The 57,671-nt window shown below is 43.2% G+C and carries 50 protein-coding genes and 1 tRNA gene (2 of these 51 only partly in view); 24 read left to right on the forward strand and 27 right to left on the reverse strand.

The annotated features are described in order from the left end of the window. A protein-coding gene (locus GTU69_RS03295) for an aldehyde dehydrogenase family protein (RefSeq protein WP_166168065.1) crosses the window boundary here: on the reverse strand, nt 1–1,363 show its 5' portion. It extends 149 nt beyond the left edge of the window; only the first 1,363 of its 1,512 coding nucleotides appear in the window; it begins with the start codon at nt 1,361–1,363; the stop codon falls past the left edge of the window. Between the two features lie 204 nt (nt 1,364–1,567). On the opposite strand from GTU69_RS03295, the gene GTU69_RS03300 reads away from it, so the two are divergent. Continuing rightward, nucleotides 1,568–2,749: a transcriptional regulator gene (locus tag GTU69_RS03300; protein ID WP_166168067.1), complete on the forward strand. Its 1,182-nt coding sequence runs from the start codon at nt 1,568–1,570 to the stop codon at nt 2,747–2,749. A 16-nt stretch (nt 2,750–2,765) separates the two neighbouring features. Here GTU69_RS03300 and GTU69_RS03305 read toward each other — a convergent pair whose 3' ends face one another. The 5 genes from GTU69_RS03305 to GTU69_RS03325 all read right to left on the reverse strand — a co-directional run bounded on the left by GTU69_RS03305 (nt 2,766) and on the right by GTU69_RS03325 (nt 9,495). Beyond that, nucleotides 2,766–3,734, reverse strand: coding sequence for an alpha/beta hydrolase (locus tag GTU69_RS03305; RefSeq protein ID WP_086195080.1), 969 nt, complete (start codon nt 3,732–3,734; stop codon nt 2,766–2,768). A gap of 239 nt (nt 3,735–3,973) precedes the next feature. After that, the gene (locus GTU69_RS03310) at nt 3,974–5,185 is read right to left on the reverse strand and encodes an iron-containing alcohol dehydrogenase (protein ID WP_166168070.1); all 1,212 of its coding nucleotides are present in this window, start codon (nt 5,183–5,185) and stop codon (nt 3,974–3,976) included. 460 nt (nt 5,186–5,645) lie between these two features. After that, nucleotides 5,646–7,721: a TonB-dependent receptor gene (locus tag GTU69_RS03315; protein WP_166168073.1), complete on the reverse strand. Its 2,076-nt coding sequence runs from the start codon at nt 7,719–7,721 to the stop codon at nt 5,646–5,648. A 184-nt stretch (nt 7,722–7,905) separates the two neighbouring features. Beyond that, a complete protein-coding gene (locus GTU69_RS03320) occupies nt 7,906–8,904 on the reverse strand; it encodes an ABC transporter substrate-binding protein (RefSeq protein WP_166168076.1) in 999 nt (332 codons plus the stop codon). A gap of 3 nt (nt 8,905–8,907) precedes the next feature. After that, nucleotides 8,908–9,495 carry an ANTAR domain-containing protein gene (locus GTU69_RS03325; RefSeq protein WP_166168079.1) on the reverse strand — a complete coding sequence of 196 codons (588 nt, stop codon included), beginning with the start codon at nt 9,493–9,495 and terminating at the stop codon, nt 8,908–8,910. A gap of 450 nt (nt 9,496–9,945) precedes the next feature. On the opposite strand from GTU69_RS03325, the gene GTU69_RS03330 reads away from it, so the two are divergent. The 13 genes from GTU69_RS03330 to GTU69_RS03390 all read left to right on the forward strand — a co-directional run bounded on the left by GTU69_RS03330 (nt 9,946) and on the right by GTU69_RS03390 (nt 25,514). Beyond that, entirely contained in the window at nt 9,946–11,298 is a 1,353-nt protein-coding gene (locus tag GTU69_RS03330; protein ID WP_166168082.1) for an MFS transporter, read from the forward strand. Nucleotides 11,299–11,380: 82 nt separating this feature from the next. Further along, nucleotides 11,381–13,927 carry a nitrite reductase large subunit NirB gene (nirB, locus tag GTU69_RS03335; RefSeq protein ID WP_166168085.1) on the forward strand — a complete coding sequence of 849 codons (2,547 nt, stop codon included), beginning with the start codon at nt 11,381–11,383 and terminating at the stop codon, nt 13,925–13,927. A 20-nt stretch (nt 13,928–13,947) separates the two neighbouring features. Next, nucleotides 13,948–15,582 (forward strand): nitrite reductase small subunit NirD, encoded by a 1,635-nt coding sequence (gene nirD, locus GTU69_RS03340; protein WP_166168088.1) that lies wholly within the window; start codon nt 13,948–13,950, stop codon nt 15,580–15,582. 206 nt (nt 15,583–15,788) lie between these two features. Next, nucleotides 15,789–18,569, forward strand: coding sequence for a nitrate reductase (locus GTU69_RS03345; protein WP_166168091.1), 2,781 nt, complete (start codon nt 15,789–15,791; stop codon nt 18,567–18,569). Continuing rightward, nucleotides 18,566–19,192, forward strand: coding sequence for an NTP transferase domain-containing protein (locus GTU69_RS03350; RefSeq protein ID WP_166168094.1), 627 nt, complete (start codon nt 18,566–18,568; stop codon nt 19,190–19,192). Before GTU69_RS03345 ends, GTU69_RS03350 begins: the two co-directional genes overlap by 4 nt. A 133-nt stretch (nt 19,193–19,325) precedes the next feature. After that, on the forward strand, nt 19,326–20,366 hold the full coding sequence (gene moaA / locus GTU69_RS03355; RefSeq protein WP_166168097.1) for a GTP 3',8-cyclase MoaA: 1,041 nt from the start codon (nt 19,326–19,328) through the stop codon (nt 20,364–20,366). A gap of 1 nt (nt 20,367) precedes the next feature. Continuing rightward, a complete protein-coding gene (locus GTU69_RS03360; RefSeq protein WP_166168099.1) occupies nt 20,368–20,619 on the forward strand; it encodes a MoaD/ThiS family protein in 252 nt (83 codons plus the stop codon). Nucleotide 20,620: 1 nt separating this feature from the next. After that, nucleotides 20,621–21,139 carry a molybdenum cofactor biosynthesis protein MoaE gene (locus tag GTU69_RS03365; protein ID WP_240921578.1) on the forward strand — a complete coding sequence of 173 codons (519 nt, stop codon included), beginning with the start codon at nt 20,621–20,623 and terminating at the stop codon, nt 21,137–21,139. 84 nt (nt 21,140–21,223) lie between these two features. Next, entirely contained in the window at nt 21,224–22,147 is a 924-nt protein-coding gene (gene moaCB, locus GTU69_RS03370) for a bifunctional molybdenum cofactor biosynthesis protein MoaC/MoaB (protein WP_166168102.1), read from the forward strand. Continuing rightward, nucleotides 22,144–23,385, forward strand: a complete 1,242-nt coding sequence (locus GTU69_RS03375; RefSeq protein ID WP_166168105.1) for a molybdopterin molybdotransferase MoeA — start codon at nt 22,144–22,146, stop codon at nt 23,383–23,385. Before moaCB ends, GTU69_RS03375 begins: the two co-directional genes overlap by 4 nt. A gap of 14 nt (nt 23,386–23,399) precedes the next feature. After that, on the forward strand, nt 23,400–24,161 hold the full coding sequence (gene modA, locus GTU69_RS03380) for a molybdate ABC transporter substrate-binding protein (RefSeq protein ID WP_166168107.1): 762 nt from the start codon (nt 23,400–23,402) through the stop codon (nt 24,159–24,161). A 26-nt stretch (nt 24,162–24,187) separates the two neighbouring features. Then, on the forward strand, nt 24,188–24,871 hold the full coding sequence (gene modB, locus GTU69_RS03385) for a molybdate ABC transporter permease subunit (protein WP_166168110.1): 684 nt from the start codon (nt 24,188–24,190) through the stop codon (nt 24,869–24,871). A 1-nt stretch (nt 24,872) separates the two neighbouring features. Next, nucleotides 24,873–25,514 carry an ATP-binding cassette domain-containing protein gene (locus GTU69_RS03390; protein ID WP_166168112.1) on the forward strand — a complete coding sequence of 214 codons (642 nt, stop codon included), beginning with the start codon at nt 24,873–24,875 and terminating at the stop codon, nt 25,512–25,514. A 104-nt stretch (nt 25,515–25,618) separates the two neighbouring features. On the opposite strand, the gene GTU69_RS03395 is transcribed toward GTU69_RS03390, so the two are convergent. From GTU69_RS03395 to GTU69_RS03410, 4 genes are all read right to left on the reverse strand, one after another. Then, nucleotides 25,619–26,068, reverse strand: coding sequence for a universal stress protein (locus tag GTU69_RS03395; RefSeq protein WP_086195098.1), 450 nt, complete (start codon nt 26,066–26,068; stop codon nt 25,619–25,621). 568 nt (nt 26,069–26,636) lie between these two features. Then, a tRNA-Gly gene (locus GTU69_RS03400) sits at nt 26,637–26,712 on the reverse strand. Between the two features lie 65 nt (nt 26,713–26,777). Further along, nucleotides 26,778–28,199 (reverse strand): cysteine--tRNA ligase, encoded by a 1,422-nt coding sequence (cysS, locus tag GTU69_RS03405; protein ID WP_166168115.1) that lies wholly within the window; start codon nt 28,197–28,199, stop codon nt 26,778–26,780. Nucleotides 28,200–28,488: 289 nt separating this feature from the next. Next, nucleotides 28,489–29,184, reverse strand: coding sequence for a DUF1826 domain-containing protein (locus GTU69_RS03410; RefSeq protein WP_166168117.1), 696 nt, complete (start codon nt 29,182–29,184; stop codon nt 28,489–28,491). Between the two features lie 380 nt (nt 29,185–29,564). Here GTU69_RS03410 and GTU69_RS03415 point away from each other — a divergent pair, with 380 nt between their 5' ends. The 8 genes from GTU69_RS03415 to GTU69_RS03450 all read left to right on the forward strand — a co-directional run bounded on the left by GTU69_RS03415 (nt 29,565) and on the right by GTU69_RS03450 (nt 35,318). Continuing rightward, nucleotides 29,565–30,542, forward strand: coding sequence for a KpsF/GutQ family sugar-phosphate isomerase (locus tag GTU69_RS03415; protein WP_166168119.1), 978 nt, complete (start codon nt 29,565–29,567; stop codon nt 30,540–30,542). A 3-nt stretch (nt 30,543–30,545) separates the two neighbouring features. Further along, the gene (locus GTU69_RS03420) at nt 30,546–31,085 is read left to right on the forward strand and encodes an HAD-IIIA family hydrolase (RefSeq protein WP_166168122.1); all 540 of its coding nucleotides are present in this window, start codon (nt 30,546–30,548) and stop codon (nt 31,083–31,085) included. 41 nt (nt 31,086–31,126) lie between these two features. Then, nucleotides 31,127–31,675, forward strand: coding sequence for an LPS export ABC transporter periplasmic protein LptC (lptC, locus tag GTU69_RS03425; RefSeq protein ID WP_086195103.1), 549 nt, complete (start codon nt 31,127–31,129; stop codon nt 31,673–31,675). After that, complete coding sequence (gene lptA / locus GTU69_RS03430; protein WP_166168124.1) at nt 31,659–32,225, forward strand: lipopolysaccharide transport periplasmic protein LptA; 567 nt, start codon at nt 31,659–31,661, stop codon at nt 32,223–32,225. The genes lptC and lptA overlap by 17 nt, the downstream gene beginning before the upstream one ends. Further along, the gene (gene lptB / locus GTU69_RS03435; protein WP_166168127.1) at nt 32,225–32,971 is read left to right on the forward strand and encodes an LPS export ABC transporter ATP-binding protein; all 747 of its coding nucleotides are present in this window, start codon (nt 32,225–32,227) and stop codon (nt 32,969–32,971) included. The genes lptA and lptB overlap by 1 nt, the downstream gene beginning before the upstream one ends. Nucleotides 32,972–33,133: 162 nt before the next feature. After that, entirely contained in the window at nt 33,134–33,733 is a 600-nt protein-coding gene (locus GTU69_RS03440) for a YigZ family protein (RefSeq protein WP_166168129.1), read from the forward strand. After that, nucleotides 33,726–34,343, forward strand: a complete 618-nt coding sequence (locus GTU69_RS03445) for an acyltransferase (RefSeq protein WP_166168131.1) — start codon at nt 33,726–33,728, stop codon at nt 34,341–34,343. The genes GTU69_RS03440 and GTU69_RS03445 overlap by 8 nt, the downstream gene beginning before the upstream one ends. Before the next feature lie 132 nt (nt 34,344–34,475). Continuing rightward, nucleotides 34,476–35,318: a universal stress protein gene (locus GTU69_RS03450; protein ID WP_166168133.1), complete on the forward strand. Its 843-nt coding sequence runs from the start codon at nt 34,476–34,478 to the stop codon at nt 35,316–35,318. 142 nt (nt 35,319–35,460) lie between these two features. On the opposite strand, the gene GTU69_RS03455 is transcribed toward GTU69_RS03450, so the two are convergent. The 13 genes from GTU69_RS03455 to GTU69_RS17375 all read right to left on the reverse strand — a co-directional run bounded on the left by GTU69_RS03455 (nt 35,461) and on the right by GTU69_RS17375 (nt 52,606). Beyond that, complete coding sequence (locus GTU69_RS03455; RefSeq protein WP_086195109.1) at nt 35,461–36,126, reverse strand: O-methyltransferase; 666 nt, start codon at nt 36,124–36,126, stop codon at nt 35,461–35,463. A 136-nt stretch (nt 36,127–36,262) separates the two neighbouring features. Beyond that, entirely contained in the window at nt 36,263–36,976 is a 714-nt protein-coding gene (locus GTU69_RS03460; protein WP_205683436.1) for a D-Ala-D-Ala carboxypeptidase family metallohydrolase, read from the reverse strand. 140 nt (nt 36,977–37,116) lie between these two features. After that, a complete protein-coding gene (fdxA, locus tag GTU69_RS03465) occupies nt 37,117–37,440 on the reverse strand; it encodes a ferredoxin FdxA (RefSeq protein ID WP_086195111.1) in 324 nt (107 codons plus the stop codon). 200 nt (nt 37,441–37,640) lie between these two features. Beyond that, a complete protein-coding gene (gene mutS, locus GTU69_RS03470) occupies nt 37,641–40,292 on the reverse strand; it encodes a DNA mismatch repair protein MutS (RefSeq protein WP_166168135.1) in 2,652 nt (883 codons plus the stop codon). 329 nt (nt 40,293–40,621) lie between these two features. Next, on the reverse strand, nt 40,622–42,631 hold the full coding sequence (locus tag GTU69_RS03475; RefSeq protein ID WP_166168137.1) for an alpha/beta fold hydrolase: 2,010 nt from the start codon (nt 42,629–42,631) through the stop codon (nt 40,622–40,624). Between the two features lie 132 nt (nt 42,632–42,763). Next, nucleotides 42,764–43,678 (reverse strand): hypothetical protein, encoded by a 915-nt coding sequence (locus tag GTU69_RS03480; protein WP_166168139.1) that lies wholly within the window; start codon nt 43,676–43,678, stop codon nt 42,764–42,766. Between the two features lie 111 nt (nt 43,679–43,789). Beyond that, nucleotides 43,790–44,599: a serine O-acetyltransferase gene (gene cysE, locus GTU69_RS03485; RefSeq protein ID WP_086195115.1), complete on the reverse strand. Its 810-nt coding sequence runs from the start codon at nt 44,597–44,599 to the stop codon at nt 43,790–43,792. Continuing rightward, nucleotides 44,592–45,449, reverse strand: coding sequence for an RNA methyltransferase (locus tag GTU69_RS03490; RefSeq protein ID WP_166168141.1), 858 nt, complete (start codon nt 45,447–45,449; stop codon nt 44,592–44,594). The genes cysE and GTU69_RS03490 overlap by 8 nt, the downstream gene beginning before the upstream one ends. 33 nt (nt 45,450–45,482) lie before the next feature. After that, nucleotides 45,483–49,052, reverse strand: a complete 3,570-nt coding sequence (gene dnaE, locus GTU69_RS03495; RefSeq protein ID WP_166168143.1) for a DNA polymerase III subunit alpha — start codon at nt 49,050–49,052, stop codon at nt 45,483–45,485. Nucleotides 49,053–49,294: 242 nt separating this feature from the next. Beyond that, nucleotides 49,295–49,990 carry a methionine ABC transporter permease gene (locus GTU69_RS03500; RefSeq protein ID WP_086195118.1) on the reverse strand — a complete coding sequence of 232 codons (696 nt, stop codon included), beginning with the start codon at nt 49,988–49,990 and terminating at the stop codon, nt 49,295–49,297. Further along, the gene (locus GTU69_RS03505) at nt 49,987–51,012 is read right to left on the reverse strand and encodes a methionine ABC transporter ATP-binding protein (protein WP_166168145.1); all 1,026 of its coding nucleotides are present in this window, start codon (nt 51,010–51,012) and stop codon (nt 49,987–49,989) included. The genes GTU69_RS03500 and GTU69_RS03505 overlap by 4 nt, the downstream gene beginning before the upstream one ends. A 73-nt stretch (nt 51,013–51,085) precedes the next feature. Then, nucleotides 51,086–51,958: a MetQ/NlpA family ABC transporter substrate-binding protein gene (locus GTU69_RS03510; RefSeq protein WP_166168147.1), complete on the reverse strand. Its 873-nt coding sequence runs from the start codon at nt 51,956–51,958 to the stop codon at nt 51,086–51,088. 465 nt (nt 51,959–52,423) lie between these two features. Then, on the reverse strand, nt 52,424–52,606 hold the full coding sequence (locus GTU69_RS17375; RefSeq protein WP_346764430.1) for a GNAT family N-acetyltransferase: 183 nt from the start codon (nt 52,604–52,606) through the stop codon (nt 52,424–52,426). 134 nt (nt 52,607–52,740) lie between these two features. Here GTU69_RS17375 and GTU69_RS17095 point away from each other — a divergent pair, with 134 nt between their 5' ends. Next, nucleotides 52,741–53,271, forward strand: coding sequence for an FRG domain-containing protein (locus GTU69_RS17095; RefSeq protein ID WP_346764431.1), 531 nt, complete (start codon nt 52,741–52,743; stop codon nt 53,269–53,271). 86 nt (nt 53,272–53,357) lie between these two features. Continuing rightward, complete coding sequence (locus tag GTU69_RS17100; protein ID WP_240921579.1) at nt 53,358–53,603, forward strand: hypothetical protein; 246 nt, start codon at nt 53,358–53,360, stop codon at nt 53,601–53,603. A 47-nt stretch (nt 53,604–53,650) separates the two neighbouring features. Here the strand turns inward: GTU69_RS17100 and purD are convergent, their stop codons facing one another. The 4 genes from purD to GTU69_RS03540 form a co-directional block, all read right to left on the reverse strand. Beyond that, a complete protein-coding gene (gene purD, locus GTU69_RS03525) occupies nt 53,651–54,934 on the reverse strand; it encodes a phosphoribosylamine--glycine ligase (protein ID WP_166168150.1) in 1,284 nt (427 codons plus the stop codon). 130 nt (nt 54,935–55,064) lie between these two features. Continuing rightward, nucleotides 55,065–56,639, reverse strand: a complete 1,575-nt coding sequence (purH, locus tag GTU69_RS03530) for a bifunctional phosphoribosylaminoimidazolecarboxamide formyltransferase/IMP cyclohydrolase (protein ID WP_166168153.1) — start codon at nt 56,637–56,639, stop codon at nt 55,065–55,067. Nucleotides 56,640–56,727: 88 nt separating this feature from the next. Beyond that, nucleotides 56,728–56,997: a DNA-binding transcriptional regulator Fis gene (gene fis, locus GTU69_RS03535; RefSeq protein WP_001086304.1), complete on the reverse strand. Its 270-nt coding sequence runs from the start codon at nt 56,995–56,997 to the stop codon at nt 56,728–56,730. A gap of 390 nt (nt 56,998–57,387) precedes the next feature. Next, nucleotides 57,388–57,671, reverse strand: the 3' portion of a protein-coding gene (locus GTU69_RS03540; RefSeq protein ID WP_166168156.1) for a DUF3426 domain-containing protein. Its footprint extends 592 nt past the window's final position; the window shows 284 of its 876 coding nt (coding positions 593–876); its start codon lies beyond the right edge, outside the window; its stop codon occupies nt 57,388–57,390.

The raw sequence follows: 57,671 nt of genomic DNA on the forward strand, positions 1-57,671 counted from the left end.
AGTTGGTCCATACACGACCTGCTTCAATCGCACGGCCTGCACGATATGACGTATGCGCTGAACGTGACCAGACACCAGCACCTAAACCATAAATGGTATCGTTTGCAATCTTGATGGCATCATCAAAATCTTTAAAGGTGGTCACTGCGAGTACTGGTCCAAAAATTTCTTCCTGGAACGTTCTCATGTCATTGGTGCCTTTGAAAATGGTCGGTTCAATGTAGAAACCTTGGCCAACTTCATGGCGTGCTTCACCACCCGTCAATAGTTGAGCACCTTCTCCACGGCCGGTTGCGATACATCCCAAAATCTTGTCTTGCTGTTCTTGAGAAGCCTGTGCCCCAATCATGGTTTCTGTATCGAGTGGATGACCGGTTTTAATGCGTTTCACACGTTCTACTGCAAGTTCCAGGAACTGGTCTGCAATACTTTCCTGAACCAAAGCACGTGATGGACAGGTACAGATTTCCCCTTGGTTTAGAGCAAACATGGTAAAGCCTTCCAGTGCTTTTTCTAGGTAGTCATCTTGTTGCGCCATAACATCTTCAAAGAAAATGTTTGGTGATTTACCACCTAGCTCTAAGGTTACCGGAATAATATTTTCGGTGGCATATTGCATGATCTGCTGACCGACAGCTGTTGAGCCAGTAAATGCAATTTTGGCAATACGTGGGTTGGTAGCCAATGGGCGGCCCACTTCAACGCCATAACCATTCACAATGTTTAATACACCTGCAGGCAACAGGTCCTGAATCAGTTCAACCAGTACCAGAATACTGACAGGTGTCTGTTCAGCCGGTTTTAAAACAATACAGTTACCTGCAGCCAAAGCTGGTGCCAGTTTCCAGGTTGCCATTAAAATCGGGAAGTTCCACGGAATGATTTGTCCGACCACACCTAAAGGTTCATGGAAATGGTAAGCAATAGTATCTTCATCGATTTCTGAAATGCCGCCTTCTTGTGCACGGATACAGCCGGCAAAATAGCGGAAATGATCAATCGCCAAAGGAATATCGGCAGCCAGGGTTTCACGAATCGGCTTACCATTATCCCAGGTTTCAGCAACTGCCAAAAGCTCCAGATTGGCTTCTAAACGGTCGGCAATTTTTAACAGGATATTGGAACGGGTCGTTGGCGATGACTTGTTCCATTGTGTTTTGGCTTTATGTGCAGCATCAAGAGCAAGCTCAATATCTTCAACGCTAGAACGCGGAACTTTGGTGAAAGCTTTACCATCTACAGGCGAAATATTGTCAAAGTATTCTCCTTTGACAGGCGCTACCCATTGTCCACCAATAAAGTTTTCATATTGGGCTTTAAACTGAACTTTTGAACCAGGTTGATTAGGATCGACGTAACGCATATGTATTTCCTTTGCTTATTTTAGTGTCTTAAAACCGTATCTACAGCTTTGGTATATAAGGTACTTGTGTACATTATATGATTAGCATAACCTGAATAAGGTTGGAGAAAGGTTGGATACAAGAAGGTTTACAATCTTTTCAATCCAGCATAAAAAATAGCGATTACAGTGGATGTAAATCATGAATTGTTGTGAGAATAAGGAATGATGACAAAACAAAATTTGATGCAAAAAAGGCATAAAATTGATCAGTTTAGGCAAAGTAGCAGTTTATCTGCCTTACATGCAGAACAACTGGGTCAAAGTATTGCGAGTTCTTGGCAACGTTCATCCTCGGCCGAAATTCCCAAGGATCGCTTGGCTGCTCCACTGGTTCACTTACAAAAAGAAACCTATCCTTCGGCTTTGGCAAATGCCTTGCAACATTGCGCACAGGATTTAAAGCATATTGCCGAACAGTCTTCGATGGTAATTGCAGTCGGGGATATCGGTAGCACCATTATCTGGTCAGCCTCCAGTCCACAAATGCAGCGTGCAGCAGAAAGTGTGCATTTTATTGAAGGCGGGCAATGGCGCGAGGAACTGGTTGGAACCAATGCCTTGGCACTGTCGTTAAAAACCCAGCAATCGAGTTGTGTGTTTTCCAATGAACATTATATGCCTTCCATTCATGATTGGGTCTGTTATGCTGCCCCGATTATTGATCCTTATTCCAAGCAGGTGTTAGGGGTGATTGACCTGTCGACCACCTGGCAAAAGCATAACAGTTTGGGACTACTTGCAGCGGAACGCTGTGCTTCGATTATTCAATCGGCTTTGCTGGAATACCAAAAGCAGCGTCTGTTTATCCGGGCTTTTTCCGTGCCTCAGGTTTTGTTTAATGGCAAGGTACTGGTTCTGACCCCCCGCCAAATTGAAATTTTGACCATCCTGGCATTATGTCCGCAAGGTTTAAGTCTGGATACTCTGCATCAGGCTTTATACGGAGAACGAAAAGTCAGTATAGGTACCTTAAAGGCGGAAATGTCGCAGTTGCGTGATGTACTGGGCGGTATGCTGGGTTCCAGACCTTATCGTTTATTGGCACATGTAGAGGCTGACTTTTTATTGACAGAACAGTCTTTGGATGCCGGCTATATCGATTCGGCCTTAAAACTGTGTACTGGCGTATTTCTAGCCAAAACCGAAAGTCCTTTTTTATGTGCCTGGCGCGATTGTCTGGAATCCCGTTTAAGTGATGCCATTTTTAAAGCCAATGAAACCGATGTGCTGCTAAAACATGTGGCTCGATTCCCTGAGGCGATTGATGCGGTGGAGCGCCTGATTGAGCTCATGCCCAAAACGCACCCTGTGCATCAAACCCTGCTGAAATATAAGGATGCCTGAGAGCTGTAAGATATATTTACAGCCCTTTAATTTCTAGCCATTCAAACAGCCGCAGATAGACATTCTGGCGTACCGATTTTTCCGACAAGACCAGATCATGTAAGCCATTCTTGATTTTAGCAATGGTGACATCACCTTTGATTTTTCTGGCATATTTGTCGATATGTTTGACATCTAGAATCACGTCACTGCTTTGCGCATATTGATGCCATTTTTTTGGATTTTTGCTTTGATCTGAATGCATTACCAACGCGGGTACCGTTAAGCTGACTCCCTGATGGATTTCTTTCTGTGCTTCAAAAATGGCCCGAACAAAACTCAAGCGAACCAGAGGGTAAGACTGCGGTTTCCAGTCCAGATTAAAGTCCCATTCGCCATGCAGATTTTTATGCAGACTGGGAACATACCATTTGTTCAGCTCACTGGGAAATTTTAAATCCGGGCAAACCTTACCCACCCGGCTTAAATTGGGAATGCCCAATTTTTTCTTGATCGGGTTCATATTGAAATCATAAAACGGACTATTGACCCACAGTGCCTTAATTAAAGGATGCTCTGGATGATGTGCCGCATACAGTGTGGTGGTTAAGCCACCGGTAGAATGGCCACTAAGTAAAATGGCATCATGGCCTTCTGCGCCTATAATGTTTAAGGCTTCGGTAATTTCAGCATCGTATTCGGCAATTTCACGCACATTATAATATTTTTGATGCGGCAGAATGGAGCGGCCATATTTACGTAAATCGAGTGCATAAAAGTCAAAACCATGCTGGTTAAACTGTTCTGCCATTTCCGTCTGGAAGAAATAATCAATAAAGCCATGAATATATAACACAGCTTTGGATGTGGTTTGGTCGGCTTTTTTTCTGACTAAGGTCGCTGTAACCTGACCTTCGTAATCATCCGGGAAATTTAAAGTGGCCTGTTCATAACCTGGGCCTAAGATATCGCGTTGATAAAGTGGGGCGGTGTTGCCATTGCTCATTTTTATACTCATAGAGAAGAATTTGTTTTCTCTTATCCTTCATGATGAGTGCTAATTTGTCAAATTGAATTATTTTTATAAAAAAAAGCAACCACAGTTCTTATCCTGTCATCAAGGACACAGGATCAGCCAGGAAAAGGGAAATGGTTTCTTTTCTTGGCGCACTTCTTGACGAAGTGCGAACATGGGTTGCTAAAAGTGTAAGTCAAAGAATTGGATAGAAGACTTACAGGGAGGTATTACATTGCTGCTTTAAAATCGACTACCGATGCATTAGGTTTCAATGCTGACTTAAAGATATCGACCACTTGAGCATGGCTAGCCTTACGTGGGTTGGTGAGCATGCAGGCATCTTTTTGCGCATTTTCTGCCATGATAGCAAGATCAGCTTCTTTGACACCCAGTTCAGCCAAACCAGATGGAATACCAATAGAAGCAGAAAGTTGACGAATGGCATTGATGGCTTCAAATGCAGCTTCAGTTACCGTCAGGCCTTCAGTGTTGACTCCCATTAACTGTGCAATTTTCGCATAGCGATCCGGGCAGGCGATCAGGTTAAATTCAGATACATGCGGAAGCAGAATGGCATTACAAACGCCGTGTGGCAGATTGTAGAAACCGCCCAGCTGATGCGCCATGGCATGAACATAACCTAAAGATGCATTGTTAAAAGCCATACCTGCAAGATACTGTGCATAGCTCATGGCATCACGTGCTTCCAGGTTTTCACCATTGGCAACAGCCGGGCTAAGCCATTCGCTAATCATGGTAATGGCTTTTTCTGCACAGGCATCGGTAATTGGATTGGCTGCAGTTGATACATAGGCTTCAACAGCGTGAGTCAATGCATCCATACCGGTTGCCGCAGTTAAGCTGGCTGGTTTGGCAATCATCAGTTTAGGATCGTCGATGGCAATCAATGGGGTACAGCGCCAGTCAACAATAGCCATTTTTACATGGGTATCGGTATTGGTAATAATACAGAAACGGGTCATTTCTGAAGCCGTACCTGCCGTGGTATTGATCGCAATTAGCGGTGTCATCGGTACAGTGCTTTTATCGATCCCTTCGTAGTCACGAATATGACCGCCACCCGCTGTCACTAGGCCGATACCTTTAGCACAGTCATGTGATGAACCACCGCCTAAAGAAACAATAAAATCACAACCCTGTTCATTATAGGCTTGAACGCCGTTATGTACGTTAATGTCGGTTGGGTTCGGTTCTGCACCCGGAAAAATATGACTGTCAACGCCAGCATCTTTTAAATAGTTTGAAATAGTATCTGCGACACCAAATTTGAATAAACCTGCATCAGTCACAATCAATGCCTTCTTGGCACCTAGATTTTGCGCTTTTGTTCCAATTTCTTTGGCACAGCCTGGGCCGAAAAGTGAAACACAGGGAATATAAAAACCGTTGGTTTGATCTGCAATATTTTTAAAAGCCATGGTGCGATTCCTTCTACCATTCATTATATTATCGGTGACTCTCACCGTAATTGGAGTATCGAATGAAGCTGAAAAAAATCCTACCTACCAAATACCTACCATTTTAAGTTTTTGAATTTTATAATTTTTTATTAAATATTGCCCGATTGTCTATTTTTGATGCATCGTTTACTCATATCTAGGCTATCTTGCAAACCATGTATAAGAGGTTCTCGAACTTTAGCATGTTTGAATCATATTCAGGTGATCAACCATTAAAAAGCCCTAAGCATCGGATTGATATTTAAGCCCGAATATCAGTTTTGAGGGCGGCGATAGGGTAAAGCTAAAAATCCTGACTGGTTGAGAAATCATAGAAAATTGGCAACGGCCAGAAGATTAAATTTTTCCGCTGAGCATAAATATAACCCTTATCTGGATGTAAAAAACCGGTGACTGGCACCGGTTTTTATCTTCCCGTTTAGAATTTTTTTTCTACACTGAGGAGTACACTTGGAATGGCCTGATTGACCCGTGATTCATACAGGCTGCTATCAGATTGATTGGTTAAACGTTCTTTATAATCTGTACTCAAGATATTGCGTGCACTCAAGGTCGTTGCCCAGCCATTATCAAAGCGTTTGCTCACACTGATATCGACATTGACCCGTTCATTACTGGTGCGGTCATAGGGCTGGTTATCTAGGGCACGGGTAAATTCAGGAACATAGTTCAGATTGACACTGCTGGAAAGACGCCAAGGTTGATAGTTATAAGATAAACCGGCACTGGCTGTATAAGGTGCCACATCACTGGCTAAACGTTGCTGATGATTGGTCTCTTCAATTTTTGCACGTACCGTCGACAGTTGACCATTCAACATCAATGCATGCCCATTTTCAGTTTGCTTTAAGGCATAACGAGCAGCAATTTCAACCCCATAGGTGGTGGCATTGTCCTGGTTTTGTGGGCGTTCTACAAAACGCGAACCTTCTTGACGAATCACTTTCTCAATGTAATCTTCAATTTCACGTTGAAACGCCGTAATATTAATACCGCCAGAAGGAGTGTTGTAGCCCAAGGTGGATTCAAAGGCGGTTATTTTTTCCGGACGTAAATTAGGGTTTCCACCACGATCCGGATTGTTCAGGCTGCCGGCATCACTATCGGTAGAAACAGAAACCGTAGGTAACAGCTGGTCGGTTTTAGGACTGCGGAATGCCTGGCTGATATTGCTTTGTAATGACCAGTGATCATCAAAATCAAAGCGGTGTGCCAAAACAGGACTAAAGTGCTGGTCACTATAATCCACAAGTCCTGAACGATGAATCCATTCCTGACGCGCACCCAAGGTCACGGTTTGCCGGTCTGTAAACTTCCAGCTGCCTTCGGTATAGAGCGCATAACGCTGTTCATCGAGTGTATCGGTAATATTGCTTTCAAGTTCACTCGAACGAATATCACTACCAAATTTCAGTTGTCGGGTTTCATCAAACTTACGCACCCCATCATAAGCCACACCATACTCATGGATGGTTTCATCGGTATAGCTGCTGAAGAGCGGTGACCGGGTCGATTCGGTTTCGTTCTGCTGTTCTACTGAAAGACGAATTTTGTCGGAATTATCCTTGTCTTTACGTTCATAACGGGTATTTAAACGGATGCTGTCATTCTTGTCATTTTGCGTCTGATCGCCACGGCTGCCGTCACTTTCATTATTGCGATAGAACAGTTCGGCAACCAGTTTCTGCTGGTCATCCAGTTCATATTCAACACGGGGTGCCAGCATTTGCGACTTGCGTTCGGTAATACGCTTTTGTTCGCGGGTTTGGCTGCTGTTTTGGGTCTGGGTGATCGAAGTGGTGTCATTCCACATCTGGTTGGCAGATAGGCTGTATAACCAGGCATTATCCCGGCCATCAGCCTGAACACTGATATTTTTACGTTCCTCTTCTTTTTGGTCAGATTTTGCCAAACCATATCCTGCACGAATGGTTCCGCTGATGCGGGCATGATCCAAGGGTTGTTTCAGAATAATATTGATGACGGCGGAAGATGCCACAGAAGCCTGAGCGACACTTGGCTGTTTTGTAATTTCAATCCGTTCGATCATGTCTGGCGTGATGCTGTCAACAACCGACATGCCACCGCGTGGGCCACCTTGAACCGGTTCACCATTGATTAAAAATACCGGGGCACCACCGCCACGAAAACGCATAGCTGAAGCACCGCCACCCCCACGTGGACCTTGTCCCGGTGTGGGCATCTGAAAACCGGCGGCACGGCGTAAGGCATCATTCACGGATTGATCACCAAATTGCAGCATTTCTTCACGCGTGACAATGGTTTTCGCTACAGCACTGATATCGGCATCTTTGCTCTGGGCGGGCGCTGCTTGAAATTTTAGGGTTGCCAGTGTCTGTACCGGGTCTGTTTGAACAACCGTGCTGTTTGTTGTGGCATCGCTAATCGTGTCAGCCGCCCAGCTTGGGGAGATAAAACTAAACAGTGCACAACTCAGGGTGCTCCATTGCCAACGCGGTTGTATGCGTTTCATTATTCGATGTTCCCTATGTAATTTTGCGTAAGATAACGTAAAAATATGGAGAAAATTTGTGGGAAACAGCAGAAATGAAAATAAACCATAAAACTGGATTACCGCGATAAAATAATCAAAATGAATGGCTTAACCCCAGCATTCTGATTATTTTTTTGTGGCCGGGGGCAATGCGGATGCTACCTTATTTCGTCAAAGATAAAATACAGTTTTGGCTGATGTTTTCAATCACCGCATCATTCAAGTGAATTGGGTTATCCCATTTCAGCATTTGTTGGGTCAGCCATTTAAAATCTTCTACCTTTGGCACAGATGTCTCATCGACAAAATTGCGGATAATATTTTGAATGGAGTGGAATTTTTGTACATGAATGTTGTCTGAGCATTGAAATTGCACAATATTGAACTCGGTCAGCATTTGCCAAACGTTGGCATAGTCCTGTAAATCTTTCAGTTCTTGCTGGGCTTTTTGAATGGCCTGCGTTAAAGCCTGATGCGTGTTTGGATGTTGCATTGCCCAATCACAGGTGACTGCCAAAACCTTATCTGCCACTTGGGGAATAATGTCCTGACTGGAAACGACAATTTGACCGATTCCCAGTAGTTCAGCCTGGCTGTTCCAGGGTTCACCGACACAAAAACCATCAATGACCTGATTGGCTAATGCCTGCACCATATAGGGTGGGGGAAGCGTGGCCAGTTTTATATTTCGTGCAATTTCAGGATTGGCAAGGGCGAGCCATTCTCTAAGGCAATAATGATGAATCGACTGTTTAAAGACATGGGCAAATTGAATTTTTTTCTGCGCCTGTATGGCAGAGACGATTTTTTGTGCCGATTGCTGTGCGCTGTCCTGACTGGAAATGTTCAGCTCAAAGCACAGTTTCTGACCCAGACTAATAAAGGCGCGGTTATAACTTAAGACCAAGGCAGTCTGGAGTGGAATACCGAGCTGGTCTTCACCGAGTGCTGCGGCAGGCAGCATGGCAGACAGGCAATGTGCAGCATCTAAAAAACCAAAGGCCAACCGGTCTCTTAAGCTGGCCCAAGACGCTTCCTTCACCAGCGTGACCTCTAAACCCGCTTCCTCAAAAAAACCACGCTGCTTGGCCCAAAGAATGGCCACACAATCCAGCAGAGGAATATAGCCGATCTGGATTTGAGTTTTTTCTAAATCTGGCATGGCTTAATCCTTCAATTGGCTTTGTAGTAGTTGCTGTGCATCCAGTAAACGCCGTGCCATTTCGCCAATGGTCATACGGTGGCTCATGGCATTTTTACGCAGTAACTGAAAGGCTTGATCTTCAGTAAGATGGTGCAATTGCATCATCAATACTTTGGCTTTCTCCACATCTTTACGGTCGGCTAGCTTGTTTTTGGTGTCTTCCAGATCGCCGAGCAATTTTTTATGTTTTTTAAACTGTTCAATCGAGATTTCTAAAATGCTGTCCAGTTTGGATGGGTCAATGCCATCGACAATATACGCCGTAACCCCGGCATCAATGGCGTTTTTGATGGTGTCTTTGTGGCTGTTTTTAGTGAACAGTACTGTGGGCAGATCGAACTGGCTGACACAGCTTTCAATGATGTCACGATGGGGATGATCCATATCCAGTAAAATCACGTCGGCATGCAACTGTTCAAGACGGAACATGTTTAAATGATCCGCGCTAATGCAGGCCACGACCTCGAAATTGTGTTCGATCAGGGATGCTTGAATGTAATGGGCACGGTCTTGATCGTCATCAATCAGTGCGATTTTGAGTTTTGGCATATGGGCTAAATATCATCAGGCCATGCCTGAAAGAAAAAGTCGTAATTCATTTAAAGCAATTAAAATGCCAAATGAGTTAAATCATTATGATTTCAATAAAAGTTCACTGAACCAAGGAACGGTGAGCAAAGGGCGCACTGTCTTAATGCAAAAATGCGCTACAAGGAAGCATAATCATTGTTGAGCTGAGTCAGGAGGTCATAGTTAAAGATAGAGAAGCAGCCCATTATTGGCATTGAAAAGTTATAAACATAAAAATAAAAATTATAAAAAATATAAACTTAGAATTTTTTCTGAGTTGTTGGCACGCGCATTGCTACATCTCTGGTGAGTCAAAGACGACTCTAAAAAATTGTAAGACGGCCAAAGACGTCCGTTCTGATCGAATCTGCTGTGCAGCTATCCGCATGACAGATAAAACCATACGTTCAGTTCAGGAAGGAGAGGGCTATGTCTTCAAATTTAAATGCTAAAAAAGCAACAAAAATAAGTCTTTTCAATTTCAGTAGCGCAGCAATGCGGGCCTTCCACATGAGTTGGCTCGCATTTTTTGTCTGTTTCTTTGCCTGGTTTGCCTGTGCCCCGCTCATGCCTGTCATTGCCGGCGAATTCCATTTAACTAAAGACCAGATTGCCAATATTAATATTGCCGCTGTAGCCATCACCATTTTGGTTCGCCTAATTGTGGGACCTTTATGTGATAAATACGGGCCACGCAAAACTTATACTGCATTATTGATGATCGGCAGTATTCCGGTCTTTGGTGTGGCTTCTGCCAACAGTTACGAATCTTTTCTTTTCTTCCGCTTGTTGATTGGTGCCATTGGTGCCAGCTTTGTGATTACCCAATATCACACCAGCATCATGTTTGCACCGAATGTGGTAGGAACCGCCAATGCTGCATCAGCAGGTTGGGGAAATGCCGGTGGCGGTGCAACTCAAGCCCTGATGCCTTTATTACTTGCTGCCTTGGTGATGTTCGGAGTTGAACAGACCATGGGCTGGAGAATTGCCCTGCTTGTCCCGGGGGTACTGATGCTGATTGTAGGTGCACTGTACTGGAAATTCACCCAAGACTGCCCGCAAGGAAATTTTAAGGAACTGCGGGCACAAGGCGTGCAAGTAGGCAGCGATAAAAAAGGCGGTCTGGCGATTCTGATGCATGCAGCACGCAACTACCGGGTCTGGATTTTATTTGGTGCCTATGCCGCCTGCTTTGGGATCGAGATTTTCATTCATAACATTATCGCTTTGTATTTTGTCAACAATTTCCAGTTTGGCTTAAAAGAAGCCGGCATGGCCGCAGGGATTTTCGGTCTGCTTGCTCTATTTGCCCGTGCCTTGGGTGGCATCATCTCTGACAAAGTGGCGATTAGAAAAGGTCTGGATGGGCGTACCAAAGTGCTATTCGGCATGATTCTGATGGAAGGCTTATTCCTGATCTTATTTTCGCAAATGAACACCGCAGTTCTGGCCATCATGACCATGACAGTTTTTGCACTTTTTACCCATATGGCCTGTGGTGCGACCTATGCTCTGGTGCCTTTCATTGACCGTGATGCTTTAGGCAGTGTGGCCGGCATTATTGGTGCAGGCGGTAATGTAGGTGCCGTGGCTGCAGGTTTCCTGCTCAAAGGTATGCTGGATATTCAAACCACGTTAATGGTGTTGGGTGGCTTGGTGGTGATTGCCGCTAGTTGTGTGCTGATGATTCGCTTCTCGGTCGAGCATAAAGAAAAAGAACAGCAGCTTTATGAACAGGCCATGCTGGAACGCAACAGTCTGGCTGAAGCCCAACAATAAAATTCCTCGGATCAATACGCTTAGATCCAGAGCTTAAATTAATAAATTGAAAGAAGTTTTTAAAGAATTGAGGATAAATACGATGAAACTGCTCATGATTGGCCATGGCATGGTGGGCCACAAATTTATCGAATCGGTTTTAGAATATGCAGGTGATGAGGTTGAAATTACCATTTTGGCAGAAGAGCCGCGCTTGGCCTATGACCGCGTACATCTAACTGAATATTTCACTGGAAAATCTGCTAAAGACTTAACCCTGTGTCGTTCAGACTTTGCCGATGCCTACGGAATTGATCTGCGCTTAAATACCAAAGCCACTGCCATCGACACTTTAAATAAAACGGTTAGCACCAATCAGGGGGATGTCATTAGTTATGACAAGTTGGTGCTGGCCACAGGTTCTTACGCTTTTGTACCGCCTATTCCCGGCAATGACCGTGAAAACTGTTTTGTGTACCGGACTATTGAAGATCTGGATGCCATTCGTGCTGCCAGTTTAACTGCCAAAACCGGTGTGGTGATTGGTGGTGGTTTGTTAGGTCTGGAAGCGGCCAAGGCCTTGCGTGATTTAAATCTGCAAACCCATGTGGTGGAATTCGCCCCACGTTTAATGGCGGTGCAAATTGATGATCTGGGTGGCAAGGTTTTACGGGCAAAAATTGAAAATCTGGGGGTAAAAGTCCATACCCAAAAAGCGACTCAATGCATTGAAGCCGGTGAAAATACCACGCATGTAATGAAGTTTGGCGATGGTTCTGAACTTGAAACAGATATCGTTTTATTTTCTGCCGGGATTCGCCCACGGGATGAATTGGCGCGTCAAAGCGGCTTAGCCATTGGTGAACGTGGTGGTATCGTGATTAACGATTATTGCCAGACTTCCGATGCAGACATTTACGCGATTGGTGAATGTGCGCTGTGGCAAAATAAAATATATGGTTTGGTGGCTCCAGGCTATGACATGGCGCGTATTGCAGCCAAGCATGTGATGGATCAAGCTTGCAACTCATTTGCCGGTGCGGATATGAGCACCAAATTGAAACTGATGGGTGTTGATGTAGCCTCTGTGGGGGATGCACATGCCATGACGCCAAATGCGCTCAGCTATTTCTATGCCGATGAAGATGCCATGATCTACAAAAAGATTGTGGTGAATAGCGAAAAAACCAAGCTACTCGGGGCTGTGCTGGTGGGCTGTGCCAAAGAATATAACGACCTGCTGCAAATGATGCTGAACGGCCTGGCTATCCCGGAAAATCCGGAAAGCCTGATCATGCCGGGTTATGCACAATCCGCAGCGAAAACAGGCGGCAGCGGTGTCGATTTACTGCCAGACAGTGCCACCATCTGTTCATGTAATAACGTCTCTAAAGCCGATATTTGCACTGCCATCGCCGATGGTTCAACGTCGTTGGGTGCCTTGAAAAAATGTACCAAAGCCGCAACCGCTTGTGGCGGATGTGCACCTTTAGTCACTCAAGTATTGAAATCTGAATTGCAACGCCAAGGCGTAACGGTAAACAACCACCTTTGTGAACACTTTGCCTATTCACGCCAAGAACTGTATCACCTGGTACGTGTTAATGAAATCAAGACTTTTGACGATCTGATTCAGCAACATGGTCATGGACTCGGTTGTGATATCTGCAAACCCACCGCAGCCAATATTTTAGCCTCCTGCTGGAATGACTTTGTGCTCAAGCCAAGCCATGCCGGTCTGCAAGACAGTAATGACTATTATCTGGGTAATATTCAAAAAGATGGTTCTTACTCGGTTGTACCGCGTATGGCAGGTGGTGAAGTCACACCAGAGGGCTTGATTGCCATTGGTCAGATTGCCAAAGAATATGGCTTGTATACCAAACTCACCGGTGGACAACGGGTCGACATGTTTGGTGCACAAGTGCATCAATTGCCGGAAATCTGGGAAAAACTGATCAATGCCGGTTTTGAGTCAGGCCATGCTTACGGTAAATCATTGCGTACCGTGAAATCTTGTGTCGGCAGTACCTGGTGCCGTTATGGGGTGGATGATTCTGTCGGCTTGGCCATTTTTCTGGAAAACCGTTACAAAGGCCTGCGTTCACCGCATAAATTGAAAATGGCGGTGTCTGGCTGTACCCGTGAATGTGCCGAAGCACAAAGTAAAGATGTGGGCGTGATTGCTACAGAAAAAGGCTGGAACTTATACGTTTGCGGGAATGGCGGCATGAAACCACGCCATGCAGAACTACTGGCATCGGATCTGGATACCCAAACTTTAATCAGATATATCGATCGTTTCTTTATGTTCTATATCCAGACCGCAGACCGTTTGCAACGTACCTCGGTATGGCGTGACAACCTGGAAGGTGGACTGGATTATTTAAAAGATGTGGTGGTGAATGACTCGCTTGGTGTAGCAGCCGAACTGGAACGCCGTATGCAGCATGTGGTCGGTACTTATCAGGATGAATGGCGTACTGCGGTGGAAGATCCGGAAGTCCGTAAACGCTTCGTAACCTTTATCAACGCTAAAGCTGAACAACAAAACGATCCACACATCCAATTCGCTGAGGTTTGCGGTCAAATCCGCCCAAAAACCGAAGCTGAACGTGATGTGACACGTATTCCTGTTGTTGAAGCTTAAAAGAATAAAGGAGAAAGAAGATGACAATATTTAAAGAAATAAATAAAACCAACGAGCTGGAATGGCTAGAAATTTGTGCCTTGGATGACATTACCCCGAATACCGGTGTGGGTGCATTAATTGAAAATCAGCAAATTGCCATTTTCCGGGTTGGTCATGAAAAACGGGTCTATGCCTTAAGTAACCAAGATCCGTTTAGTCAGGCTTTTGTGATGTCACGCGGCATCATTGGCGATCTGCAGGGTGAACGTGTCGTGGCATCTCCCATCTACAAGCAGCATTTCAGTCTGGCCACCGGGCGCTGTCTGGAAGATAAAGACCAGAAACTGCTGGTATTTCCAAGCAAGATTGAAAATGGCAAGGTCTGGGTCAGCCCGACACCGCAAAAAACCTATATCACCAATAACGGCACTTCCCAAGAAAAAATGAAACTGGTGTTGGTGGGCAATGGGCTGGCGGGTATGCGCTGTCTGGAAGATTTGCTGGATATGGCGCCTGAGCGTTATGAAGTGACCGTGATTGGTGAAGAACCGTGGGGCAATTACAACCGCATCATGCTCTCACCCGTGTTGTCGGGTGATAAAACCATTGATGACATCATGTTGCATCCGCATGCTTGGTATAGCGACAAAAATATCCGCTTTATTGCCGGCGATGCTGCGGTGAAAATTGATCGCCCACGCAAGCAGGTCTATACCGAAAAAGGCTTGGTGGTGGATTATGACCGTCTAATTCTGGCGACAGGCTCGAAACCTTTTGTTCCGCCGATTCCCGGTTCGGACTTAAAAGGTGTGATCAGTTTCCGTGATATCTATGATGTTAACAGCATGCTGGATTACTGCAAAACCAAGAAAAATACAGTGGTGATTGGTGGCGGTCTGCTGGGACTTGAAGCGGCTTATGGGCTGAAACAACGCGGCATGAATGTAACGGTTTTACATTTGATGGATCGGATTATGGAACGTCAATTGGATAGTCGTGCCAGCAGCTTGTTAAGACAAAGTATTGAAGCCAAGGGCATCAACATCATGACTCAAGCCAATACTGAACAACTGATTGGCGAAGAGGGTCATGTCACCCAAATCAAGCTGAAAGATGGCACTGTATTAGACGCTGATCTGGTGGTTTTTGCCGTGGGCATCCGTCCGAATATGGCATTGGCGCAAAGTGCGGGCTTACGTTGTAATCGTGGCGTAATCGTCAATGACACCATGCAAACCTTTGACCCAAGTATTTATGCAGTGGGGGAATGTATTGAACATCGTAATCAAACCTTCGGTCTGGTTGAACCACTTTGGGGCCAAGCCTTTATTTGTGCCTCACATCTGGCCGAACACGGCAGCTTAACCTTTAAAGCACCGACAGTTCCGACTCAGCTTAAGGTTAGTGGCTGTGATGTATTTTCAGCGGGTCGAATTGATTTAGAAAATGGTGAACCACAGGACGATTACGAAGACATTATCTTAAATGATGAAAAACGTCAGATTTATAAACGCATTATTATTCAAAAAGATAAAGTCATTGGTACAGTGCTGTTTGGTGATACTGAAGATGGCACATGGTATGCAGAACTGATTTCTGATCAAACGCCAATCAGTAATATTCGTAATAAATTGCTCTTTGGTAAAGATTTTGCATTAAAGAAAGCAGGTTAGTTCATTCAGTAGAGAAAGCTTTATTGTGGATGTATCTCAGCGGTAAATAAAGCGTATGAATAGGTAGAAATCTCCCCTAACCCCCTCTTTGAAAAAGAGGGGAATAGCCTGACAAAAAGCTGATCAAATCAAGAAAAGCTCCCTCCTTTATTAAAGGAGGGTTGGGGAGGATTAAAGATGCTTAGGTAAGGAGCTAAGGAGCGATCATGAATAGTATTCCCATTATGGAACTGCATAGCTCCACAGAAATAAATACCAAAATCACCAATACCACCTGTCCCTATTGTGGGGTAGGTTGTGGTGTCACTGCGACTGTGCAGGATACTGCTTTAGGGCAAAAAGTGTCGGTTGCAGGGGATGTCAATCATCCATCCAACTACGGGAAACTGTGCATTAAAGGCAGTAATCTGGCCGATACCATTGGCCTCGAAGCACGCGTTCTCCATCCTATGCTTGGTCGCAAGAAAAAGCGTGAAAAGACCGACTGGAATACTGCAACGGATTTAATTGCCAATAAGTTTCAGCAATGCATTGATCAATATGGTCGTGACAGTATTGCCTTTTATGTGTCCGGGCAATTGCTGACGGAAGACTATTACGTAGTGAATAAGTTCGTCAAAGGTTACCTCGGTACAGCCAATATTGATACCAATTCACGACTCTGCATGTCTTCCGCAGTTGCGGCACATAAACGTGCTTTCGGTGAAGATATTGTACCGGCGAGCTATGAAGATTTTGAACATACTGACATGGTGGTGCTGGTGGGTTCCAATACGGCATGGTGTCATCCGGTGCTGTATCAACGCATCATGAAAGCCAAAGAGCAACGTGATCTGTTTGTGGTGGTGATTGATCCGCGCTTTACTAGCACCTGTGAAGCGGCAGACTTGCATTTACCGATTTTACCGGGACAGGATGTCGCATTATTTAATGGTTTATTACAATATTTATCGCAAAATGGTCATGCTGACCCAGATTTTATTGCTACACATACGCAAGGTTTAGAGCAAGCTTTGGCACATAGCCAAACTGAATCGTCCATTGAAGATGTCGCGGTACGTACCGGTATTTCACTGGAAAAACTACAAATTTTTTATCAAAAATTTGCCCAAACTGAAAAGGTGATGACCCTGTTTTCCATGGGAGTGAATCAGTCTTCACAAGGGGTAAATAAAGCCAATAGCATAACCAACTGCCATTTATTCACCGGAAAAATTGGCAAGCTCGGTGCTGCGCCATTTTCCATGACTGGTCAGCCGAATGCTATGGGCGGTCGTGAAGTCGGTGGTTTAGCCAATATGCTGGCGGCACATTTAGAACTGGAAAACGAAAGCCATCAGCAACTGGTGCAAAACTTCTGGCAAAGCCCTTATATTGCCAAGCAGGCTGGCTTTAAGGCCGTTGATTTATTCCATGCGGTAGAAAGTGGCAAAATCAAAGCCATCTGGATTATGGCAACCAATCCTGTGGTGAGCTTACCTGATGCCGATCAGGTCAAACGTGCCTTAGACAAGTGTGAATTTGTGGTGGTGTCCGACATTTGCCAAGACACCGACACCACACAATATGCCAATGTACTTTTACCGGCTTTAGGCTGGGGTGAAAAAGATGGCACAGTCACCAATTCTGAACGCCGTATTTCCAGACAACGTGCATTTTTAGAAGAGCCAGAACAGGCTAAGGCTGACTGGTGGGCGATTAGTCAGGTCGCTAAAAAAATGGGCTTTAGCGGTTTTGATTTTGACAATAGCCATGACATTTTTCTGGAACATGCCCGTTTATCGGCACATCAAAATGCAGATTTAAGCCTGTGCGATATAACGCCATATTTCCGCTATTTTAATTTAAACGGCTTAACGGATTTAACCTTTAATGAATATGAAGCCCTGAAACCGGTGCAGTGGCCGGTCTGGACTAAAGATCAGGCAGATGGTTGTGTAGCGCGACTTTATTCCAAAGGTCAGTTTAGTCATGCGGATGGCAAAGCCCAATTTATTACCATTAGCGCAGTTAATCCAGTCAATCAAATCTGTAGCGAATTTCCTTTAGTGCTGAATACCGGGCGCATTCGTGACCAGTGGCACACCATGAGCCGTACCGGTTTATCCGCCAGTTTAAGTACCCACCGTGCAGAACCCTATTGTGAAATTCATCCACATGATGTCCTGAAATACGGCATCAAAGATGGCGAACTGGTAGAAGTCAAATCGAAATGGGGGAGTTGTATATTACGCGCGACGGTCAGTGACAACATCCGTCGTGGACAGGTTTTTGTACCGATTCACTGGAACGATCAGGTCGCGTCCGATGCACGGATCGGCAAGGTGGTCAATCCGGTGGTGGATGCCATTTCTGGTGAACCTGAGTTTAAGCATACCCCAGTCATTATCCATCCATTTTACAGTCAGTGGCAAGGTGTCCTTTATGTACGTCAGGGCTTTGAAAAGATTGTGCAATCATCCATTCAGAATACGGTGTGGTGGACCAAAATCATCACCGCCAAAGCTGTACGTTATGAACTGGCTGACCGTAAAAAATTTACCCAGACCACAGAGCAGTTAAAAGAGCTGTTACCGTTTCAGGATGAAAGTTTTGAGTGGCTGAACATTGAAGATCAGACTGCCCATATCAGTCACAGTGTGGTGCTGAAAGATGGGCATTTGATTGCCAGCCTATATATTGCACCGAAAGCGTTATTACCGGATCGTGACTGGGTCGCCAGCCTGTTTAAACGTGAACGTTTAAGTGCCATGCACCGTAAAGCCTTACTGGCCGGACAACCGATGTCGATGGCAAATAATGAAGGTCCATTGGTATGTAGCTGCTTTAAAGTCGGTAAAAACCGCATTATTGAAACCATTAAAGAAAAAAATATAACCAATGAAAAACAGGTCACTGCCTGTTTAAAAGCGGGCGGTAATTGCGGTTCATGTCTGCCTGAAATTCGTGGCCTCATTAAAGCCTGTCAAATGGAGGCGGTAGCATGAGAAAAACCTTAAAAAATGCTGTTTATCCGAGCACAGATCTGGTGATTTTAGCCGGGGGGCAGGCACGGCGCATGAATGGCATCAATAAGCTGTTGCAGAAATTTGATGACCAGATTCAACTGATCAAAATCCATCAACAGTTAAAATCCGATGTAGCGCACGTCTGGATTAACAGCCATCGGGATGATTCGATTTACCAGAAAATTATTCCCAGCATTCATTGTTATCAGGATGATGAAAGCGGCTTTTTAGGTCCACTGATGGGTATGAAAAGCGCCTGGGCACATGTACAGGCCGACTATGTGCTATTTGTCCCCTGCGATGTGACCTATATCCCTTCACGAGTTCTACTCAAGTTGCATCAGGCTTTGGCCAAAAACAGTCTGGCAGAGGTGGCTTATGTGGAAATCAACGGCAAGGCACTCTATCCATTTTGTCTGCTTAAACGCAGTAGTCTACCTACCTTCCTCAGTCATCTCGAACAAAAACAGCGCAGTCTAAAACACTGTTTTACCGACTTGCACGCTCAAGTGGCAAGTTTTAAAAATCGTGCCCTGTTTTTTCACAGCATTAATTCACTGGATGAGCTGCAGCAGCATCAACAACTTAAATTTCTGCATTAAAACTGAATCTTTTGCCTTTGGCACAAAGTTGGAACACTTATTGCAATTCTAACAATAACAAGATTGGGCACTTTAAATCTTGCGCACAATTGCTGTGCGGTAACAGGAAGTTGCTCGAAGATGGATGTTCAACATGAATATGATGACAGAACTTGAAACCGAAGCGCGTTTTGTCGATCAGTTTGGTCGCAGCAAACGCAAATTACGAATTTCAGTGACCGATCGCTGTAATTTCAAGTGTGTCTATTGCATGCCGGAACACCCTGAATGGATGAAAAAACACGATTTGCTCAGTTTTGAACAGCTTTATCATTTTTGTGATTTTATGGTGCGTCGTGGCATCGAATCTATTCGCATTACCGGTGGTGAACCTTTAATGCGTCAAGGCGTGGTGCATTTTATTGCACAACTGCAACAGCTAAAAAAGCTGGGTTTAAAACGCATTTCCATGACTACCAATGCGCATTATCTTGGACAATATGCACAGGCTTTAAAACAGGCCGGACTGGATGATCTGAATATCAGTCTGGACAGTCTGGATGCCAATCAATTTAAACAACTGACCCAAAAAGAGCTGGCCCCGGTACTGGATGGAATCCGCGCTGCACAAGACGTGGGACTGTCTATTAAAATCAATACCGTATTGATGAACGGCATCAATGACAACCAGATTTTGCCGTTGGCTCGCTGGTCGGTGCAGCAAAATATCCAGCTACGTTTTATTGAGTTTATGCCGCTGGATGGTGACCGTAAATGGTCGAGCGCACATGTGGTCAGTGAACAACAGATTTTAGACACTCTAGCCACTGAATTTTCAGTCACTCACCAGGTAAATGATGCAGCTCAGTCAAGCTCAGATCCGGCACGACAATATCTGATTGATGGTCATCCAATTGGCATTATTTCTACCATTACCCATTCATTTTGTGGCAGCTGTGACCGGCTGCGTTTAACTGCACAAGGTGAATTCTATAACTGTTTATTTGCCCCCAAGGGCTTGAATCTTAAAGCTGAAATTAAAGCCCTGGCTGCATCTATACCTTTGAGTGAACTGGGCTTGCATCGCACTGTATCAAATTATATCTGGAATAAAGAACAGGGCTTTCATGCCATTCAACAGCGCTTGAAAAATGAGCCATCCCGTAAAATCAGCATGCATATGATTGGAGGTTGAAATGCCACAAATCAAGATCAAAATTGAAGCCTTTGGTGCAGTAGAACGACAGTTACCTGCAAATTTAGCCCTGTTATGCAGTGCTCGGAGCACTGTTACCGAGGTTTTGCTACAACTCGGACAGGATTATCCGGCAGCTTTTGCCATGCTTGAACGTTGTGCCTGCGCCATCGGTGAGGACATTATTCCCCGACAAACCCGGCTTGATGCAGACAGTACGTTGGTGCTGTTGTCGCCAGTGGCAGGAGGCTGAAATGACGCTATTGAAAACATTTTGCAGAATTCAGGATACCTCCTTAACTTTAGACAGCTTTGATCAGATTGAGCAGTTTCCTGAATGCGGTGGCATAGGGGTGTTTATCGGAACCGTGCGTAATCATCATGAAGGCAAAGCGGTTAAAGCACTGAAATATACCGCGTATGCACCCGTGGCGGAAAAAATGATTCGCCAGATCGAGCAGGAGATTCAGGCTAAATATGGCGTGTCCTATGTACGGGTCATTCACCGGATTGGTGCTTTGGCGATTGGTGAAAAAGCCATTATTGCCATGGCCTATGCTGCACATCGCCGCGAAGCCTTTGCTGCTTGTGAAGAAGCGGTAGAACGGGTCAAGCACGAAGTACCGGTGTGGAAAGAAGAATTTTACCTGGATGGCAGCAGTCAATATGTAGAAGGTTGCTGTATCCGTAAAGATACAGCAGAGCAGGGGCCTGCACATCATCATGCAGATAAACAATCTGCACACAGTGATCATGCCCATTGTCATCATTAAAACCAGATTAAGCTACTCATTGAATCTGAGTAGATGTTAGCTAACAGCATTATTTAAAGTAAAAATGAATTCAGGAAAGATGCAATGAAAAATGTCGGGATGAAAGCCGAGAGTTATCGTACTGCAGTGGCCACAGGGATTCTATATGCCCCAGCACATTGCATTGAATTGTTACGTCAGGGCAATACCGAAAAAGGCGATGCGCTGAAGACGGCACGAATTGCAGGGATTTTAGCAGCCAAACGTACCGATGAACTGATTCCGCTATGCCATCCGCTACCGATTTACCGTGCCGATGTGGAATATGAACTGTTTGATGCGCATGTTGAAATTATTGCCACGGTGGAAACCATTGGGCCGACCGGGGTGGAAATGGAAGCTTTGACCGCAGTCAGTCTGGCCGGTTTAACGTTGTATGACATGCTGAAACCGCATTGTGAACCGGAAGATTTATGTCTGGATCAGGTTAAGTTACAAAAGAAAAAAGGCGGAAAATCACATTTTACCCGTGCCTTAAAAGAAGCAATGCCTGCCTCTATCATTGTGCTGTCGGATACCGTGGCTTTAGGCAAAAAACCGGATACGGCAGGGCAGAATGTACTGGAAATTTTACAGGAAGCTAATTTTGACAATATTGCTTACCATGTTATTCCAGATAGTCCAGAACAGTTACTGGCATTGATTGAACAGCAGAAAAATGACTATCCCCTGATTTTAACCGTAGGGGGGACAGGATTGGGGCCGAAAGACTTAACCGTGGAAACCATCCAGCCGTTATTAAAACGGGAAATTCCCGGGCTGATGGAAGCCTCACGCAGTTTTGGGCAAAAACGTACACCTTATGCCGCCTTAAGTCGTGGTGTGGCCGGATATATCGAGAACAGTTTGGTGATGACCTTACCGGGGAGCCGGCAAGGGGCGAAAGAATCGTTGATTGCAGTTCTGCCAGCATTGGTACATTTATTTGATGTGCAAAAAAATATTCCCCATTCAGGGGGTTACCAATGAATAGTCTAATGTCAGGATGTGGTGCTGAACACGGCCTGATTACGGTGGATCAGGCACTGGATTTAATCTTGCAGCACACTCAGATGTTAGCAACTGAACGCCTTGAGCCTAATCAGGCTTTAAACCGCTATTTGGCGCAAGATGTGTATGCTGCCATCAATTTGCCCTTATTTTCACAAAGTGCCGTAGATGGTTATGCACTGTGTGCCCAGTCCGTAATTGAGCCGCATAGCGAATTTGAACTGATCGGTGAAATCCGGGCCGGACAACAGGATGAGCTGCAACTGAAAGCCGGACAAGCGGTTCGGATTTTTACTGGCGCCAAAATTCCGTTTGGAACCACCACAGTGGCACGTCAGGAAATCGTCAAGCTCATCGATTCAGGCAAAATCGCAATACTCGAAAACCTGCATGCTCATGCCGACATTCGTGATATGGGGGAAGAAATTACCACTGGACAGCTGCTAGCCAGTAAAGGCCAACAGCTGTCTGTGGGGGCAATTGCCAGCTTAAGTATGGCTGGCATTCACAGCGTTGAAGTTGTTCAATATCCCAAAGTTGCGGTCATAATTAGCGGGGATGAAGTCGCGAGCAGCATTGAGGATTTTGCAGCAGGTCAAATTTTTGATGCCAATGGGCCCCTGATTCAGGCCTGGTTTCAAAATGCAGGACAGCAAGTTGAAATTTTCCATGTAGCCGATAGCAAAGATGCAGTAAAAGCATTAATTCAGCAATTATCGGACAGCTATGATCTGGTTTTAAGCACTGGCGGTGTCTCGGTAGGGGATTATGATTTCATCCGTCCGGTTGCCCTGGCTTTAGGCTTTGAACAAGTGTTCTGGAAAGTGAAACAGAAGCCGGGCAAGCCGATGTTTTTTGCAGAATTAACGCGAGCAGACCGCACACGTTGTTATCTATTGGGTTTGCCGGGCAATCCCGCAGCCGTGTATGTGGGCATGCAAATTTATACCGCAACTTTATTACATGCCTTACAGGGACAAAAGCAGCAGCTGGACTGGTTTAGTGCAGTACTCAGCCATGATTTAAAAATGGACAGCCGAGAACGTTTTTTAAGAATGTCCGCCCATTTTGATCAGTCAGTTTTGAAAGTAAAAAGTCTGTCCAAACAGCAATCGCATATGCTGAGCAATTTAATGCAGGCCAATTGTCTGGTGCGTATTCCCGCAGGGCAAAGCCTGCTTGAAGGGGATATTGTCCAGGGCTTATTTATTCATTAAGGGGCAAAAGAATCATGAAAAAATCTCTGTTTTTCTCAGTATGTCTACCGGTTTCACTTTCAGTTGCACATGCTGAAACAGTCAAAATTTATGCTGCTGCCAGCCTGACCAACGCCATGAGCGACATTGAAAAAATTTATGCAAAGCAACATCCGAAAACAAATCTTGTATCGGTATATGGGGCTTCATCCGCGCTTGCAAAACAGGTTGAAGCAGGGGCAAGCAGTGATATCTTTTTTTCGGCAGATCTGGACTGGATGAATTACCTGATCAAAAAGAACCTAATTAATCAAAACAGAACCAAGCCCTTATTGTTTAACCAGCTGGTGGCCATCAGTCCAAAAAATTTAAATATTGCATTTAAGCCGCAGTCCACTTTTAATTTTGCCCAAGCGTTTAACGGACATCTTTGTACGGGACAGATGGAATCTGTGCCTGCGGGTAAATATGTCAAACAGAGTCTGATTAAACTGAACTGGCTGAATAGCCTAAATAGACGGATTGTAGGAACGGATGATGTGCGCTCGGCTTTGGCTTTTGTTGAGCGTGGTGAATGTGAGGTAGGCATTGTTTATAAAACGGATGCCCTGATTAGCCAGAAAGTCAAAATCATCGGTACTTTTCCCGCAAACTCACATAGCCCGATTGCGTATCCGCTGGCTTTAACCAAGCAGGGAGAAAAGAATAAACAGGCAGTACAGTTTGCACAGTTTGTGGAAAAAAGCGCTCAGGCCAAAGTAATCTTTAAAAAATATGGTTTTAGCCTGAAATCCTAAGCAATTCCTTGGGAGATAAATCAACGATGTTAAGTCCAGAAGAGCTGAGCGCCCTGTATTTATCTGCCAAAGTAGCCGGTTTTGCCACCTTGTTCTGCTTACCTTTTGCCATCGGCTTGGCTTGGGTACTGGCACGACATGAATTTCGGCTGAAATTTATTGTGGAAGCATGTTTACAGTTGCCGATGGTTTTGCCTCCAGTCGTATTGGGCTATTTGCTGCTGGTACTGTTTGGCAATCAGGGCATCATTGGGAAATATCTGCACACACTGGGCATACAGCTGGCCTTTAACTGGAAAGGGGCTGTATTGGCCTCGATGATTGTGGCATTTCCCCTGATGGTGCAACCGATTCGGCTGTCCTTTCAGTTGATGAACCAGCAACTGGAACAGATTGCCGGTTCATTGGGGGCTGCGCCGTGGAGAGTCTTTTTCAGTATCAACTTGCCTTTGGCTATTCCTGGCATCGTGATGGGTAGCATTTTATGTCTTAGTCGTAGCCTGGGGGAGTTTGGCGCCACCATTACTTTTGTCGGTAACATTCCTGATGAAACCCGTACCATTCCCATCGCGATTTATTCCTTGCTGCAACAACCCAATGGTGAAGATATGGCAATGCGTTTGGTGGCCTTATCCTTATTTTTGGCTTTTAGCGCCTTAATTGCCAATTATTTTATTTTGCAAAACTATCAACGCAAATTGGGAGCCTGAAATGTTGAAATGTGATTTTCAATATCAACATGCCGATTTTAGCTTGAATGTTGAACTGGAGATGCAGCAGTCACTTCTGGGCATTGTGGGTGTTTCTGGGAGTGGCAAGAGCACCTTGTTAAAAAATATTGTCGGACTGTTAAAACCGGATCAGGGGTATATCCAGTTTAATCAACACATTTTGGTGGATACCCGGCAAAAAATTCATCTGCCCATGCATCAACGCAAAATTGCTTTAATTTTCCAACAGGCTTTGCTATTTCCGCATCTGAATGTCAAACAGAATTTATGTTATGCAGAAAAATGGCTGGCACCCTCGGAACGAAAATTCCAGTTTGATGACATTGTAGATTTGCTGGACTTGAATGGCCTGATTCAGCGTAAAGCCCGGCAGCTTTCAGGCGGGGAAGCACAGCGGGTATCGATTGGACGTGCCTTACTGTCTTCTCCCAACTTGCTGTTATTGGATGAACCATTAACCGGATTGGATACACAGTTAAAACAGCAAATTTTACCCTTTTTTAAACGAATGAAAGATGAACTGAATGTGCCGATGATTTATGTCACTCATCATCTGGAGGAACTGGAGTATTTAGAGGCTGATACTTTGCAGTTAAGCGAAGGTCAATTACAACATAATTAAATTGAGCATCGTTAAATGATATAGTTTGAAAAATAGCCTAAGCAATTTAAATCCTAAACTGCTTAAACTATTTCTATAAATATCAAAAAAGCATCTTAAAAGGATTATGGAGTATGTTTAACCACCAGCACGGGAACATGACTTGCGGTCAGAATATCTTGGGCAATACTGCCAATAAAAGCTTTTTTCAAACCGGTACGCCCATGCGATCCAACCACAATCAAATCAGCCTTTAATTCATCGGCTAGTTCAGCAATGGCCTCACTGGGGGATTGTTTAGCCAGAAGTTTAGTCTCTGCGGCAATGCCTGCTTCAGCAAATCTGGCACCTAGCTCAGCTAATATATTTTTAGCGTGGGCTTGGGCCTCCATAAAATAATCTGTGACTCCAGGTACATTTTTATAAAAACTGACACTGGTTAAAGGGTCGATAATCACCACACTGACTATAGTCACTTTACTTCCTATAGCTTTAGCCAACATCATCGCTTGGTCAGCGGCAGCGAGAGAGATAGGGGAATCATCCACAGAAACTAAGATGTGCTGGTAACCCATGATGTTATCCTCTTGTTTCAATATTTATTATTTGTTCAAAGCTTAACATAGTTAGAATGCTGGAAGGAAAAAAGGTAAAAATGTATCTTTTATATTTAATTCACCAAAATATTAATCATATGAATACACTAAAATATTCATTAAATTTGAAAATTATCTTTTGACTTATAAGAATAAATATCAAACCTATTTTTAATGATAGAAATTTCAGCAGCAAAGCCTGGGAGGATCGACATTTCCAGCTCTTGGCTTTAGTAGCTAACTAGCGTGCCCCTTTGCCTAAAGAGATGACATAGTTGCCAGCATTATGCATGGTTTTGAACACCTAGGGGCTTCTTGGGATTTTTTATCCAATCAAGAAGATTTTGAATTTTTTAGAAAGCTGTTAGATGGCTAATAGTAGCTTACTGCAGACTTGCTTATCTATCTGTCCATGTTGATATTATCGATTGGTTTGGAATCGATCTGCTTTTGTTTAAGCTTTTAATAAAAAAGATTGGAAGATAGAACGATAAAAATTAGCTTATAAAAAAAGCCCCAATCTTTCGATTAGGGCTTTTTCGTATTCTGGAGCGGGAAAGGAGACTCGAACTCCCGACCCCAACCTTGGCAAGGTTATGCTCTACCAACTGAGCTATTCCCGCAATATGGAAGTGAATTATAGAGAGTTTATTTCAACTGTCAACTCTTTGTGCTTCCAAATGTTTAATTAATCAGCACGACGCCAGATGGTGCCTTGACGGGTATCTTCCAGTACCACGCCTTGATCGAGTAAATTCTGGCGAATTTCATCAGCTTTGGCAAATTCCTTGGCCTTTTTCGCATCTTTACGTTGCTGAATCAAATCTTCAATCTGTTGTTCCGACAAGCCTAATGCTTCCTGACCAATATCTGATTTCAAAAAGTCGTCTACATTGTGCTGTACCAAACCTAAGATATTGGTCAAGTGACGTAAAGTTGAATAATACACTGCAGCCTGTTCAGCATTTTCATCTTTCACTGCACGGTTCAGCTCTTTGTTGACTTCAAACAATACGGCAATGGCTTCAGCGGTATTGAAGTCATCGCGCATAGCAGAATTAAAACGTTCAACCAATGCTTCATCTAGAATTTCTACAGTTTTTTCACCATAGGCTTGTTGATATGCCTTAAATGAGTGATAGAAACGGGAAAGGGTATTCTTTGCTTCTTTAAGTGCCGTGTCAGAGAAGTTCACCGGGCTACGGTAATGCGAAGAAACAATAAAGAAACGGATCACTTCCGGATGGAATTTATCCATCACATCGCGAATGGTGAAAAAGTTACCTAAAGACTTCGACATTTTTTCGCCACCGACATTAATAAAGCCGACATGCATCCAGTAATTCACATACTGTTCGCCAGTTGATGCTTCTGATTGGGCAATTTCATTTTCATGATGTGGGAAGGTTAAATCTGAACCGCCTCCATGAATATCAAAATGGTTGCCCAGACAGCACGTGGACATCGCTGAACATTCAATATGCCAGCCCGGGCGTCCATTACCCCAAGGTGAAGCCCATGAAGGTTCATTTTCTTTGGCATGTTTCCACAGCACAAAGTCAAACGGATGTTTCTTTTCTACTTCCACATCGACACGTTCAGAGGCACCGGCTTGCATATCTTCCAGTTTACGGCCAGACAAACGGCCGTATTTGGCAAATTTTTCTACTTCAAAATAGACATCGCCATTTGCAGAAGGATAGGCCGTGCCTTTATTGACCAGATTGCCAATCATGTTTTGCATCTGGTCGATGTAATCAGTCGCACGTGGAGCTTCATCTGGATGCAGACAGCCCAAGTTTTCAGCATCTTCGTTCATTGCTTTGATAAAACGATCGGTTAGCGCAGTAATGCTTTCCCCATTTTCATTGGCACGGGCAATAATTTTGTCATCAATATCGGTAATGTTACGTACGTATTTTACCTTCCAGCCCTGACTGCGCAGAAAACGAATAATATAGTCAAATGCAACCATAACTCGAGCATGACCAATATGACAGTAGTCATACACGGTCATACCGCAAACATACATGTCGATATGACCTTCTTTACGAGGTACGAATTCTACTTTTTTACGTTGCTCTGAGTTATATAGAACAAAAGGTTGCATAGGTCTTCAAATTGTTTCTACCAAAAGATGGCTCATCTTAACCTAAGCATTTTTTTTCATAAAGTTAAAACGAAAAAAAGCAGGAATTTTTTAGGGATATATGGATGTATAAATGTTGAGTGCCATGACTGATGATGCGCAATGCTTTATTACAAATAAAATCATCAGTGAGGGCTGCCGGATCTGTCCCCGTTTTTCTGGAGCATTTAAGACCAGAGCCTTTTAGAAATAGGCAGATGTAATATCCAGATTTTATAGATCAAGTGAACACTATATATCTCATCAATATTTAACAGATCAAGAGCAGTCTATATTCACCTGCTTCATGAGGCGCTCTATGCACGCAAGGTAAAACGGGCTGTGTTGGATGATCGACTGCCAGGCGCCAAAGATGTCCTTGACCTAAATTGATCGGGGTTGCATCCGCTTTGGGTGCATAATGTAAATCAAAGAAATATTCTTCCAAAAAATTTGCGAACTCGGCTTCTGGACCGTCATATAAGTCTTTAAGCTTTGCTCTTATTTCTGGAATTAGAATCTTTTGCTCAACCTGATCGTTTGGCAAAATATCACTGGCATAACCATAATAAGTACATAAAAAAGTATCTGTTTCTATAGGTGAGCGGTCAACATGGTAGGAATACACATCTGTTGAAATGAAATCTAACTCTTCATCCCGTTCATAACTTTTAAGTAAATTAAGAGAAGGGGATGCTCCAAAATCAGTTAATAGCTGTATATCCCTTAAGATCATTTCCCGAGCCAGATGACCTTGTTCGGAAAGTTTTAGTGCTAAAAGATCTTCAACAGAAACTTCGGTAATATTCTCTTTTAATTCAAGTTTGGTAACAATTTCTTTAAAATCCCCAGCCAGATTTCTATACCAGCAAAGGGCATTCATATTTCCTTGAAACTTCGAATTGACCAGTTCAGGAAAAGTGGAAACCATCCTAATTTGCTCGTGATCAGAAAGTGTATTTTTCATATTAGAATTAAATAATAAAACCATGTCGAATAATATAACTCAGCTTGGTATAAATGAAGCATGATGAATGAAACACGACACCTATGCATCAAGTGTCTGTTTGCAGCTGGAATAACATGAGTTCATACAAATAAGAATGTATATCAATTCAATATCTTAAGATTGCTATAGGATACTGGCTAAACCTGAGGTTAGGGAAGCTGAGGTTCGCTAGGAAATTAGGGTAGTTCATGACCATCATTTCTACACAATTCGTGGAATCTTGTACATTTAGAAACGTGACATTTGCATAGATATGATAAAATTGCGAAAATTATTTTTTGCTTGATTGAATCAGCTCTGTATAGAGTAAAGGTAAACCTATTTTGAACCCCTCAAATATGCCAAATCAAATAGACTTTCAAAAAGTTGCACTAGAAACTTTGCGTATAGAAGAACAAGCCCTGGAAATATTGGCAACGCAAATTGATGATCGTTTTAATCGTGCCTGCGAAACCATTTTGCAGTGCCGGGGACGTTTAGTCATTACTGGTATGGGAAAATCAGGGCATATCGGCCGTAAAATGGCGGCAACGTTTGCTTCTACAGGTACGCCATCATTCTTTATGCATCCGGGAGAAGCGGGGCATGGTGATTTAGGCATGCTGGTTCCTGGCGATGTGCTGATTGCCATTTCTAACTCGGGCAAGAGTGATGAAATCATGATGCTGATGCCTTTGATCAAGCGTCTGGAAATTCCTCTAATTACCATTAGTGGTGATGACAAAGGCCCTATGCCGCAAAATGCCGATGTCGCTTTAACCTTGGGAAATATCCAGGAAGCCTGCCCACTGGGTCTGGCTCCGACTTCAAGTACCACGGCAACTCTGGCTTTAGGTGATGCCTTGGCAGTTGCCTTACTGGATGCACGTGGTTTTACTGCTGATGATTTTGCGCTGTCTCATCCTGCCGGTGCATTAGGTAAACGCTTGTTGTTACATGTCGAACACCTCATGCACACAGGTACAGAATTGCCAAAAGTCTCTCCAGATACACCAATGAATCAGGTTTTATACGAAATTTCAAACAAACGCCTAGGTTTAACCACAATTGTCGATCAAAATGACGTACTGCTCGGGATTTTTACTGACGGTGATTTACGTCGTTTAATTGATAAGCAACAAGGCTTTGATGTGAAATTGCCGGTTTCTGAGGTCATGACTAAAAATCCATTGACCATTTCGCAAGATGCGCGTGCGGTTGAAGCTTTAGAGCGCATGAACGAAAAGAAAATCAATCAATTTGTTGTTGTAGATGATGTACATAAGGTCATTGGTGTGATTAGCATGCATGACCTGATTCAAGCCGGGGTAAATTAATAAATGGCATCTTATATTTTATTGGAACAGGCACGTTATGTTGAAGCCTTGGTTCTTGATGTCGACGGGATTCTGAGTGATGGTTTTGTCACCCTGACCAATACCGGGGATGAAATCAAGTCCTTTGATATCCGTGATGGTTTAGGTATGAAACTCGTACAGAAAGCCGGTGTAAAAGTCATTATTATTACTGGACGTAAAAGTAATATTGTGGAAAAGCGCATGTCTGACTTGGGCGTAGACCTGGTTTTTCAGGGTCGTGAAGATAAAGGTACTGCATTACGCGAAGCCTGTGCCCAATTGAATGTTGCTCCAGAAGACTGTTTGTATATGGGTGATGACTGGCCTGATCTTTCGGCATTTGCAATTGCAGGTATGAAAGTGACTGTTCCCAATGGTCATGTCGAAGTTCGACGCCGTGCTGACCTTGTAACCCAGGCCATGGGTGGTCGTGGTGCAGTGCGTGAAATCTGTGACATGATTCTGATGGCCAAAGGAGCTTATGAACAGCTACTTGAAACCTATACCGCTGCCCCACATTAATTGTTAAACCATTCATTGAATTTGAGTTAAGTACCACACTTATGGATACAAAAGTTTTATACCTAACTGCTATAGCAATTGCAGCTATAAGTGGTGGTTACTACTATTACAGTGGTAAGGGCAACAAGCTCGAGGTTGACTCAGCCAGAAGCATGACCTATTCCGCTGAAAAAATTAACCTGACTCAAACCGATGACAACGGTAATTTGTATGCCCGTGCTCAGGTCGATCGTATGGAACAGGACATGCAAAAAGAAACGGCCAAACTCGAAAACCTGAATGCTTCCCTGTATAAGAATGGCGCAGTTGATGCTACTTTTTATGCCAAAGTGGCGAACAGTTATGATGATAATCAAAAGGTGATTCTGTCGGGCAATGTGGTGGCGACCAAGTTGATGCAACAGGGCAAAATGCAGTTTCAGACTCAGGAATTAACCGGATATCCTGACACTCGGGAAATAGAGACAGATAAACAGGTCATTGTGCAATCTCCGCAAGCTGAATTTGTAAGCCAGGGGCTGAAAGCCAATTTAAATGACGGTCAATACGAATTTTTTAATATTCGAGGAAAATATGAACCACAATCTTAAGCTTACATTGCCTAAAACCTTGCTTAAACAAGCAGCTTTAGCCGGTTTGGTTGTATTCTCGTCGGCAGCTGCATTTGCCATTCCATCTGACCGAAATCAGCCTATTTCATTGGTCGCCGACCGTGCAACCTATAATGAAAAAACCGGGGTGACGACCTATAGCGGGAATGTCATTATTGAACAGGGCACCATGAGATTGCAAGCCAACTCTATTGTTGCCAATCTGAACAGTCAAAAACAGATTAGTAGCATTACAGCGACAGGCGGTCCGGCACGTTTTCAACAGCAAACCGAGGTCAATAAAGGCTTGGCAAAAGGTCAGGCACAAAAGATTCTTTATAATGCCCAAACAGGCATTATCACCTTGTCCGGCAATGCATTTTTACAGCAGGATGGGGCAAGTATTCGCGGTAATACTTTGAAATACAGCATGAATAAAGGTGATGTTGAAGCGACAGGTACACCGAACAATACTGGCTCATCTTCAGGTCGCGTACAAATTATTATTCCACCATCTAGCTCAAAAACGTTCCCAGGAGCACGTGATTAATGGATCAACCGCTAAATCAGCCCCAAACATTGTGTATTAAACATCTGGCAAAAAACTATAGTAAAAGATGGGTTGTGAAAGATGTCTCTTTTCAGATGCAGAGTGGACAGATTGTAGGCTTACTTGGTCCAAACGGTGCGGGTAAAACCACAAGTTTCTATATGGTGGTGGGTTTAGTTCGGATGGACAAAGGTGAGATTCATTTGGATGATCTTGATTTGTCAGACTTGGCCATGCATGAACGTGCCCGTAAAGGCATTGGTTATTTGCCGCAAGAAGCCTCAATTTTTAGAAAACTGACGATTTCTGAAAATATTATGGCAATTCTTGAAACCCGTAAGGATTTGAACAAGCAACAGCGTCAACAGCGTTTAAATGAATTACTGGCAGATTTTAAAATCACGCATATTAAGGATTCACTGGGAATGAGTGTGTCTGGTGGTGAGCGCCGCCGTGCTGAAATTGCCCGTGCTTTGGCTGCTGATCCCAAGTTCATGCTGCTGGATGAACCTTTCGCGGGGGTCGATCCTATTTCTGTAGCGGACATCAAGGATATTATCCGTGAACTTAAAGACCGCGGAATTGGTGTACTGATTACCGATCATAATGTACGGGATACATTGGCGATTTGTGAGCATGCCTATATTGTCAGTGAAGGTGCGGTAATTGCAGAAGGTACACCGCAAGAAGTGCTTGAAAATGACACTGTGCGCAAAGTCTATTTGGGTGAAGATTTTACTGTTTAATTAAAGTTTAATCAGAATGATTTAATCTTATAAATTACAGTATCATTTAAGTTTAAATATTTTTAATTCTTAAGAAACCTTCTTTTATAGGAGGTTTTTTTGTATCTGCAAGCGGTTCAAAACAGGCTATACTGCTGCTGTATTGTTATTTATTCTAGATTTATGCCATTTACAATTGCCTCATCCGTTACTTTCGAAGAAGACATTAAAAAAAGTCGCTTTCAGGCGATTGCTGCACCAGTAGAAAATGAACAGGATGTAAAAAACTTTTTAGAGTTTCATAAAGATATCACCACAACACATCAGTGCTGGGCCTGGAAAATTGGCCATAATGTCCGTTTTAATGATGCTGGAGAGCCGTCCGGCACAGCAGGCCGACCGATTCTGGCAACAATTGAAGGCAATGAATTGACCAATGTCATTGTTCTGGTCAACCGTTGGTATGGCGGAATTAAACTGGGCACAGGCGGTCTGGTCCGTGCCTATGGCGGTTGTGCAGGGCAGTGCCTGTTACTGGCGGAAAAAATTGAGCTGATTGAAAAGAAAAAAGTCAGTTTTGCCTGCCAGTTTAATGAGTGGGCTATTTTTCAATATGAGCTGAACCAGCAACACATCGAATTTCAGGAACAATATACCGCCACAGGCGTACAGGTCGAGGCCCTATTACAAGTCCATCAGATTCAGCCTTTGGCACTGAAAATACAGGATGTGACCCGTGGGCGAGAACAGCTGAAAATTATAGAAGAGCCTGAACATGACTGAGCAAGACCGATTATTAAAATATCGTGAACAGCATAAGCATCGTTTGAATTATATGCCGTGGCTATACTGGTCATTAAAACCGAAAAATCGCGGCTGGGCAGAACAGTGGCAAAAAGAATATCAAGCTTATTTGATGGAAATGGAAACAGTAGAAATTGGTGAAAACTGTTTTATTTCCCCGCTTGCCCATATATTTGCCGAGCCGGGCCGGAAAATCACGATTGGAGACAATAGCTTTATTGCCGCAGACTGTACCTTGCATGGTCCTTTAGAAATTGGCAATGAAGTGGCCATTAACCATCACTGTATTCTCGATGGTGGGCGCATGGGAATCAAGCTGCATGATCAGGTCCGTATAGCTGCATATTGCCATTTATATGCCTTTGACCACGGGATTGAACTTGCACAGCCCATTTACCAGCAAGCGGTACGTTCTCAGGGCATCGAGATTGGGCAAGATGTCTGGCTGGGCGCGCATGTGGGGGTCAAAGATGGTGTTAAAATTGATGCTCATGCCATTGTCGGCATGAACAGTATGGTCACAAAGAATGTTGAAAAGGCAACTATTGTTGCAGGTAATCCGGCCAGATTTATTCGTCATCGGGATTAAAAAATCCAAGAAAATGAAGATGAATCAGGGAGTAAGTTTAATTACATAAAAGCCTGCACAGCGGTGAAGAGTTATGCTAAGTTAAAATAACAATTAGACTTAAAGCCTGTATGGGCGAAAAGCGAGGCGAAAATGAAACGTGTAATCGCTTGTATTGATTCTTCTCCATGTGTAAATGCAGTGGCTGAAGCTGCGGCATGGGTTGCAAAGCAGACACAACGTGAATTGGTATTATTACAGGTTTTAGATTATTACCCGGCTAGTTATCATTTGGGGGAAATTAGTGGGGTGATCGGGTTTGAAAGTAATGCAATGTTACTGAAAGAACTGGCAGAACTTGAACAAAAACAAAGTGAACTGGCCCTGGATTATAGCAATAACCTTTTAAACCATATTTCTGAGATGATTCAGCAGAAGTATCAAATTAGCGCCTCGCATCTACAAGAAAAAGGCGATTTCCTGGAACAGAGTTTTCATGTGCTTAAAGAAGATGACATCGCCATTATTGGCCGGGTCGGAGAGCGTTCTGCGGAACGAAATAAACCAATAGGCAGTAATGTAGAAAATTTTATCCGTGGTGCAAAATGTACCGTAATGACCGTCGGGGAACAGTTTAAGCCACCCACACGATTCATTTTTGCCTATGAATATTCACCAACCTGCGTTAATCTGATGAAACGTGTCGCACAAAGTGATTTATTAAGACTCTTACAGTGCCATCTGTTATATGTAGGTGATCATCCGGAAATACTGAATGAACCTTCGCAGTATTTACGTGATGCCGGGATGGATGTGGTGACTGAATACCGTTATGGCGATGTTTCGGAAAATATACTGGAATACCAAAGTGAACATGGCATACAACTGATATTACTGGGTGCATTTAGTCACAGCAAGATTCGCCAATTCTTTTTGGGAAGTGTGGCAACCAGTATCTTCCGAAACTCAACCGTACCCTTATTGGTGGTGAAATAACTGAGTCAACACCTAACAGGTTTGATTAATAATTGCCCATAGTTATCCGCATAAGTTGTGGATAACTATATGGACAGTGTTTGTAAGTTATTAATAAAAAACAAAAAAAACAAAAAGATTGTTTTTTAACCTTTGTGTCATATTATTTCACTATGGCAAGCGCAAAGCCATCATGTCCTTTGCTACCAACTGTTTGTAATGCAGTACAAGACAAAATTCGAGGATGGTCTTGCAAGGCGACAAACATATCGCGAATACCTTCAATACTAGGTTTGTGGTTTGCAGGATTAATGATCTCGCCAGCACGAATCACGTTATCCAGCACAATAATAGTCCCTGAATGGGACAAGTTTAAGCTGAGTTCTAGATACTCTGGATAACTCTGTTTGTCGGCATCAATAAACACAAAGTCAAATGGTTCAAAATCTGCAGGCAATGCCTTTAATACATCTGCTGCACGCCCCACTTTAAGCTCAATGGTCTGCGGAAGTTTGGCATTATCGATATTTTCCTGACCCAAAGCTGCATGAGTATCACGACCCTCAATGGTCAGAATGTAGCCATCTTCTGGTAGCGCACGAGCCAACCACATTGTACTGTAGGCAGCAAAGGTACCCAGTTCCAGTACACGTTTGCACTTGTTCATCTGAATCAGCATTTGCAGCAGCATGCCCTGATTGGGCGCGACTGCGAGGTGATCTGGAAAACCTTTATCTTCAGTATTTTTTAATGTCTGTAGCAGAATGGGGTCTTCTGGAATTAAATGTGAATCGATGTAAGCATCAATCTCTGTCCACATTTGTTGCATAGTCTGGTCACCTGTGTTGCGATGCATGCATTTTAAACTTTTCCATTCAGAGTGCAATTTATCGTTTTGATTTATTGAAAATAGGGCAATAAAAAAGAGATCAGCAGGATCTCTTTTTTTACCGCAATACACGATTTTAAAAATTACACATCGAGCTGTGGCGTGAGTGGTCTGGACCCCAGGTGCGGTAACCTTGAGTATCAATATGGATTTGACCAGAAGCATATAGCCCAAGTCCCATATTCAGGCTTTGTCCGTACTGCACCCAGAATTGACATAATTTAAATTTGCTATTTTCAATAAATGCATAATCTTCTGCTTGGGGCACTTCAGGCCCAATACGGAAATCGATCGCCGAATTAAATAAGTGGCGTGATGAATTTGCGCCACCGGCACACTGGTTAAGTGACAAATCCCGGTAAACGGAGGTCACTTCAAAGTCAGTAAGCACTTTGGCAGCAACCAGGTATTTAAAGACTCGCAAAGTTGTAATTTGATTGTTCCACAATTCACGGTTAGGAATCATATATTGGGGACGGCCGCATTTTTGCCAGTCACGGGCAGAACGCAACAATTCGAAACTTGGGATAATATTGCCGACACCATTACGTTCCAGAAAATTTTCATATTCACGGACACGATGTAAATTATCGCCGATGGCAATCCATGAATTATAAACATAAGGTACTGTTTTAGGTGGAATTGGGCGTTCAAGGCTAATGCGTTCTTGAGGAATGAAGATCCGTTTTCCATGGGGCATTTGCCCTTGTTTCTGAGGAGATGTGCTACATCCAATCATGACAAGTGGGACCAAGCTCAAGCCCAGTAAGCCCTTTAAAACATGCTTCATTATAGAAATCAGATATTTATAAATACATGCTATTTTAATCTAATTTGAAGGATAAAATTTGAAAATATTGCAATCAAATGTTTTTTTAAGTATAAAAAAAGATCAGCATAGGCTGATCTTTTTCAGGCTCAGAAACAGTCTTATTTTTCCAAGTATTTTAACTTGTCGGCTTTACCGTTCCATTCTTCGCGATCGGCAGGCTGGTCACCAATTTGAGTGATGTTTGGCCATTTTTGTGAAAGCTCAGCATTCAGTTCAATAAAGACTTCCTGACCTTCAGGCAATTCATCTTCCGAGAAAATAGCATTTGCCGGGCATTCAGGTTCGCATAATGCGCAGTCAATACATTCATCTGGATTAATCACGAGGAAATTTGGACCTTCGTAGAAACAATCTACCGGACAAACTTCTACGCAGTCTTGGTATTTACATTTAATACAATTTTCAGTGACAACAAAGGTCATGGCGACAGCTACCTAAAAAATATGGTTCTAGTTACTCTTGCTGTATTTTAGGCAAAAATGCTGCTAAGTAACAATTGCTTTTATTGATATTTATTATATATAAGGCTGTTAATTTTAGTAAAAATTGAATATTTCATTAAATATATGTAGTAAATGAAAAAGACTTCTATTTAGAAGTCTTTTTCTGGCACAGATTTAAATTAGTTTTCCAGGGCATCTTTTAAAGCATAAATCTGTTGCAAGGCTTCCCGGGGAGAAAGATTGTCTACATCCAGCGATCTTAACAAATTTAGTGCAGGGCTATCTTTTTCAATTTCCACTACACGTTCAATAATTTCTACAGCCGGTTCATCGATCGCACTAAACAAGTCATTTTGTACTACCTTATTGACCTGTTGATGTTGCTGTTTTTCCAGAATCTTTAACCGATTTTGTGCTTCTTTAATCACGCTGGCAGGAATACCGGCCAGTTTTGCTACCTGTAAGCCATGGCTTTGACTGGCAGGGCCGTGCTGAACCTTGTGTAGCAGGATTAAATTACCGTTCAGCTCCTTGGCTGTGACATGATAGTTATCAATTCCTGATTCCTTGCCCAGTTCGGTCAACTCGAAATAATGAGTCGCAAACAGGCACAGGCACTTAATCCGTTTGCTCAGGTCAATCACACAAGCCCAGGCTAGAGACAAACCATCATAGGTACTGGTTCCACGTCCGACTTCATCCATCAGTACCAAAGACTGGTTGGTGGCATGATGCAGAATTTGTGATGTTTCAGTCATTTCCACCATAAAGGTCGATTTACCGGTCGATAAGTCATCTGCTGAACCAATACGGGTAAACACGCGATCAATCGGGCCTAATACTGCGGACTTTGCAGGCACATAGGAACCGCAATAGGCCAGTAAACTGATCAGTGCGGTTTGACGCATAAAGGTGGATTTACCGCCCATATTCGGACCGGTCACAATGGCCATACGGTGGTTAAAGTCCAGTGTGGTATCGTTCGGGGTAAAAGCGGTTTTACTTAAGGCTTCCACCACAGGATGTCGTCCTGCAACAATTTTAACCCCAATTTCAGGGCTGAATTCTGGACGAGACCAGTTGCGTAAACGGGCCTGATGGGCAAAATTGGCCAGCATGTCAATCTGTGCAATAGCACTGCTCATCATCTGTAAATTGCCAATGTCTTGACGCAATTCATCCAGCAGCATTTCAAATAGCATTTTTTCACGCGCCAGGGCACGTGATTCACTGGACAGGACTTTATCTTCAAAAGATTTTAGTTCTGGCGTGATATAACGCTCGGCATTTTTCAAGGTCTGGCGACGGATATAATGATCTGGTGCCTGCTCGGCTTGAGCACGAGTCAGTTCAATATAGTAGCCACTGACACGGTTATAGCCAATTTTCAGTGTTGAAATGCCGGTGTTGGCACGTTCTTGAGTTTCCAGATCAATCAGGAACTGGCCCGCATGATCACGGATTTTACGCAGCTCATCCAGTTCACTGTCAAAGCCTTCTGCAATGACATTGCCATCACGGAGTAATACCGGAGGGTTTTCGACAATGGCGGACATCAGGCGTTGATGCAGGCCATTAAAATCACCCAGCTCATCTGTCAGCTGCTGAATCAGAACGGATTGCTTAGTCTGCGTCATTGGTTGTAGGGCATGGCGTAAAAAAGGAATTTGCGCACAGGCCTGACGTAGCTGTACCAGATCACGTGGACGCGCACTGCCTAAAGCGATACGGCTCAGTACACGTTCAATATCGCTAATTTCTTTCAGGACCAGACGAATTGGTGTTTCATGATAACCGCTTAACATAGCAGCAATGGCATCCAAACGGGCATCCAGTATTTTGGTGTCGCGTAAAGGCTGCATCAGGGTACGGCTGAGCAGCCGGCCACCCATGGCGGTCTGGCAATCATTGATCAGCTGGAACAGGGAGGTTCCATGTTCAAATAGAGGTTCAACCAGTTCCAGATTGCGACGCGTGACCGGATCTAGTGCAATAAAGTCACTGCTTTGTTCCAGCTGAATCGAGCGGATATGCGGTAAAGCAGTTTTCTGGGTTTCTTTGGCATAATGGATTAGTGCCGCTGCCGCCGCTTTGGCCAGCGGTAAATGATCAATCCCAAAACCAGAAAGGGTAGCGACTGCAAACTGGTCACATAAGGTTTTTTGCGCATTGTTCAGGTTGAAATCGACATTCGGACGACGGGTCACAGGGCAGTCGAGCTGTTTTTTAATCTGCTCGATAATATTGGGATCGACAATATCTTCATCTACCACAATTTCACTTGGCATTAAGCGGGAAAGTTCAATTGCGAGTTGCTCTTGTTGAAATTCCTGTTGTTGTACCTTGAAAATACTGGCACTCAAATCCAGCAGCGCTATACCAATCTGGCCTTGCTGTAGACAGAGTGCCACAAGATTGGAAGATTGATGGCTGTTCAATAGTGCATCATCGGTTAGGGTGCCAGGAGTAATAATCCGAACTACACCACGCTCCATAGGTGCCTTTCCGCGAGAGCCTGCACTCTCGCCCTCACCCAGTTGTTCGCAAATGACCACGGTTTCGCCTTTTTTAACCAGGCGAGCCAAATAGCCTTCAGCAGCATGATAGGGAACGCCAGCCATGGGAATAGGTTCACCATTGGCCTTACCACGGTGGGTTAAGGTAATCCCCAATAATTTGGCGGCTTTATGGGCATCGTCAAAAAACAGTTCATAAAAGTCACCCATGCGATAAAACATCAGGGAGTGCGGGTGCTGCATTTTGACGCTCATGTACTGTTGCATCATCGGCGTTAAAGTGGAAAGATCAGCCATGATTTCCGGGTAACTCATTGAGGTAAAATCCTTAAATATTTAAATACATCTCATCGTTAAAATTTGGCTGTCTCACCAATTTCAAATTTATGCATGAAACGATATGCGTTAAATCCTAGACTCTGGCTTTGTTCTTGTTGTGATTTTCAAGCCAACCCGAGCTATGGAAAAACGCTATTTCATTTGCTCAGACATCTTATCAAATTTGCATGAATTGCGAAAAATGCTTTGCAGTAAATGAATAAAAATTAGGAGAACAGTTTGAGGGGTTTTATCGCAGTGCTGATTGTACCGGCAATGAAAATGACGCTGCGGGTTGATATGAAACTGGAGAACTCAAGCGGACATTATGGCTGATGCAAACCAAGTCTGGTTAAATGTAGACGCAAGATACGACGCAATTCTAAAACAGCTTCTGGTGTTTCCTGAATGGAATGACCACCTTTAATAATTTTTTCCGAAATAGCACCCTCCAGATGGGCACTCTTATAGGGCACTACGTCATCAGTGATCACATGGATATCATTACTGTTGGTGATGTTGCCAATAATGGAATGAAAGACCAATCCTTTACGCGGGTTAATGTCTTTGGTCAGTTCAATAAACTTGGACTGATAACTTAAATCACTCGGTCCATTTTGAATCAGGCCATGATCAATCTGCTGTAACAGCTCTTTCAAATCCAGATCCTGAGTTTGTATGCTATCGCTAATCGCAGAGAGGAAAGCCCCGGGAATACGGATGATTTTACGTGCCGCCTTGGTAAACCAGCGATCGGCATAATCGGTTCCCCGATGCGGTGTGGCCAGAAAAATCGCCCGAGAAAAATTAGGAATGTCCTTGATGACCAGGCGCTGCGAAATAATCGGTAATTTCTGAAACTTGTTTAACTGGCGATTATTCATCATGGATAAGGCTTTTTGGGTCACGTCTGCATCACTGACCAAAAGCCGGGCAATAATGCCCCCCATACTATGCCCGACCAGTACTGCATCCTTTTTTGCAGCAGCTTTGGCATCTACCTGAGCAAAGGCCTGAGTCAATAGGGCATAAATCTGGAAACGGCTTTCCATAATCGGCATATTGGTTGAATAAAATATCTGCCAGACCTGAAAATTTTCCCGTAGTACCGTGTCCCCCATAATATCGTTAGTCAGACGAATCCATGCTTCCGGGCTACTGGCCAGACCATGGATTAAGACAATCACTTTTTTATTCGGATTATAAGGTTCCAGCATATATAAATGCGGCATGGTGAGATGATCATCACGGTCAATCAGGGTTAAATAGGCTGCACGGCCCAGATTGTTTTGTGCTAGCCATAAGCCATAAGGCGTAGAAAAGTTTCCAGCCAGCGGATAGGTCTTGCCGGCCATATTGACCTGATCATATTTGTACGGATCAAAGGCTTTTATTTCAAATTCTGCATTGTTTAAAATGTCTTCTACACTGCTGGCTGCTTTAGGCTGGGCAGTTAGGGTTGCGGCTAAATAGCGGGCCTGATGAATATTGGGATTGACCCCGTTTTTGTAGCTGAAATTTATTGGGTTAATAATATATTTATTTTTTCCTTCGCTAATACCATCCTTGACCTGCGGTAGAACCAGGACGAATTCTGAGCCAAAACCATCGCGACGGTTAATGGAACGTAAGCCTGAAAAATTCAAGTTATAACTGGAAAGCAGCTGCTCGATTTTCTGGTTTTTCAGTTGGGGATAGTGATCAAAGTTGATCTGATAAATACTTTTACCCACCTTGACCTGCGGCTCAACTACAGTAGGTTTATGACGCAAGGCATAAGCAGTCACCAGTTTGGCCAGTGCCAAATTATAAAAGTCACGTATTTGTACCTGCCGGTTGTCAAAAATGCGGTCTTTGGGCTGTCGTTTGGTTTTAAACATGTAGGCATAGCTGTAGCGGATACTTTTATCCAGCATATACAGTTGCTGATCCAGACATTGATCGTATGTGACTTGTTGCTGTTTCTGTTTTTCTTCGGATCGGGTACTGGTTAATGAGCTGGCTTTACAGTCAGAAGACTTTTCAAATTCCAAGGCTTTGGCCAGGTAGATTTCGCTGGAGGTAGAGAGCAGCTGTTCATCCTGAATTTGCGGAATCTGTTGCAGTTCCTGAATACATTGGTCGGGTTGGTCGGAACAGATTTTAGCTTCACGACCGGTCATGGACAGCACGTTTAAACTGGCTTCACTTAATTTACTGCGGGTGAGGATACTTTCACGTTCATTGGCAATGGTGACATTAATGCCCTGGCTTTTGACACTGACAATTTGACAACCTGTAAGCAGATAACTACTCAGCAGCGAGGCAAATAAAAGCTGATATATTTGTTTTGGCATAAAGTATGTCTACGTTCAGTATTTATTTGAGTTTTGTTCATCATACGATGATTCTTCTAATTTTCAATTCGTACATATAAAAATAGACCGTTTTGAACGGTCTATCTGAAAGGTGAATGGACAAAGTAAAAATTAAGACGTTTTAGCCGGATTAAGTACTTGCCATACATTCCAGCGACCTTGCTTTTCAATTTCGGCAATTAAACGGTCAGCAACTTCAGCTTCTTGCGGATATTTCACTTTGTAATTTTTCAAGACCTGAATCGCATTTTTCTTTTGTTCCATGGCAATGTAATTGTTTGCCGCGGATAAATAGGCTTCCTGCACACCTGCCTTCATGGCCTTGTCTAAATAAGGAATGGCTTCACGTTGACCACCACCTTCAGATAAGCCAAAACCGAACCAGAAGTTTGCTTCGGCATCTTCTTTATTAATTTTCAAAATGCGCTGTGCATAAGTTAAAGACTTGGTGGTATAGACTGAACCCAGGTCCAGGTTACGTGCCATAACACTGGCTTTAAATGCACGAATCAACACATCAAAAGAGGCATTGTCTTTGGATGCCAGGGTATCGAGCTGTTGAGTCACTTGTTTCAGTTTGGCTTCAAAGCCTTTACGTTCCTGACGTTCAGTAAAACGAGGCGGATAATGGCGTGCTTTGCCTTCTACCAGCTGCAAGAAGTCATCAATTTCGGTGATATCTACTTCATTGTCACCCGCCACAACCGCATATTTTACATTACGTTGCTTGCTGTTGACGGTAGGAATAATCAGCTTATTGACATCAAGCATCACTTTTTTCTTTGGATCACCCGGCAGTGTGACTTCCATTTTGGTTACCGGCTGTGCAGCAGCTTTTTGTAAGGCAATTTCAAATGGAGGTGGGGCATCATAGTTAAATGGATTTAGTGCATAAAACGGAGCAGTCAATTCAGGTTCAGTGAAAACGATCGGTGCATTGGAATTTTTATCTTTTGTTGGTGTCGAGCTACAGGCTGAGAGTAAAGAAACAGCAATCAATGTACATGCCAAAGGCTTAAGGGTCATAGGGGTCATCCGTTCATTTAATTTTAAAATTAATTAGTAGGTATGTTCCTCAGTCTAAAAAAACTTTCAGGAACATACAAGTCAGGGCTTGTTAATATTCAGGACAGCCGTTCAGGCTTTGGATTGACTGCTTTGCGCTTCGCATTCACGGCGAACGTCCTCCATAATTTTTAATTCTTCTGCACTAAAAGGTTGTTCATTCTGCTGCTGCTTTTTAAATGAAGGATCAATCACTGATAAACGCTGACATAGGGTATTCATACGTTTTTCATTAAGCTGAATCCGGTCCAGCAGTACGCGCATGCCATCCAGAATCGGGTCAGACTGGTCCTGTGTGGCTGCATAAGGCTGAAAGCCAATACTTTCTGCATAATCACGACGGCGGGCTTCTTCTGCATCTTTAGGCTTATCTTTGGTAATAAAGCGCGCCGGGTTTCCTACAGCAGTCGTATTCGGTGGAACAGCCTTGGTTACGACGGCATTGGAACCGACTTTGGCATTTTTACCCACGGTAAAAGGGCCCAGAATTTTGGCACCCGCACCAACCACCACACCATCTTCCAGCGTAGGATGACGTTTGCCCTTGTTCCAGGTGGTACCGCCCAAAGTGACGCCGTGATAGAGCGTGACATCATCTCCAATTTCAGCCGTTTCACCAATTACTACACCCATGCCATGATCGATAAAGAAACGGCGCCCGATTTTGGCACCCGGATGGATTTCAATGCCGGTGGCAAAACGGCTAAAAGAAGACAGCAGGCGGGCAGAGCCTTTACACTCTTTTTGCCAAAGTTCATGGGCAATACGGTGCATGATCAGTGCATGAATGCCGGGATAGGTAGTGAGAACTTCTAAAGTGTTTCGTGCTGCAGGATCGCGCGCGAATACAGCTTGGATGTCTTCTTTGAGCTGTTTAAGCATTGGATTGATCCTCTGAAGAATCGGTTGTTTTGTCTGTAGATTTTTTCCATGTACCATTGTTCAATGCCTGTACACGGCTAAAGATGCCACGCAGTAAATGATATTCCATACGATCTAATTGTATACGTCCAAATAAACGACGCAAGCGTAAAGGCAATAATCGTGGGTTTTTCGGGTCCATAAATTCAATTTCGGCCAGCATTTTTTCAATATGCGGGTAAAACTGTTCCATCTGTTCATGCGTGACCAAAGGCTCATCCCATTGCATATCAATGTCATCAGTGACATGCATGATGGCTTTAGGGTCTTCCGCCTGTTCGGTCAATGCCATGGCGGCCATGCGCATTTCATAGCAAATCACCTGAATGGCTTGAGCAACATTCAGTACGCCATAATCACTATTGACCGGAATGGTGACATGATAATTGGCCATCGCCAGTTCTTCATTGGTCAAGCCACGATCTTCACGACCAAATACAATCGCGATTTCCTGTTTGTCCTGTACCACAGCCTGCAATGATTTTTCTGCAGCCGGGCGGGCATCGAGTAAAGGCCAGGGAATGGTGCGGTTACGTGCACTGGTACCAAAGACCAGATGACAATCCTTAATCGCTTCTTGCAAAGTCGGCACAATTTCAATCTGTTCAATCAGATCGGTTGCACCTGCGGCCAGTGCATCAATATCAGGATGCGGATAGATTTTAGGCTCTACCAGTACTAGTTTGGATAGGCCCATGGTTTTCATGGCACGTAAGGCGCTGCCGATATTGGCAGGCAAGGTAGTATTGACCATGACAATACGCACATGAGAGAGATGTGCGGAAACCACAGCATTGTCAACTTGACTCATAAGGTGTCCGATTTGAATTTAAATATTTAAAAATTAAGAATATTGAGTGGCTTCAGCCTGATACATATCCATCGCTTCATCCATGCTCACATTGGCTGGAGGCGGCGGGACATTCGCAGGCATGGCCTGCTCGTAACTCACAGCTTTGGCTGCCTTGGATTTGACCTGATATTCAATATGAATCACGTCTTTACCAAAATAGTCACGTAATTTCGTCAGCAACTCATCTAGTGGAGCCACCTTCCAGTTCAGGCCCAGGTTGATATCAGCAGAGGCATAGGAATAATCAATGTGTAATTGCATCGGGATATGATTGCACATATCGACATTACAGAATGGCGTTAAGATTTTGCGTAAATCCTGACTGAGTGAAGGGTTGAGGTGTTCCGCATTCAGCTTGATTTGAATACTGTTGGCACGTTTTTGACGGATTTCATTCAGGCTAAAGGCTTTAGTCAGGCGTCCCATAGGGCGGTCAAAACCTTCACGTTCATAAATTTCGCCTTCAATCACCACCACTTTTTCATTTTGAATGATGTCTTTAAAGCGCTGGAAACGTTCGTGATTAGCCGAGACTTCTATACGTGCAGTGCCATCATCCAGAGTGACCATCATACGGTTCGGGAAGTTGGCGACATCGACCACCAGACCGGCAAATACGGTAGTCACACCACGGCGTGTAGGGGTGAGCTCATTAATACGTGCAGGAATAAAGGATTTAAGTTCTGGACGATACACATCAATCGGATGTCCGGTTAAATACAGTCCCAAGGTGTCTTTTTCACCTTTGAGGCGGACTTCATCTGACCACGGTTTGACCGGTTTGGCTGGTTTGCGCTGAACTTCCTCAACTTCACCAAACAAGTCCATCATGCCGGTTTCACGGTTTGAACGCGCCTGTTCTGCGGCTTGAACCGCTTCAGGAAGTTGCGCCATGAGGTCAGCACGTTCAATGCCCAAACAGTCCATCGCACCTGCACGGATGAGTGCTTCAAGGGTACGTTTATTGATTTTTTTCAGATCGACTCGGTGGCAGAAATCAAACAAATCTTTATAAGGACCATCCTGTATGCGTGAATCAATCACCGACTGCATTGCAGCTTCACCCACGCCTTTAATTGCACCTAAACCATAGACAATGGTATTCGGACTGCTGGCATGGAAGTTATATAAGGACATATTGATAGATGGGGGAAGAACCTCTAAACCATTAATACGGCAGTCATCAATCAAGAACACGATGTTGTCGGTGTTTTGCATTTCCGAGGTCATCACCGCGGACATGAATTCTGCAGGATAATGCGCTTTTAGCCATGCGGTCTGATAAGCAACCAGGGCATAGGCGGCAGCATGCGATTTGTTGAAACCATAACCGGCAAATTTTTCCATATAGTCGAAGATATGGTTGGCGGTTGCTTCATCAATATCTTTTTCAGCAGCACCCTTAATAAAGATCTGGCGCTGCTTGACCATTTCCTCAGGTTTTTTCTTACCCATGGCACGGCGCAGCAAATCCGCACCGCCCAGACTATAACCGGCACAGAACTGTGCCGCCTGCATTACCTGTTCCTGATACACCATAATGCCGTAGGTTGGTTCCAGAACTTTTTCCAGTAAGGGATGCAGGTATTCAAACTCACCACCATGCATACGATGAATAAAGTCAGGAATCAGATCCATTGGACCTGGACGGTACAAAGACACGAAGGCAATAATTTCTTCAAACTTACTTGGGCGTGCCTCTTTCAGCATCTTTTTCATGCCGACGGATTCAAACTGGAATACCGCAGTAGTATTGGCGTTGGCAAAGATTTCGTAGGCCGGTTTATCATCCAGTGGAATATAGGAAATATTGACCGGTTCAGTGACATCCGGACGTGCATTGATATGCTTAATCGCATCTTCAATTACGGTCAGGTTACGCAGACCCAGGAAGTCGAATTTGACCAGACCGGCTGCTTCGACATCGTCCTTATCGAACTGGGCAACACGGTTAGTCCCGTCGGCATCACACATCACGGCTGAGTAGTCGGTCAGCTTGGTCGGTGCAATCACCACACCACCAGCATGTTTACCGGTATTTCGGGTAATGCCTTCAAGTTTGAGTGCCATTTCCCAGATTTCAGCGGCATCGTCATTGTCCGGGTTGGACGGATTGGTGACAATATCCTTGAGCTGCGGCTCAGCTTCCAGCGATTCTTCCAGACTCAAACCCAAAGGCTTGGTCGGAATCATTTTTGAAATACGGTCAGCCAAACCATAGGATTTACCTAAAACACGTGCCACGTCCCGAATTGCACCTTTGGCCGCCATGGTCCCGAAAGTGGCAATCTGTGATACCGCATCTCGGCCATAAGTACGTGCCACATAGTCAATTACGCGGTCACGGCCGGCAATACAGAAATCGACATCAAAGTCGGGCATCGACACACGTTCCGGGTTCAAGAAACGTTCGAACAGCAGGTCGTAACGCAGTGGATCCAGATCGGTAATTTTTAAGCTATACGCCACCAGTGAACCGGCACCTGAACCACGGCCCGGGCCGACAGGTACACCGTTACCTTTGGACCATTGAATAAAGTCCATCACGATCAGGAAGTAACCGGGGAAACCCATGTCGAGAATAATCTTTACTTCGAAGGCTAAACGCTCGTCATAAGGTTTGCGGATTTCCGGCCAGTCTTCACCGCGTTTTTCAGGTGGATACAGGAAGTTAAGTCGTTCTTCTAGACCTTGTTCGGATAAATGTGCAAAGTAGGTATCAATGGTATGACCTTCCGGAATCGGGTAGTCCGGCAAGTCATTAAAACCTAAGCGTAAAGTCACATTACAACGCTTGGCAATGTGGTAGGTATTTTCAATGGCTGTTGGAATATCTGAAAATAGTTCAGTCATTTCCACAGCAGTTTTAAAGTACTGTTCAGGGCTATAGGTTTTAGGACGGCGGTTATCACCTAATACATAACCATCGGCAATACAGACCCGGGCTTCATGTGCTTCAAAATCATCACGTGTAATGAAGTGTACGTCGTTATGGGCGACCACGCCAATATTGTATTTTTTTGCAAGTTTGACCGCTTCTTCAATAAAGGCATCTTCATCAGGGCGGTTGGTACGAGTCAAAGCCAAATAAACCCGATTGCCAAATTTTTCAATCCATTCTTGAAGGAGGGGTTCAGCTTTATCTGGATTTGATGTGATCAGCATTTTGCCGACATCAGATTGCATGCCCAATAGCACAATCAGGTCTTGATGCTGATCTAAAATCCAGTCTTTTTGCACACAAGGAATATCGAGTTGCTGACCTGAAATAAAACCTTGAGAAACCAGTTCGGTCAGACTGCGCCAGCCTTTATTGGTCATGGACAATAATGTCACGCGATGTTCAGCATCATTCAGGCGGATTTCTGAACCTAAAATAGGTTTAATGCCTTTATCCAGACATTTTTTATAGAATTTTACTGCAGCATGCAGATTGGACAAGTCGGTAATGGCCAGTGCTGGCATTTCATCATTTGCAGCAGCTTTAATTAGATCAGATATACGTACGATAGATTCTGTAATGGAAAATTCTGTATGTATACCAAGATGAACAAAGTGCATAAATGAGTCCCTGCAAAAACCACTGGATAGTTTAGCATGCTCTAAGAAAAGTCATGGATTATTATTTAGCTAATTCAAGTTCAAAATTGACTTTTTAAGTGTGATGAATAGGTGATTAAAATCATATCAGTAGGTTAAACGAATTTTAGTCCTCCTAATATTGATTGGAAGTGAAGCGGTGCTTAAACTTAATTCTGAATATAAAAAAGCCCTCAATCGAGAGGGCATTCAATAATGGTGTTTTATCTTAATCGTGACAGCCATTCACCAAAGGTTTGTACAAATTGCACCAGTAATAACAGTACAATCACGGTCAAAATGACCACACTGGTATCAAAACGCTGGTAACCATAGGAAATGGCAAGGTCGCCAATACCACCGGCACCCACGGCACCCGCCATCGCCGTTGCACCAATCAGGCTAATGGTAGCTGTAGTCAGGTTTAAAATCAGTGAACTGCGTGCTTCAGGCAAAATAAACTTGAAAATAATTTGCAGGGGCGAAGCACCCATGGCTTGTGCCGATTCGATAATACCTTCATTCACTTCAAGCAATGAAGTTTCAATCAATCGACCCATATATGGACCAATATAAATGGTCAACGGCACAATTGCCGCCCATGTACCAATCGATGTTCCCACCAGCAATTTAGTCAGCGGAATAAAGGCAATCAGCAGGATAATAAAGGGTAAGGAACGCAGTGCATTTACAATCGGGTTTAAGCCATGATAAATCACCCGGTTCGGCAAAATACCTGCCGGACGGGTCACCAACAAAATGATGGCCTGGATAAAGCCCCAGATACAACCGAACAGCATGGCAAAAAATACCATATGCAAGGTTTCTTGCAGTGCGGTAACAAACTGGTCAATCGAAAGTGAGCTTTTCCAGTAAGGTGCCGTAATTTCAGTCAGCCATTGAACAATTAAATCTCTCATGCGCTGACTCCAGACTGTTCAACTTTAACGCCATTTTGCTGGAAAAATGCAACAGCTTGCTCAATCACAGCAGGATCACCTAGCAGCTGGACAAACATTTGTCCTATCACTGAACCGTTAATTTCAGTCATATTGGCAAACAGAATATTCAAGCTGATATCAAACTGTTTAATCGCTGCCTGTACCACGGTTTCTTGCGCAGATGTACCCAAAAATTGCAGGCTATAAATGCTGTTATGATTTTTGTTTTCCAGGCTATTTAAAATATTCACCGGTAACTGTTGTTGCAGCACGGTTTGAATGAAACTTTTGGTGGTAGGATGCTGTGGCTGACTAAAAATTTCCAGCGTCGAACCGGTTTCGATCACTTTACCCTGTTCCATCACCGCAACATAATCACAAACAGATTCAATCACATCCATTTCATGGGTCACCATAACAATGGTAATGCCTTGTTCTTTATTAATCTTTTTAAGCAAATCTAAAACAGATTTGGTGGTTTGCGGATCCAGTGCCGAGGTCGCTTCATCACAGAGTAAAATTTTAGGATGATTGGCGAGGGCACGAGCAATCCCCACACGCTGTTTTTGACCGCCAGACAGTTCATCCGGATAAGCATCTTTCTTATGCTTAAGATCGATAAACTCGAGCAATTCTGCCAAACGTTTTTCACGCTCGGCTTTGCTCCAGCCCAACAATTTCATTGGCATTTCAATATTGGCTGCGACAGTTTTACTCTGCAACAAATTAAAATGCTGAAAGATCATTCCGATGTTGGCACGTTCCTGACGTAATGAACGTGCATCCAATGCGGTAAAATCTTTTTGATTAATGATGACCTGACCATCATTTGGTCGTTCCAGCAAATTAATCAGGCGGATTAAGGTACTTTTACCCGCACCACTATAGCCAATAATGCCAAAAATACTGCCATCTGGAATCTGTAAATTAATTTGATCCAAGGCACGAATTGTTTGACCTTTAAGCTGATAATGTTTTGAAATATTTTTAAATTCAATCATATGGTCAAAAACTATCTATAAAAAGAAAAACAGGCAAAGAGACTTTGCCTGTTTAGATAAACCAATTATATTACTATTTCGAGTCAGTGAGATAGCTAATCGGTTTATTTACGTCAACTTTGGTACCGCCAAATTTCTGTTGCACAAATTTTTTCACGGCTTCAGAGTGGTAAAGTGCACCTACTTTTTGCAATACTGGGTCATTTTGACGACCTTCTGCAACAGCAAGAATATTGACATTCATTTTGGTGCTTTGGTCGATTGGCTCATAATAAATAGAGTCTTTCAGCACATTTAAGCCACCTTCCATTGCCAGGGTATTACCCAAAACAATGGCATCGACTTCGTCTTTTACACGTACAGCAGTGGCCATCTGAATTGGTTTGATCACAATTTTTTTATTGTTTTCAACAACATCGGCAGGGGTGCCTTTTACGTTGTCAAAATTAGCTTTTAATTTAACCAAACCGGCAGATTGAAGTAACAATAATGCACGTGATTCATTGGCACCATCGTTAGGAATGGCAATGGTTGCACCTGTTTTGAATTCATCCAGCTTCTTCACTTTACTTGAGTAAATACCCATTGGTTCCAGGTAAGTGGTAGAAAGCGGAGCGATCTTATCTTTATTAGATTCGTTAAAAGCAACCAGATAAGCATAAGACTGGAAGGCATTCACATCAATTTCTTTATTGGCTACAGCAGTGTTCATAGACACATAGTCAGTGAAGTTTTTCACTTCAAGCTTAATACCAGCAGTTTTGGTTTCAGGAAGGGTGGCAATATAACGCCAAACTTCTGCATCCGAACCTGTAGAAGCCATAGTGACAGTTTGCAGACCATTCGTGTCTTTTGTTTGAGCTGCATTATTTGCAGGCGCTTCTTGCTTACCACAGCCAGACAAGCCAACTGAAAGACCTAAAACAAGACCAAGGAGCTTTTTCATGTATATGTCCTAGTAAATTTAATTTGGCGATAAATTTACGAATATGTCATTGGAGAGATTAAATCAAGTGTGAATCAGATCAACTGATTGATGCAGATAACTTTAAAATGTCCCATTCATCAACGCAATTGGATATCGGTAGCATCATGGAGAGAGGTTTTTTGTTTGAAAAAAGCAAATTGCTGTAATCAAACAATTTTCATGATGACTTATTCCTAAAAATTGGATACATCATAACAATTTTTTTTTATGCATAATAGTGATTATAAATCTGATATTTAGCTTTATTTTGCATAAAAAAGTGAGACGTTTTTATAAATTAATTCATAAAACAATAGATTAAATTTATTGAAATGAGTAAAACTGATAATTAAAAAATTTTGTTTCTATATAAATTTTTTGAAAATACAAAGCTGAAAAATGGATAAATGGTAATTTCATATTTTTAATATTGTTTCTTCAAGTTTACGAAGTCTTGTCGCTTGAACTCAGGATAAAAAGAACAAAAGCGATTGCTTCAGTCGCATCGAGTTTTTTAGGGAAGTAATGCATGACTTCGTCATCGGCACACATTTGGATAAGTGGGGTAGTGTCGGAGTCTTGCCATTGGCGGAGAATCAGGCTAGGGGTTTTAATCTGTATTGTCATAGTGAATTAGGTACAAAAGTGGGAGTGTGAGCATGGATTAGTATATTTATTATGCGAGCTAATTGAAATTCAAAGGTTTATTTTTAAATGGTTATGTAATAGATTATTCGAAGTGATCTCAATAGGTGCATCTTGTGAGTATTTCGATAGGTATTACCGAAATTCTAAAATTGTTAAATAATTATAAATATAAACGTGATACTGACGCTATATTTTTTAGAGGACATTCTAATAAAGATTATGAACTAGTGCCCTACGTTTATCGTGACAACATCATTAAAAATGAGCATATTATATTTAAAGAGCTGCTATTAAGGTGTCCTCAAGATTTTGAGTATTGCCAAACTACTTTTGAATTTCTAGTCAAAATGCAACATTATTCACTGCCGACCAGGCTATTGGATATAACTACTAATCCTTTAATTGCATTGTATTTCGCATGTCAGTCAAAATCTAAAAGTGATGCTGAACTAATTATTTTTAAAGTCCCTAAATCCGATATTAAATATTACGATAGTGATACTGTAAGTATTTTATCCAATTTAAGTCGGGTTCCATTCGATTTTTCTATACCTAATTATGTATATGAAGATTTGCTGCCTTGGGATGATAAATATGATGAAATGATAAAAACTTTTAATGATTTTTATCATATAAAAAATTAAATTATGAAATTCAAAGTGAAAAACCACATTTTTTGCCACGTATGGATCCTTGTGTTTTATCAAGGGTTTTGTGTGTTAAGCCGAGGATGGATAACCAACGTGTGATTAGACAAGATAGTGCTTTTTTCTTATTTGGAATTGATAAAAAGAAAAATCAGCCAGCTAAATTAAATCCAGATTATATTTTGTCAAAAGATGAGCGCATTATAATTCCTGCAAATGATAAAAAAAGAATATTGTTGCAACTTGAAGTGTTAGGTATAACAGAAGCAATGATATTCCCTGAAATTGAAAAAGTAGCTACATATATTAAGCGTATATACAGTAAATAAATCAAAAACCCCGCACTCAGCGGGGTTTTTCTTAATCTGTATTTCGATTAAGCATTTTCACGTGCAATTGCGCGGTAACCAATATCTTTACGGTATTGAACGCCATCGAACGTTACTTTTTCACAAAGCTCTAATGCTTTTGCTTGAGCTTCACCAATGGTATTACCGAGTGCAGTTACGCAAAGAACACGACCGCCAGCAGTTACGATATCGCCATTTTCATTGGCTTTTGTACCTGCATGGAATACTTTAGCATCAGTCATTTCAGTGTTTAAGCCTGAAATTACATCACCATTACTAGAGGTTTCTGGGTAGCCTTTAGATGCAAGCACGATGCCTACAGTCTTGCGCTCATCCCATTCAGCTTCCGCAGGTAAGTTACCCGCAATACCAGCTTCAACCAAGTCAACTAAAGATGATTTTAGACGCATCATGATCGGCTGGGTTTCAGGATCACCAAAACGACAGTTGAATTCGATCACTTTAGGCTGACCTTGTTCATCAATCATTAAGCCTGCATACAAGAAACCTGTATAGACATGACCATCAGCTTTCATGCCATCAACGGTTGGACGCATGACTTCTTTCATAACTTTGTCAAAAACGTCAGCAGTCACAACAGGGGCAGGAGAGTAAGCACCCATACCGCCAGTGTTTGGACCTTGGTCACCTTCAAAGATACGTTTGTGATCTTGAGATGTTGCCATTGGCAGAATGTTGTCGCCATCAATCATACAAATGAATGACGCTTCTTCACCTGCAAGGAATTCTTCAATGACTACACGCGAGCCAGCATCACCAAATTTGTTGCCAGCCAGCATGTCATCGATTGCAGCAAATGCTTCTTCGTTGGTCATGGCAACGATTACGCCTTTACCCGCAGCAAGACCATCGGCCTTGATTACGATCGGCGCACCATTTTTCTCAACAAATGCTTTGGCTGCATCTACTTCAGTAAATACGTCATAGAAAGCAGTAGGAATGTTGTGACGTTTTAAGAAGTGCTTGGCAAATGCTTTAGAGCCTTCAAGCTGTGCAGCAAATTGAGTTGGACCCCAAATTTTAAGATCAGCCGCGCGACAAGCATCCACAACACCGTTTACAAGGGGTGCTTCAGGACCAACCACGATCAAATCAACTGCATTGTTTTTCGCGAAGTCAATAATTGCTGCATTGTCTAAAATGTTTAAGGCAACATTTTCGCATTTATTTTCTGTTGCAGTACCTGCATTACCCGGTGCTACAAATACTTTTGCGACTTTGTCATCTTGCGCGATTTTCCATGCCAAAGCATGTTCACGACCGCCATTACCCAAAACTAAAATATTCATCGGTTCATACTCCATGAATCGAAAATGACATAAAGTCCTCAACCTAAAAATAGGAGAGGACTTTATGCAAGATTAGAAATCTATTTGTCTAAATGTAGATGACTTTGTCATTACATTAATATCCAATCACTTAGTGACGGAAGTGACGCATGCCAGTGAAGACCATTGCAATACCAGCTTCGTCAGCAGCAGCAATTGTTTCTTCATCACGCATAGAACCACCCGGTTGGATAATGCATTTAATACCTGCTTTCGCAGCATTATCAATACCATCACGGAATGGGAAGAATGCATCAGACGCCATGACAGCACCTTCAACCACTAAGCCAGCATGTTCAGCTTTGATCGCAGCAATACGAGCAGAGTTTACACGGCTCATTTGACCAGCGCCGACACCAATGGTTTGACGGTTTTTCGCATAAACAATCGCGTTAGACTTGACGTATTTCGCAACTTTCCAGGCAAAGATCATGTCGTCGATTTCCTGTTCAGTTGGTGCACGTTTAGTCACAACTTTAAGGTCGTCTTTAGTGATCATACCCAGGTCTTGATCTTGAACCAGTAAACCACAGTTTACACGTTTGTAGTCAAGCTGTGCTTTACGCTCATCAATTGCAGGCAATTCACCACATACAAGAACACGGACGTTTTTCTTCGCACCAGTGATTTCAAGTACGCCTTCAGCTACGCTTGGCGCAATGATCACTTCAACGAATTGACGGTCAACAATCGCTTGCGCAGTTGCAACGTCTAATTCACGGTTGAATGCAATGATACCGCCGAAAGCAGATTCAGGGTCAGTTGCATAAGCAAGGTCATAAGCAGCTTTGATACCGTCTAAAGACACTGCAACGCCACATGGGTTAGCGTGTTTTACGATTACACATGCAGGTTTTGCAAATGATTTAACACATTCAAGTGCAGCGTCAGTGTCTGCAATGTTGTTATAAGATAATTCTTTACCTTGCAGCTGTTTCGCAGTTGAAACAGAAGCTTCTGTTGCATTAGCTTCTACATAGAAAGCAGCAGCTTGATGTGGGTTTTCACCGTAACGAAGGTCTTGGGCTTTATTCAATTGAGTATTGAAGGTACGTGCAAATTTGTCAGCTTGACCTTCTTCTTTACCTACGCGCGCGCCTAAGTAAGAAGCGATCATGCCGTCATATTGTGCAGTATGTTCAAATGCTTTAACCGCTAAGTCAAAACGAGTTTCGTAAGATAAAGCGCCATTGGCTTTAAGTTCAGCAACAACTGTTGAATAATCTGATGCGTTTACAACGATACCGACAGATGCATGGTTTTTCGCAGCAGCACGAACCATTGTTGGACCACCGATGTCGATGTTTTCGATTGCATCAGCAAGTGAACAGTTCGGTTTTGCTACAGTTGCAGCGAAAGGATATAGGTTAACAACAACCAGATCGATTGCATCGATGTTGTGTTCAGTCATTACAGCTTCGTCTAGACCACGACGAGCCAGAATACCACCATGGATTTTCGGGTGAAGTGTTTTTACACGTCCGTCCATCATCTCTGGGAAACCGGTGTGCTCTGAAACTTCAACTACAGCGATATTGTTGTCTCTTAAAAGTTTGTAAGTACCGCCAGTAGATAAAATTTCTACCCCAAGAGCAGCAAGGTCTTGTGCAAATTCGACAATGCCGGTTTTGTCAGAAACAGAGATTAAAGCGCGTTTAATAGTCATGATGTCGTCACAGTTATCAAGAATTAAATCAAAAAGCTAAATAGCAGGCCAAAAAAAATGCCTGCGGAAACCGCAAGCATTTTATCACTTATTCACTCATTAAACCGTGAGCTTTTAACTTTTTGCGCAAAGTACCACGGTTAAGGCCTAGAATTTCAGCAGCGCGGGTTTGGTTGCCGCGAGTGTATTCTAAAACAACAGATAAAAGAGGTTTCTCCATTTCTGCCAGCACCATGTCATACACCTGAGAGGGTTGCTCGCCTTGCAATTGTGCAAAGTAATGGCGAACTGCGCGATCTACGTGAATACGAAGAGCGACATCAGATTGTGCAGTAAAAATAGGAGACTTGCTATTCATGCGAATTAATCCGAAAAATCAAATATCACTTGGGTAAAGAGATATATAAAAGTGGTCTATAGAAATTCAATGAACCCCGTTTTAGATCCTAAAACGGAAGTTCTAAAACTTGATCATTTAGCTTGCCACAACTCGACGTTTTTGATCGAAATTTAAGCGTAACAATAGATTAATATTTGTTACCACCCAAAATCAAAACAAAAAAATCTACTCAATACGCTATATTTAATAAAGCGCATTTCAGTTAGACGATTTTGTTGTAAAAATTTTCGAGGAGTTTGCAGCACTAAGCTTTCGTGGCGCGTATGATAGCATTGTCTAAGAAAAAGTGAGCAAGAAAACTACATTTTTTTTACATTTTTTTGTATTTTTTAATAGTTTTTTTCAATGTTACGGGCGAATTATTTCTAAACTATAAGTGTCAAAGCTTTTGCGTGGCATAGGAACGCTAAATTTGAATTTAAAAGGACTATTCTGGGGAATTCGTTGAATTCCTTGCAGACTCGTAATCAGATATTCAGAAGGCTTAAAGGAATAGGTTGAGATGGTTTCCCCATTTGCTTTCAGATCCACCCTGATCATTGGAAGGGCCAGGCTTTGAGTATGATAGTTAATTAGTTCTCCGCTAAACTGGGTTTCTTGTTTGGAAATCTGTTTAACTTTTAACTTGTTGG

Source organism: Acinetobacter sp. SA01 (assembly GCF_011319235.1).
Taxonomy (GTDB): domain Bacteria; phylum Pseudomonadota; class Gammaproteobacteria; order Pseudomonadales; family Moraxellaceae; genus Acinetobacter.

Coding starts and splice junctions, on each gene's coding strand:
- GTU69_RS03510 (WP_166168147.1), bottom strand. CDS start 51,958: ATGAAAAAGCTCCTTGGTCTTGTTTTAGGTCTTTCAGTTGGCTTGTCT.
- GTU69_RS03450 (WP_166168133.1), top strand. CDS start 34,476: ATGAAACGTGTAATCGCTTGTATTGATTCTTCTCCATGTGTAAATGCA.
- GTU69_RS03315 (WP_166168073.1), bottom strand. CDS start 7,721: ATGAAACGCATACAACCGCGTTGGCAATGGAGCACCCTGAGTTGTGCA.
- modA (WP_166168107.1), top strand. CDS start 23,400: ATGAAAAAATCTCTGTTTTTCTCAGTATGTCTACCGGTTTCACTTTCA.
- purH (WP_166168153.1), bottom strand. CDS start 56,639: ATGACTATTAAACGCGCTTTAATCTCTGTTTCTGACAAAACCGGCATT.
- nirD (WP_166168088.1), top strand. CDS start 13,948: ATGACAATATTTAAAGAAATAAATAAAACCAACGAGCTGGAATGGCTA.
- GTU69_RS17100 (WP_240921579.1), top strand. CDS start 53,358: ATGGATAACCAACGTGTGATTAGACAAGATAGTGCTTTTTTCTTATTT.
- GTU69_RS03305 (WP_086195080.1), bottom strand. CDS start 3,734: ATGAGCAATGGCAACACCGCCCCACTTTATCAACGCGATATCTTAGGC.
- GTU69_RS03350 (WP_166168094.1), top strand. CDS start 18,566: ATGAGAAAAACCTTAAAAAATGCTGTTTATCCGAGCACAGATCTGGTG.
- GTU69_RS03420 (WP_166168122.1), top strand. CDS start 30,546: ATGGCATCTTATATTTTATTGGAACAGGCACGTTATGTTGAAGCCTTG.
- GTU69_RS03310 (WP_166168070.1), bottom strand. CDS start 5,185: ATGGCTTTTAAAAATATTGCAGATCAAACCAACGGTTTTTATATTCCC.
- cysS (WP_166168115.1), bottom strand. CDS start 28,199: ATGCAACCTTTTGTTCTATATAACTCAGAGCAACGTAAAAAAGTAGAA.
- GTU69_RS03505 (WP_166168145.1), bottom strand. CDS start 51,012: ATGATTGAATTTAAAAATATTTCAAAACATTATCAGCTTAAAGGTCAA.
- nirB (WP_166168085.1), top strand. CDS start 11,381: ATGAAACTGCTCATGATTGGCCATGGCATGGTGGGCCACAAATTTATC.
- GTU69_RS03440 (WP_166168129.1), top strand. CDS start 33,134: ATGCCATTTACAATTGCCTCATCCGTTACTTTCGAAGAAGACATTAAA.
- GTU69_RS03390 (WP_166168112.1), top strand. CDS start 24,873: ATGTTGAAATGTGATTTTCAATATCAACATGCCGATTTTAGCTTGAAT.
- GTU69_RS03490 (WP_166168141.1), bottom strand. CDS start 45,449: ATGAGTCAAGTTGACAATGCTGTGGTTTCCGCACATCTCTCTCATGTG.
- GTU69_RS03300 (WP_166168067.1), top strand. CDS start 1,568: ATGATGACAAAACAAAATTTGATGCAAAAAAGGCATAAAATTGATCAG.
- GTU69_RS03360 (WP_166168099.1), top strand. CDS start 20,368: ATGCCACAAATCAAGATCAAAATTGAAGCCTTTGGTGCAGTAGAACGA.
- GTU69_RS03455 (WP_086195109.1), bottom strand. CDS start 36,126: ATGCAACAAATGTGGACAGAGATTGATGCTTACATCGATTCACATTTA.
- GTU69_RS03500 (WP_086195118.1), bottom strand. CDS start 49,990: ATGAGAGATTTAATTGTTCAATGGCTGACTGAAATTACGGCACCTTAC.
- dnaE (WP_166168143.1), bottom strand. CDS start 49,052: ATGCACTTTGTTCATCTTGGTATACATACAGAATTTTCCATTACAGAA.
- mutS (WP_166168135.1), bottom strand. CDS start 40,292: ATGAGTTACCCGGAAATCATGGCTGATCTTTCCACTTTAACGCCGATG.
- GTU69_RS03475 (WP_166168137.1), bottom strand. CDS start 42,631: ATGCCAAAACAAATATATCAGCTTTTATTTGCCTCGCTGCTGAGTAGT.
- moaA (WP_166168097.1), top strand. CDS start 19,326: ATGAATATGATGACAGAACTTGAAACCGAAGCGCGTTTTGTCGATCAG.
- GTU69_RS03415 (WP_166168119.1), top strand. CDS start 29,565: ATGCCAAATCAAATAGACTTTCAAAAAGTTGCACTAGAAACTTTGCGT.
- modB (WP_166168110.1), top strand. CDS start 24,188: ATGTTAAGTCCAGAAGAGCTGAGCGCCCTGTATTTATCTGCCAAAGTA.
- GTU69_RS03375 (WP_166168105.1), top strand. CDS start 22,144: ATGAATAGTCTAATGTCAGGATGTGGTGCTGAACACGGCCTGATTACG.
- GTU69_RS03325 (WP_166168079.1), bottom strand. CDS start 9,495: ATGCCAAAACTCAAAATCGCACTGATTGATGACGATCAAGACCGTGCC.
- moaCB (WP_166168102.1), top strand. CDS start 21,224: ATGAAAAATGTCGGGATGAAAGCCGAGAGTTATCGTACTGCAGTGGCC.
- GTU69_RS03480 (WP_166168139.1), bottom strand. CDS start 43,678: ATGACCCTTAAGCCTTTGGCATGTACATTGATTGCTGTTTCTTTACTC.
- GTU69_RS03345 (WP_166168091.1), top strand. CDS start 15,789: ATGAATAGTATTCCCATTATGGAACTGCATAGCTCCACAGAAATAAAT.
- lptB (WP_166168127.1), top strand. CDS start 32,225: ATGGATCAACCGCTAAATCAGCCCCAAACATTGTGTATTAAACATCTG.
- GTU69_RS03320 (WP_166168076.1), bottom strand. CDS start 8,904: ATGCCAGATTTAGAAAAAACTCAAATCCAGATCGGCTATATTCCTCTG.
- lptA (WP_166168124.1), top strand. CDS start 31,659: ATGAACCACAATCTTAAGCTTACATTGCCTAAAACCTTGCTTAAACAA.
- fis (WP_001086304.1), bottom strand. CDS start 56,997: ATGAATAGCAAGTCTCCTATTTTTACTGCACAATCTGATGTCGCTCTT.
- cysE (WP_086195115.1), bottom strand. CDS start 44,599: ATGCTTAAACAGCTCAAAGAAGACATCCAAGCTGTATTCGCGCGCGAT.
- fdxA (WP_086195111.1), bottom strand. CDS start 37,440: ATGACCTTTGTTGTCACTGAAAATTGTATTAAATGTAAATACCAAGAC.
- GTU69_RS03365 (WP_240921578.1), top strand. CDS start 20,621: ATGACGCTATTGAAAACATTTTGCAGAATTCAGGATACCTCCTTAACT.
- GTU69_RS03410 (WP_166168117.1), bottom strand. CDS start 29,184: ATGAAAAATACACTTTCTGATCACGAGCAAATTAGGATGGTTTCCACT.
- GTU69_RS03330 (WP_166168082.1), top strand. CDS start 9,946: ATGTCTTCAAATTTAAATGCTAAAAAAGCAACAAAAATAAGTCTTTTC.
- GTU69_RS17375 (WP_346764430.1), bottom strand. CDS start 52,606: ATGACAATACAGATTAAAACCCCTAGCCTGATTCTCCGCCAATGGCAA.
- GTU69_RS03445 (WP_166168131.1), top strand. CDS start 33,726: ATGACTGAGCAAGACCGATTATTAAAATATCGTGAACAGCATAAGCAT.
- GTU69_RS03460 (WP_205683436.1), bottom strand. CDS start 36,976: ATGAAGCATGTTTTAAAGGGCTTACTGGGCTTGAGCTTGGTCCCACTT.
- lptC (WP_086195103.1), top strand. CDS start 31,127: ATGGATACAAAAGTTTTATACCTAACTGCTATAGCAATTGCAGCTATA.
- purD (WP_166168150.1), bottom strand. CDS start 54,934: ATGAATATTTTAGTTTTGGGTAATGGCGGTCGTGAACATGCTTTGGCA.
- GTU69_RS03395 (WP_086195098.1), bottom strand. CDS start 26,068: ATGGGTTACCAGCACATCTTAGTTTCTGTGGATGATTCCCCTATCTCT.